The organism is Lewinella sp. (assembly GCF_050633125.1).
Taxonomy (GTDB): domain Bacteria; phylum Bacteroidota; class Bacteroidia; order Chitinophagales; family Saprospiraceae; genus Lewinella.
Genome location: NZ_JBOEFX010000050.1, coordinates 61,874 through 109,573 on the forward strand (window position 1 = coordinate 61,874; position 47,700 = coordinate 109,573).

Annotated in this window: 32 protein-coding genes; 24 read left to right on the forward strand and 8 right to left on the reverse strand. The window is 44.7% G+C overall.

Going from position 1 to position 47,700, the window contains the following annotated elements:
* Positions 1-42: 42 nt before the first annotated feature.
* From ACRBG0_RS11870 to ACRBG0_RS11880, 3 genes are all read right to left on the reverse strand, one after another.
* Positions 43-510 (reverse strand): energy transducer TonB, encoded by a 468-nt coding sequence (locus tag ACRBG0_RS11870; protein ID WP_431487102.1) that lies wholly within the window; start codon positions 508-510, stop codon positions 43-45.
* Between the two features lie 115 nt (positions 511-625).
* On the reverse strand, positions 626-2,575 hold the full coding sequence (locus tag ACRBG0_RS11875) for a CocE/NonD family hydrolase (protein ID WP_431487103.1): 1,950 nt from the start codon (positions 2,573-2,575) through the stop codon (positions 626-628).
* Between the two features lie 41 nt (positions 2,576-2,616).
* The gene (locus ACRBG0_RS11880; RefSeq protein ID WP_431487104.1) at positions 2,617-3,702 is read right to left on the reverse strand and encodes a substrate-binding domain-containing protein; all 1,086 of its coding nucleotides are present in this window, start codon (positions 3,700-3,702) and stop codon (positions 2,617-2,619) included.
* 258 nt (positions 3,703-3,960) lie between these two features.
* Between ACRBG0_RS11880 and ACRBG0_RS11885 the strand changes: the two genes are divergently transcribed.
* The 8 genes from ACRBG0_RS11885 to ACRBG0_RS11920 all read left to right on the forward strand — a co-directional run bounded on the left by ACRBG0_RS11885 (position 3,961) and on the right by ACRBG0_RS11920 (position 19,934).
* Positions 3,961-4,935, forward strand: a complete 975-nt coding sequence (locus ACRBG0_RS11885) for an ROK family protein (protein ID WP_431487105.1) — start codon at positions 3,961-3,963, stop codon at positions 4,933-4,935.
* The gene (gene nagB, locus ACRBG0_RS11890; RefSeq protein ID WP_431487106.1) at positions 4,932-6,854 is read left to right on the forward strand and encodes a glucosamine-6-phosphate deaminase; all 1,923 of its coding nucleotides are present in this window, start codon (positions 4,932-4,934) and stop codon (positions 6,852-6,854) included. The genes ACRBG0_RS11885 and nagB overlap by 4 nt, the downstream gene beginning before the upstream one ends.
* Positions 6,855-6,961: 107 nt before the next feature.
* Positions 6,962-9,949, forward strand: a complete 2,988-nt coding sequence (locus ACRBG0_RS11895) for a SusC/RagA family TonB-linked outer membrane protein (RefSeq protein ID WP_431487107.1) — start codon at positions 6,962-6,964, stop codon at positions 9,947-9,949.
* 212 nt (positions 9,950-10,161) lie between these two features.
* Positions 10,162-11,733, forward strand: coding sequence for a RagB/SusD family nutrient uptake outer membrane protein (locus tag ACRBG0_RS11900; protein ID WP_431487108.1), 1,572 nt, complete (start codon positions 10,162-10,164; stop codon positions 11,731-11,733).
* A gap of 79 nt (positions 11,734-11,812) precedes the next feature.
* A complete protein-coding gene (locus ACRBG0_RS11905) occupies positions 11,813-15,082 on the forward strand; it encodes a VCBS repeat-containing protein (protein WP_431487109.1) in 3,270 nt (1,089 codons plus the stop codon).
* A 10-nt stretch (positions 15,083-15,092) separates the two neighbouring features.
* Positions 15,093-15,821: a phytanoyl-CoA dioxygenase family protein gene (locus tag ACRBG0_RS11910; RefSeq protein WP_431487110.1), complete on the forward strand. Its 729-nt coding sequence runs from the start codon at positions 15,093-15,095 to the stop codon at positions 15,819-15,821.
* A gap of 32 nt (positions 15,822-15,853) precedes the next feature.
* Complete coding sequence (locus tag ACRBG0_RS11915; RefSeq protein ID WP_431487111.1) at positions 15,854-18,151, forward strand: glycoside hydrolase family 20 protein; 2,298 nt, start codon at positions 15,854-15,856, stop codon at positions 18,149-18,151.
* Positions 18,152-18,164: 13 nt separating this feature from the next.
* Positions 18,165-19,934 (forward strand): sodium:solute symporter family protein, encoded by a 1,770-nt coding sequence (locus tag ACRBG0_RS11920; RefSeq protein WP_431487112.1) that lies wholly within the window; start codon positions 18,165-18,167, stop codon positions 19,932-19,934.
* A 161-nt stretch (positions 19,935-20,095) separates the two neighbouring features.
* Here the strand turns inward: ACRBG0_RS11920 and ACRBG0_RS11925 are convergent, their stop codons facing one another.
* On the reverse strand, positions 20,096-20,725 hold the full coding sequence (locus tag ACRBG0_RS11925; RefSeq protein ID WP_431487113.1) for a copper homeostasis protein CutC: 630 nt from the start codon (positions 20,723-20,725) through the stop codon (positions 20,096-20,098).
* A gap of 58 nt (positions 20,726-20,783) precedes the next feature.
* The gene (locus ACRBG0_RS11930) at positions 20,784-21,239 is read right to left on the reverse strand and encodes an ankyrin repeat domain-containing protein (protein WP_431487114.1); all 456 of its coding nucleotides are present in this window, start codon (positions 21,237-21,239) and stop codon (positions 20,784-20,786) included.
* A gap of 113 nt (positions 21,240-21,352) precedes the next feature.
* On the opposite strand from ACRBG0_RS11930, the gene ACRBG0_RS11935 reads away from it, so the two are divergent.
* Entirely contained in the window at positions 21,353-22,303 is a 951-nt protein-coding gene (locus ACRBG0_RS11935) for a LysR substrate-binding domain-containing protein (RefSeq protein ID WP_431487115.1), read from the forward strand.
* Positions 22,304-22,584: 281 nt separating this feature from the next.
* On the opposite strand, the gene ACRBG0_RS11940 is transcribed toward ACRBG0_RS11935, so the two are convergent.
* The 3 genes from ACRBG0_RS11940 to ACRBG0_RS11950 all read right to left on the reverse strand — a co-directional run bounded on the left by ACRBG0_RS11940 (position 22,585) and on the right by ACRBG0_RS11950 (position 25,080).
* Entirely contained in the window at positions 22,585-23,379 is a 795-nt protein-coding gene (locus ACRBG0_RS11940) for an anti-sigma factor (RefSeq protein WP_431487116.1), read from the reverse strand.
* Between the two features lies 1 nt (position 23,380).
* Positions 23,381-23,998 carry an RNA polymerase sigma factor gene (locus ACRBG0_RS11945; protein WP_431487117.1) on the reverse strand — a complete coding sequence of 206 codons (618 nt, stop codon included), beginning with the start codon at positions 23,996-23,998 and terminating at the stop codon, positions 23,381-23,383.
* 134 nt (positions 23,999-24,132) lie between these two features.
* A complete protein-coding gene (locus ACRBG0_RS11950) occupies positions 24,133-25,080 on the reverse strand; it encodes a DUF4382 domain-containing protein (protein WP_431487118.1) in 948 nt (315 codons plus the stop codon).
* A 217-nt stretch (positions 25,081-25,297) separates the two neighbouring features.
* On the opposite strand from ACRBG0_RS11950, the gene ACRBG0_RS11955 reads away from it, so the two are divergent.
* The 15 genes from ACRBG0_RS11955 to bshB1 all read left to right on the forward strand — a co-directional run bounded on the left by ACRBG0_RS11955 (position 25,298) and on the right by bshB1 (position 47,677).
* Complete coding sequence (locus ACRBG0_RS11955) at positions 25,298-28,438, forward strand: M36 family metallopeptidase (protein WP_431487119.1); 3,141 nt, start codon at positions 25,298-25,300, stop codon at positions 28,436-28,438.
* 194 nt (positions 28,439-28,632) lie between these two features.
* Positions 28,633-31,791 carry a T9SS type A sorting domain-containing protein gene (locus tag ACRBG0_RS11960; RefSeq protein WP_431487120.1) on the forward strand — a complete coding sequence of 1,053 codons (3,159 nt, stop codon included), beginning with the start codon at positions 28,633-28,635 and terminating at the stop codon, positions 31,789-31,791.
* Between the two features lie 600 nt (positions 31,792-32,391).
* Complete coding sequence (locus ACRBG0_RS11965; protein WP_431487121.1) at positions 32,392-33,618, forward strand: hypothetical protein; 1,227 nt, start codon at positions 32,392-32,394, stop codon at positions 33,616-33,618.
* Between the two features lie 100 nt (positions 33,619-33,718).
* Positions 33,719-34,564, forward strand: coding sequence for a T9SS type A sorting domain-containing protein (locus tag ACRBG0_RS11970; RefSeq protein WP_431487122.1), 846 nt, complete (start codon positions 33,719-33,721; stop codon positions 34,562-34,564).
* 94 nt (positions 34,565-34,658) lie between these two features.
* A complete protein-coding gene (locus ACRBG0_RS11975; RefSeq protein ID WP_431487123.1) occupies positions 34,659-37,973 on the forward strand; it encodes a M36 family metallopeptidase in 3,315 nt (1,104 codons plus the stop codon).
* A gap of 56 nt (positions 37,974-38,029) precedes the next feature.
* Entirely contained in the window at positions 38,030-38,875 is an 846-nt protein-coding gene (locus ACRBG0_RS11980) for a mechanosensitive ion channel family protein (protein WP_431487124.1), read from the forward strand.
* Positions 38,875-39,963: a magnesium/cobalt transporter CorA gene (gene corA / locus ACRBG0_RS11985; protein ID WP_431487125.1), complete on the forward strand. Its 1,089-nt coding sequence runs from the start codon at positions 38,875-38,877 to the stop codon at positions 39,961-39,963. Before ACRBG0_RS11980 ends, corA begins: the two co-directional genes overlap by 1 nt.
* 326 nt (positions 39,964-40,289) lie before the next feature.
* Positions 40,290-41,768 (forward strand): hypothetical protein, encoded by a 1,479-nt coding sequence (locus ACRBG0_RS11990; protein ID WP_431487126.1) that lies wholly within the window; start codon positions 40,290-40,292, stop codon positions 41,766-41,768.
* A 20-nt stretch (positions 41,769-41,788) separates the two neighbouring features.
* Complete coding sequence (locus ACRBG0_RS11995) at positions 41,789-42,796, forward strand: sensor histidine kinase (protein ID WP_431487127.1); 1,008 nt, start codon at positions 41,789-41,791, stop codon at positions 42,794-42,796.
* Entirely contained in the window at positions 42,793-43,812 is a 1,020-nt protein-coding gene (locus ACRBG0_RS12000; protein WP_431487128.1) for a histidine kinase, read from the forward strand. Before ACRBG0_RS11995 ends, ACRBG0_RS12000 begins: the two co-directional genes overlap by 4 nt.
* 11 nt (positions 43,813-43,823) lie before the next feature.
* Positions 43,824-44,585: a LytR/AlgR family response regulator transcription factor gene (locus ACRBG0_RS12005; protein WP_431487129.1), complete on the forward strand. Its 762-nt coding sequence runs from the start codon at positions 43,824-43,826 to the stop codon at positions 44,583-44,585.
* 154 nt (positions 44,586-44,739) lie between these two features.
* A complete protein-coding gene (locus tag ACRBG0_RS12010; protein WP_431487130.1) occupies positions 44,740-45,438 on the forward strand; it encodes a phosphoadenylyl-sulfate reductase in 699 nt (232 codons plus the stop codon).
* Positions 45,439-45,488: 50 nt separating this feature from the next.
* Complete coding sequence (locus tag ACRBG0_RS12015; RefSeq protein WP_431487131.1) at positions 45,489-46,412, forward strand: NAD-dependent epimerase/dehydratase family protein; 924 nt, start codon at positions 45,489-45,491, stop codon at positions 46,410-46,412.
* Positions 46,413-46,454: 42 nt separating this feature from the next.
* On the forward strand, positions 46,455-46,922 hold the full coding sequence (locus ACRBG0_RS12020) for a hypothetical protein (protein ID WP_431487132.1): 468 nt from the start codon (positions 46,455-46,457) through the stop codon (positions 46,920-46,922).
* A gap of 8 nt (positions 46,923-46,930) precedes the next feature.
* The gene (gene bshB1, locus ACRBG0_RS12025; protein WP_431487133.1) at positions 46,931-47,677 is read left to right on the forward strand and encodes a bacillithiol biosynthesis deacetylase BshB1; all 747 of its coding nucleotides are present in this window, start codon (positions 46,931-46,933) and stop codon (positions 47,675-47,677) included.
* Positions 47,678-47,700 lie beyond the last annotated feature (23 nt).

Here is a 47,700-nt window from a genome sequence, read left to right on the forward strand (position 1 = left end):
GCCCGGCCCCGACCGGTAGGTACGGGGGGATGCCAAAAAAAACTACTCAAGCCGAATTCTGATGGGTAAATTGAAGCGGACAGGGACGGCCTTTCCACATTGGGTAGCGGGAACCCACTGCCAACCCAGGTCAGCCATGAGCTGTATGAGGCGCTTGCCCTCGTCGCCAAAACCACCACCGATATCACGGACACAGGTGATGGATGCGGGGTCAATAAGGCCCTCGGCCGTGATGGTGAACGAAACGACAATGGTACCACTGATGCAATTGCTACGGCTAATAGGAGGGTAGCGCAAATTGCTGTAAATGAAGTGGAGCATCTGCTGTTCTGCCTGTTTGCGGTAGTCGGCTCCCGAGTTTTTGGTTTTGATGAGCAGTAACGGCATGACTTCTGACGTGTTGAACATCATTTCGGGCGTATCCTGATCTTTGGGGAAAGCAGCCAGGTTGCAAACTTGAGCGGAAAGAAAACCACCGCTGAAGAGGAGTAAAAAGGGGAGCCATCTCATAAGGCATATTTTTCCTTAAAGATGAAATATAAAAGCGATTTGGTGCTTTTGCATGGTTTGAACAACCAAAGGCACCTAAGGNNATAAGGTAAATTCATGAATTTACCTTATTATCTTATTGCCTTGTAAGAACACTCACCTTGATGTTACTAGGGTATTCCCCCATGTGATAAAGGCTGTGCTCTTGAGCCTGAAAATCCGCTTCGGTGGCCTCAAAGATATTGGGCACGAAAGTCTGCGGATTCATATCGATATAAGGAAACCAGCTGCTGTGAACCTGGACCATGATGCGGTGTCCTTTTTTGAAGGTGTGCATCACGTCTTGCAGTTTCCAACTGACCTCGGTAATTTCATTGGGTGCAAATGGTACGCCTTTTTCGAAACCATTGCGGTAGCGACCTCGGAAGGCCTCGCCCCGAACCAATTGCTGGTAACCACCCATGGTGAGGTTGTCCTGGGTTTCTTCGTAATCGGGGTGATTGTCGGGATAAACGTCAATGACTTTTACGATCCAGTCGGCATCGGTGCCGGTGGTGCTTACAAAAAGCTGGGCGTTGATAGGCCCGGCCAGGGTGACGTCTTCCATAAGCGGCTCGGTGGTGAAGGTGAGCACATCAGGGCGGCGCGCTACGTGGCGCTGGTCGTCGGCCATGTATTTGCGCGGAATAAATAGCGGCTTGATATCCGTATTAAAAGGTACTGGGTGCGCTGGGTCGCTGGTGAAGCTGGAAGCAGCGGATTCTTGCTTTTGCTCCTCTTCAGAAAGACTACCGTTATCATTCAAGAAGATGGTTTGTTCTATGGTGTTTTCTGGTGGCCAGTTGGCAAAGTCGCGCCATACCTTAGTGCCACAATCGAACATGTGGGCTTCGGCGAGGCCGGTTTTGCCATCGGCGGGGCCTTTGAGCCAGTGGTGGAAGAAACGGGCTTCGACATCGGCCTGGTAATCTTCATTGATGTTTTCACCAAAAAATACATTACTAACGGATTGGCAGCCCTTGCGGCGCGACCAGTCGCCATGACTCCAAGGCCCCATGACGATGGTGTTGTAAGTGTCGTCGTTCCATTTTTCGATGTTGCCATAAGTCATGAGCGGCCCGTAGAGGTCTTCTGCATCAAACCAGCCGCCTACGGTCATTACTGCCGGGCGGATGTCTTTGAGGTGCTGGACGATGTTTCGGCTTTGCCAAAACTCATTGTAGTCGGGGTTGGCCATGATCTCCTTCCAAAAGAAATTATCCTGATTGGAGACGGCATCGAGTTTAGACAGTGGAGTGTGCCTGAGATAGAAATCATACGGATCAGGCCCCATGTTAGGAAATTGGTACCAGGCTTCGTTGGTAGGTGCTGTTTTTTGAATACCGAAAAGGTTGTTGACCGACCAGTAGGCCAGGGTATAAGCCCCGTTGTGGTGGAAGTCATCAAAGTAGAAATCGCCGATCGGGGCTTGCGGGCTTACCGCTTTCAGGGCAGGGTGTGCGTCGATGAGGGAGCAGGTAGAATAAAAGCCAGGGTAAGAAATGCCCCAGACGCCTACCTTGCCAGTATTATTTGGGATGTTTTTCACCAGCCAGTCGATACTATCGTAGGTGTCGCTGCTTTCGTCAATCTGGCTGGTAGAGCGTTTGTTTGGGATATAGGGGCGCATATTGTCGAAGGTGCCCTCGCTCATCCAACGGCCACGGACATCCTGGAAGACGAAAATATACTTCTCGTTGGCCAATTCTTCAAACCGATTAAACTGCTCGGGGTACTGATCTGCGCCATAAGGCTGGGCACTGTAGCAGGTGCGCTGAAGCATGATGGGGTAGGGGTTCTCCGGGCTCGCATCCTTGGGGGTGTAGACCGCAACATAGAGCTTGATACCATCGCGCATGGTGATGTAGTGCTCGGTTTTGTTGTAAAAAGCCTTGGGGTTTTCCGCAGGCGTTGTCATTACCTCTTCCGTGACGGCCTGTTGAGGTACGGTAGAGGTAGTGGTTACCGTCATGGTTTGGGTAACTTGTTGGGTAGGCGTACAGGCAAACAAAGCGAGTGCCAGCAGCAGGAGTAAGGTATTCCTCATTATTGAATGTTTTGAGGAATAAATATAGTAATAGTTAAGCGCTAAAGAACGAGTTCCACTTCAGTGAGCTTCTTTACATGATATGCTTCATTTTCTTTCACCACAATATCTAAGGGCAAGTATTGTTGTTTCTCTACTTCTTCGTTACGGATGAGTGATTTAAACAAACTATAAATTCCTCTGAATCCCTGGTCTGCAGGGTTCTGATTGATCAAGAAATTGATCTTATTGGTTCTCAGGTAATTTAAGTTGGGGTCAATTAAATCGAAGCCAACAATTTTAAGATTTTTGCTAACAATAAGATCTTCAATGCATTCTAAGATTTTATGCGCTCTGGAATTGGTAACAAAAATACCTCTTAATAAAGGGGTGTTATTGATCAAATTATTCAAGAAGACCCCCAGCTTTTTGGGGTCATCAAATTGATCAAAATCTTCTCTGATTATCTGGACTTGCTTGTTATTGATTTCCTCAAAATAATCGCGGAAGCCTTGTTCTTTACTGATCAAATGCTGTGCGGCTTTAGTACTGTAGTCCAGATTAAGGATGCAAACCACACCACCATCGTTAAGTCCAAAATTAAGAAGTCGAGCACCAAGTACACCACTTTGGTAAGAGTCTTGTCCGATGTAGCAGAGCGGTTCAGCCCCTTCCAGATTGGTATTGATGATGACGTAAGGGATCTCGTGCTCTTCACATTCTTTGATCAACCAGCGGGCTTCTTCTGCAAACATTGGAGGAAACAGCAGACCATCAGGAAGGGTCTTGATAACGGCCTTAGCTTTTTCAACAAAACTGGCAGGGCTGCCATAATTGAAGAAAGTCTGTTCCAATGCCAAGCCATAGTGTTGTACAGCTTTTACGGCTTTTAGCACCCCGTCGTTGGTTTGCGACCAGTACAGGTCATCTTCAGGAGAGGGGAGTAAACTGGCAATGCGGACCGTTCTGTTATATGCCAAAGCGCTGGCAAGTATATTGCGCTCATACCCAATTTCATCTATAACTTTCAGTACTCTTTCTTTAACCTCGGGTGATACCTTGCCTCTATTGTGAAGCACGCGATCAACAGTCCCTGTTGATACTTCAGCCTTATTGGCAATGTCCTTTATTCTTATTTTCTTCTTCATAAAATAATCCTGTCTCTAAAGGTAAAAAAAGGTAAGCACTTTTATTAACTACGCTACCTAGGTGTTTCTGGCGATATGCGAATTAAATAAGTGTGTGTGCGTGCACAGCTAGAATTAAATATGTGTGTGTACGCACACAAAAGTAAAAATATTTTGTGTGTGCGCACACACTGTATTGAAAAATTCCTACCTTTACCTTGTCAAAAGGAACAATTACATATAAAAAAAAGTGCTTCCGAGCATGTTTCACTCAAGGAGATGGCAACAGTATTAAGCATTGATATCGGTGGTACTTCGACCAAGCTGGCAGCAGTGGACGAGGCTTTCAATGTGCTTGATACGGTTAGCGTTAGCACCCAGGATTTCAAAAATGAGGACGCTTTTTTTGCAGGTTTATTCCAGGCGATTGAAGAGATCTCAGGGAGATTGACCAAAGAGCATAAATTTCAAGGTATTGGGATAGGAGCCCCCTGTGGCATTCCTGAAGAGGGAGTTATATACGGGGCTGTTAATCTTCCTTTTTCTGAAAGAGTAGAAATTGTTAAGCTGGTAGAAGAAAGGTTTTTATTGCCAACACTTCTTACCAAGGATAGCTATGCTGCAACGCTTGGCGTGCAAGTTCAGAGGGGTGCAGAAGCGATGGCTAATTATGTGGTACTCACTTTAGGTACAGGTCTGGGGTGTGGGATAGTGGTGAATCATCAATTGGTAACGGGCGCAAATGGCCAGGCCGGAGAATGGGGGCACACTGCAATTGCCCGGAGTAACCGCACTTGCCACTGCGGAAAGATTGGGTGCCTTGAAACTTATGTGTCTGCTACCGGGATCAAGCGAACCCTTTTTCAATTACTGGCAGACTCCAATGAGTCCAGTGTGTTTCGTGATTTGACTTTTAATCAAGTTACTGCTGAGGAAATTTATCAGGCTGCTTTGATGGCAGATCCACTGGCGCTGGAGGCATTTTCGATTACCGGAGAGGTTTTAGGGGCAAAGCTGGCAGAGCTAGTCGCCATTTTTGAACCAGAGGCCATTTTTCTAGCGGGTGGTTTAGCGAATGCCGGAGAAATTCTTATCGAAAAAGTAGCTGTAGCAATGGAGGAACAACTCCTCAGTATATATAAGGGGAAGGTGAAAGTTTTACGTTCCTCGTCGGCAACTAATGAAGCTGCAATTATTGGTGCCGCTTCTATTGTTTGGAACCATCTAAAATCATCGTCTAAATGTCTGTCATGATGAGCAATCATACCTTGAAGTATCAACTCCGATCGTTAGAGAAGCTCCCCATAAAAATTTGGGAAGACGCTACCGATGCATCAAAGCACGTAGCCCGTTCTATAGCTTTAGCCATTCGTCAAAAACAGCAGGAAGGAGAGCACATTGTACTGGGTTTGGCTACAGGGTCATCACCTATTGATGTGTATAAAGAACTTGTTCGCATTCATAAAGAGGAAGGGTTAAGCTTCAAGAATGTGATCACATTCAACCTGGACGAGTATTATCCTATTGTTCCTGCTTCAGAACAAAGTTATGTGTGGTTTATGCACGAGTACTTGTTCAAGCATATTGATATTGACCCCAATAATATCCACATTCCAGATGGCACCATTGAGATGGACCAGGTAGAAACCTATTGCCGGGAATATGAGAAAAAAATTGACCAGGCAGGAGGCATCGATATTCAACTGCTGGGCATTGGTCGAACAGGGCATATTGGGTTCAATGAACCGGGGTCCTGGCGCAGATCGGAGACCAGACTCGTACGCCTCGATGATATTACACGGCGGGATGCACTCAAGGATTTTTTACAACCGGAGTCTGTTCCCTACCGTGCAATTACGATGGGTATTGGAACCATAATGAAAGCTCGTAAAGTCTACCTCTTAGGTTGGGGGCACCATAAAGCCGATATTTTACAGCAAGCCGCAGAGGGGCCGGTTTCTCCTAATATTCCTGCTACTTTTCTACAGGAGCATCCTAATGTGAGTGTGCTCATTGATGTAGCTGCATCCACGGCCCTTACCAGAGTGAAAACACCTTGGAGGGTAGGGATTTGCCAATGGACGGACGACCTGGTCGTACAGGCTGTTATCTGGTTGTCACAAACGGTGAAAAAACCGATCCTACGTCTAACAGACAGTGATTACAATGAAAATCATTTGAGCGATTTGATTATCGAATACGCTTCCTCTTATGATTTGAATATTAAAGTACATAATCGCTTGCAAAATACCATCACCGGATGGCCTGGAGGAAAGGCAGGCACGGATGATAGTCGTCGCCCGGAACGTGCGCAGCCAGCTAAAAAACGGGTAATTATTTTTAGTCCTCATCCCGATGATGATGTAATTTCAATGGGAGGGACCTTCTTGCGCCTGGTAGAGCAGGGGCATGATGTACACGTTGCTTACCAGACCTCCGGGAATATTGCTGTTCATGACCATGATGCAGCTCGATTTGTAGAGTTTATCCAAGAGCTGGGCGAGCATACAGACCTACTGAAAGAAGATCAAAAGAGCAGCCTGGAAAAATCGCTGAAATTCCTGTCTAAGAAACAAATTTCTACCAAAGACACCAATGAAGTTCGATTAATAAAAGGGCTCATCAGGAGAGGCGAAGCACGAGCAGGCGCACGATTCTGTGGCCTGGGAGAGAAAAATATCCATTTTCTCGATCTCCCTTTTTACGAAACAGGATCGACGAGAAAAAGCCCTTTAGGGCAAAAGGACATAGCGATTATCAAGGATTTGATGACGGAAATCAAGCCCCATCAGGTATTTGCCGCCGGCGATCTTGCAGACCCTCATGGTACGCATCGGGTATGTCTCAATGCTATTTTTAGCGCTTTTCAAGAACTACAGAGCCAAAAATGGATGAAAGATTGTTGGCTCTGGCTCTATCGTGGCGCATGGCACGAGTGGCCCGCGCACGAAATTGAAATGGCCGTGCCGCTCAGTCCTGTAGAACTACACAAGAAACGCAAAGCCATTTTTATGCACCAGTCGCAAAAAGACAGTCCTCCGTTTCCCGGCGATGATGAACGAGAATTTTGGCAACGTGCCGAAGATCGAAACCGGGATACTGCCCGCATCTATCGGAGCCTGGGCCTTTCAGAATACGAAGCGATAGAAGCCTTCCGAAGGTGGAAGTTCTAATAAATAATAACCCCTCCAACAAATAACTAAGTACTCAGCTCACTATCCCCAAGGGCTAAAACCTTGATGAGGGAAGAAGCTACATTAATGTTCATTAAACTTTTTTTATGAAAAACTTTTTCACTTTACTCTTGCTAGTGGTGCTGACAGTTTCGGCTGCATCGGCACAAAAAAACATCAGGGGTACCGTGTCTTCTTCGGATGGTGAACCTCTTATTGGGGTAAGCATCTTGGAAAAAGGGACAAGCCAAGGTACCATTACTGATTACGACGGTAATTTTGAGCTATCGATTACCGAGGGAGCAATACTTGAATTCTCTTATACGGGGTATGCTTCTCAATCGATTACCGTTGGGAGTGATGACACCTACAATGTAACACTTCGCGAAGGGGTTAACTTGGACGAAGTAGTAGTGACTGCACTGGGTATCTCCAGAGAGAAAAAATCATTAACCTATGCTTCTCAAGAAGTAGGAGGAGAAGCCCTCACGGATGTGAAGGACGTCAATGCCATCAATGCCCTTACGGGCAAGGCTGCTGGTGTCGTTATCAACCGAAATGGGTCTGGTGTTGGTGGTTCTACCCGTATTGTGTTGCGTGGGAACAAGTCTTTGACCGACAACGAACCTTTATTTGTGATTGATGGTATCCCTATGGTTAATTCTCGTCAGGGGGACCAGGAAAACCTCTTTGGAGGAGGAATTGATTCGGGGGATGGTATTTCTAATATCAACCCGGATGATATCGCGAGTATGACTGTTTTGAAAGGCGCTTCTGCGGCAGCCCTTTACGGTAGCCAAGCAGCAAATGGTGTTATCCTGATTACGACCAAAAAGGGAAAAGCTGGAACAGCGAAGATCAACTTCTCGTCTAGCATGGTAACGGAGAATGCGGCTTATGGCCCAGAGTTGCAGTATACCTATGGTCAGACCAGTGATGGCGCTGAGTTTAGCTGGGGCCCACAAGTGAATGCCAGCAACCACGTCGATGATTTTTTCCAGACCGGCGTGAACTGGATCAACTCTTTGTCTATCAGTGGTGGTAGTGAGACCATGCAAACGTACTTTTCTTACTCTAATACCCAGGCTAAAGGCATTGTTCCTACCAATGAATTGGACCGTCATAATTTCACGCTTACTGAAACAGGTAACTTTTATGATGGCAAATTGGAAGTGAATGGCTCGGCGAGCTTTATTAGCCAGGAGGTGCAAAACCGTCCTGCTTCGGGGTTGTATTTTAATCCTTTGACCGGATTATACTTCTTTCCTAGAGGATTGGATTTTGATACCTATCGCGATAATTTTGAGATCTTTTCTAATGATCGCAATTTCAACGTACAAAATTGGGTTGCCGATCGGGATATTCAGCAGAATCCACACTGGATTTTAAACAGAAACCTCAATCAGCAAACCCGTAACCGTGTGATTGCTTCTTTGAGTGCAAAGGTTCGCCTTAATGATTGGTTAGATCTTAAGTTGCGTGGAAACACAGATAAGGCTTTTGATGAGGCCAAGCAAAGTATCTATGCCAGCACACAGGCTACATTGGCTGACCCAAATGGCCGCTATATTTTGAATCGTTTTAATAACAGCCAGACTTATGCGGATGCGATCCTGAGTGCTAATAAGCAAGTTGATAACCTGTCTGTCAATGCTAATCTTGGTATGAGCCATCGGCAAACAGAGTTTGCACAGGATGATTTTGATTCCCAGGGCGCTGATCTGCGTTTTGCCAATATCTTCAGTTTGCAAAACATTAACCAGCCGAATGCCAACTTCAAACAGTCGCTTACACGTTCTAAGCTGAATGCTGCTTTTGGAAGCGTTTCTTTAGGCCTCAATAGCACCTATTACCTGGATGCAACAGTGAGAAACGACTGGTCATCTGCCTTGCCTGATCAATCCTTCCTCTATTATTCGGTAGGGGGTAGTGTTGTACTTAGTGAACTTATGGGCAGCAATGGTATTGATTTCCTTAAATTACGTGCATCGTATGCTACTGTAGGTAATGACGTTTCAGCTTATGTTGTTAACGCGCGTACCAGCAACCACGAAATTTCTTCCGTTACAGGTTTGAATGTAAATCGTGTAGGTCCTATTCCTGGTAGCACGCTAGAGCCAGAACTTTCCAAGTCGCTGGAGATTGGTTTAGACTTCCGAACGTTTAACAATAAGCTGAGCCTTGACCTGGCTTATTACAAGACCAATACAACCAATCAGTTCTTGCGCATTAGTGCTCCTGCTGGTAGCGGGTTTTCACAGTACCTGGTGAATGCTGGTGATGTTGAAAACTCCGGTGTTGAAGTTTTTCTTGGCCTGGATTTGGTGCAAACGGATAACTTCAGCTGGAATATGGGGCTAAATGCGGCGGCTAACAGAAATGAAATCATTGAGTTGCACCCTGCACTTGATAACGGTGAATTCTTTATCAATGATGCCGGTGTAAACAGTTACGCAATGGTGATCAGAACGGGAGGTTCTTTCGGTGATATCTATGGCCGTAAGTTTGCTCGCGATGCCAATGGTAATATCCTGTTGGATGGTGGCGCACCACAGCCAACGGAGGGCGCACTAGAGTATTTGGGTAACCCTAATCCAGACTTTATGGCTGGCTTATCTAATACCCTTACCTTCAAAGGTGTAACCCTTAAGTTTCTTATTGATGGCCGTTTTGGCGGCGAAGTGATGTCTATTACCGAGGCATTATTGGATGAATTTGGGGTCTCCCAGCGTTCTGCCGATGCGCGTGATGCAGGAGGAGTCGAGGTAAACGGTACCAAAGTGGATGCCGAAGCTTACTACACCGCAGTAGGAGGCCGTTCAGGTATTACCGAAAACTACGTTTACGATGCTACCAATATCCGCCTTCGAGAGTTGTCTTTAGGCTTCAATTTGCCAAAGTCATTTACAGAGAACTTAGGTTTCCTGAATACCGCTAGGATTTCACTGATTGGTAGAAACTTGTTTTTCATCACTAACAATGCACCCTTTGATCCCGATGTGACCTTCTCTACCGGCGTAGGTTTCCAAGGGGTAGATGTATTCAGTTTGCCATCTACTCGCAGCTTTGGTTTCAATCTTTCACTCGGATTCTAAGCGGCGACGAAATCTTAGGGTTTGTAATTTGATTTGGCATTAACAGTGCCTTTGTATTGCGCAGAAAATAAAGTGCGATTTAGCTTCGCTGCTTCTGCGAGGTTTTCTAAGTTTTCCAAATAGTTAAAGCGCTTAAAATGAAGCGCTTATTCAACTGTTATGAAAAAAAACGCTTTTATTTTCGTGCTGTTCCTTTCTAAAAAAGAAAAACAATGATGAAATATATTAATTACCTGGGTTCAGCTTTTTTACTGACCCTCTTATGCTTCAACTTTTCAAGTTGTGATAAAGATTTTGAAGAGTATAATCAAGATCCTTACGCGATTACCAACGCCGATTTGGAGCGCGACTTCAAACTGGTGGGAGAACCTTTTATCAATATTATCCAGAACATTTATGTTCACACACCAGCCTGGGTAACCCAGCTTCAGCAGAACCTGATGGGGGATGTTTACTCTGGCTATATGATGCCACCGACCCCGTTTGCAGGTAATTCTAATAATATGAATTACAATTTGGTAGACGGTTGGAACACTTGGGCATGGAACCCTGCCTACCAGGATGTTATGGCGCCAGGTCTTGATGTAGTAAGCAATGCCGGCGATAAATTCCCTGAATTTGTTGCCTGGTTGAAGATCGTTCAAGTGACAGCGATGCACAGGGTGGCAGATATTTTCGGCCCCATCATCTATACTAAATTTGGGCAAGTAGAAGCCGATGGTACGATTGAATACGATTGTGTGGAGGATGCTTATGATGCTTTCTTCAATGATCTCAATGATGGTATCAATGAGTTGACCAATTACGTGGATGCCAACCCTGGAAAGCAACCTTTCTCCAGTTTCGACGAAGTATATGCTGGCGATATTACCAAGTGGATACAGTATGCCAACTCTTTGCGCCTCCGCCTGGCAATCCGTATTTCTAAAGTAGATCCAGTAAGGGCTAAGCAGGAAGCAGAAGCAGCTTACACCCATCCAATGGGCTTGATGACAGAAAATGAGGGTAGTTTTACGATTAAGAACAGTATTCCTCATCCGATGAATACCATCAATAATGCTTGGAATGATATTCGTATGGGCGCGCCTATGGAATCTATTTTAGTAGGTTATAACGATCCTCGTTTAGATGCTTATTTCCGTCCTTCGGAAATCGTGGCTGATGCCTACAAAGGTATCCGCATAGGTATTCCTATTGCTGATAAGGGTGATTATGTAGATTTCTCGGCTTTACAGAGCTTGGGCGATGTGCAGATCATGGTTTGTTCAGAAGTTTACTTCCTGCGTGCAGAAGGAGCACTTCGTGGTTGGAATATGGGCGGGACTGCTCAGGAACTGTACGAAGAAGGTGTTCGTAAATCATTTGAACAATTTGGCCTTGGCGGCGTAGATGCTTACCTCGCTGACAATACCAATACTGCTATTGATTATGTTGATGCATTCAATAATGACAACAGTATCAGCGCCATGAGCAACGTAACAATTGCTTGGGACAATAGCGATGATTTTGAAACGACGCTGGAGAGAATCATCACCCAAAAGTGGATTGCGATGTTCCCTGACGGGCAGGAGGCTTGGTCGGAATACCGCCGTACGAGCTATCCTCCGCTATTTCCTGTTGTGTTGAACAATAGCAATGGCGAAATTGATACCGACGAGCAGATCAAGCGTGTCAAGTATCCATCAAGTGAATATGCCCAAAACCCTAACGGGGTACAAGGTGGCATCGATTGCCTGGGAGGCTCAGACAATGGCGGCGTAAGCCTTTGGTGGGATATTGATTAAGATTTAATACACTACTTTGGTTAGGCATTTTGATCACAATATTTGTGGTCAAAATGCCTTCTTTATAAATCCTTCGCCTATGCTTCGTATCTGTAGTGTTTTCGTTCTTTTAGGAACCTTATTGCTTGCTTGCCAATCTTCTGATAAGCAGGAATTGTTTACGGAAGTAAGCCGCAATAAGACAGGAATTGATTTTAGGAATCTGCTCCGCGAAGATGAAAACTTCAACATCTTCAAGTACCAATATTTTAACAACGGCGGAGGCCTGGCAATAGGAGATTTTAATAACGATGGACTTGAAGACATCGTATTCTCCGGTAATATGGTCAAGAACAGGCTGTATATTAACCAAGGTGATTTTCATTTTGAAGATGTGACAACCTCTTCAGGAATAGCAGAGAAAGAAGGATGGTGTACTGGTGTAACGACCGTGGATATCAACCAGGATGGTTGGCTGGATATCTACATTTGCCGAGCCGGTTATCCCTTTGATGATTTGCGGTCCAACTTACTATTTATCAATAATGGCGACCTGACTTTCACTGAGAAAGCAGCGGAGTATGGGATTGACGATCTTGCTTATTCCACCCACAGTGCTTTCTTTGATTATGACCTTGATGGTGATTTGGATTTGTTTTTACTAAATCATTCTACCGTCGAATATTCTCGGGGTTCGCAGGAAGTTTTTCAGTTGCGCAACAAGAAAGATCCGGATTTTACCAATAAGCTTTTTCGCAACGATGGTGCTCAATTCACCAATGTAACGACGGAGGCCGGCATCTACGGAAATGTGTTGACTTTCAGTCTGGGGATCAGCATTTCGGACATCAACCAAGATGGTTGGCCGGATATCTATATTGGGAATGATTTTAATGAACCGGATTACCTTTTCCTCAATCAGCAAGACGGGACTTTTAAAGATATGGCTTCCGGAGCTTTTGACCATACAGCCATGTTTTCTATGGGGTCAGATATGGCCGATATTAATAACGATGGACTCGTAGACCTCGTTAGTTTAGATATGTTGCCTCACAGTAATTATCAGCAGAAAATGCACGCTGGAGTCGACAATTACGATAAAATAAATATGCTTGCAGAGGATGGTTTTCATCACCAATCGAGTAGGAATATGCTCCAGCTCAATAATGGAGACGGCACTTTTACCGAGATCGGACAGTTTGCCGGTGTCTCTAATACCAACTGGAGTTGGGCACCCCTGTTTTTTGATTTTGACAATGATGGGTACAAAGACTTATTTGTAGCAAATGGTTATCCCAAAGACCATACAGATATGGACTTTTTGAACTTTACAGCCAATGAGGTGATAAAAATAAATCGGGGAGAAACGCCCGTTGATTTTGAGGGGTACATGGCCGAAATGCCGCCTATCATCGTTCCCAATTATTTTTTTAAAAATATAGACGGCTTACGGTTCGAGAACCATACTTCTACGTGGGGCTTGGATAAGGAAATGGTCTCTCAAAGTGCAGCTTATGCCGACCTGGACAATGATGGCGACCTTGATTTGGTCCTGAATAACACGGGCGACTATGCGACGGTATACCAAAACAACGCACGCGCTATTAACGACAATCATTACCTGAAAATAAACCTTTCTGGTAATAAAGAAAACCCACAGGGGATTGGTACAAAGGTCTATGCCCATGCTCAGGGGAAAGTCTTCTTTCAGGAGCAGCAACCTGTGCGTGGCTTTCAGTCGACGGTAGGTGGGGTTTTGCATTTTGGTTTAGGAAATATCAGCCAAGTGGATTCGGTGGTACTTGTTCTTCCCAATCATTCACAGGTTGTTCTCAATAATGTGGCTGTTGACCAAACCTTGGAGGTAGACCTAGAGACTGCGCAGCAAAACACGACAGAAAAGAAGGCCGCCAGTTCGTTGTTTAGCGCAACTTCTTTATTGGATTTTAAACATGAAGAACGAAGTTTCAATGATTTCAAAATACAGTCATTGCTGCCCTGGTTCTTTTCTTGTATGGGGCCAGCACTTGCGGTAGGGGATGCCAATGGAGATGGATTAGACGATGTTTTCATGGGCAATGGTGCGGGTGCCGCAGGGCAGTTGTGGTACCAAAAGCAGGAAGGTGGATTTATGTCAGTAAACTCCTTGCTCTCTTCTCCTGAATCCATGATTTACGAAGACAGTGATGCTGTTTTCTTTGATGCCAACGGCGATGATTACCTCGATTTGTATGTTGCCAGTGGCAGTTACGAGTTTCCGGCAGAGGCCCCACAGCTTAGAGATCGCCTTTACTTTGGCACACCCAATGGTGCTTTTAGAACAGATGGAAATACTTTGCCAACCAAGCATATTAGTACCAATTGTGTAGCCGCCGCAGATGTTGATCAGGATGGCGATACAGACCTCTTTATAGGAGGAGGCTATAAATATGGAGGATACCCGGAAAGTTACCCAAGCCAATTATTGCTAAATGATGGTTCCGGGAATTTCACGAGCCAGGACGTTCCGGCGGATAATGTCACAGCCGCATCCTGGGGCGATTTCAACGGAGATCAAAAAATGGAATTATTGGTCTTGGGAGAATGGACAACACCTCGGATTTATGAATTCGCCAATGGTCAATTGGTAGAGCAAACTCAAAAGTATTTCTCTCAGCCCTACTTTGGTTTGTGGAACAGCCTCCATCTGGTGGATATTGACCAGGATGGAGACCTGGATGTGGTGGCAGGGAATTTAGGAATCAATACCCAACTAAAGGCGAGTGAAGAAGAGCCCCTGGAGTTGTACGCCGGTGATTTTGACAATAACGGAGGTGTTGACCCCCTGCTTTTTTACCATGTCGATGGTCAATCTTGGCCTTTTGCATCACGCGATGATTTGATAAGTCAGTTGCCGGAGTTGAAACGGAAATTCCTTTATTTTAAAGATTATGCCACGGCTCAGCTGCCAGATATTCTCCTTCCAGAAGCCATTGCGGAAGCAAGGAAGTATCAGGCTTCTTATTTAGAGACCATGATTTTCGAGAATATTGATGGCAAGTTACAGTCTAGACCACTACCTGCAAGTGCTCAAATGAGCCCTGTTCATGCAATTACCGCTACTGATGTAGATCAAGATGGAAAAACAGATCTCATCCTGGCAGGAAACACCTTACAAGCAAAAGTGAAACTTGGAAGAATGGATGGTAACCACGGGCTGGTATTGCTTCAGCAGGAAGGAGGGGGATTTGTAGCAGCAACGCCAGAAGAGAGCGGATTGCTGGTACGCGGGCGCACTAACCAAGTGGCTATAATAACGTCGAAGACGACTCAATACCTACTTTTTGCACGTAACAAAGAGGCTGTGGTGGCCTATCAATTGAATAACTGAATCTAAGTTTATGGTTACATCAGAACAAATAGCTTTTTTCAGAAAAGAAGGTTACCTCGTTTACGAAAACCTACTGACTACCGAAGAAGTGAATTACTTCCGGGAAGTGTATGAAGACTTCTTGAATGGTAAGATTGATGCCCAAGGGCAGCGATCAGATTTAAGTGGAGCATCCAGTCCTGATCAGCCGGAAAAGATTGTGCAGATTATGAGACCATCATTGCTCTATCCTGCGCTTCAAAATTCGATGCTGCATCAGCGAGCGCTTGCCATTTCAAAAATTTTGTTAGGTGATGATATGGCTCTTGATTTTGATATGCTGATTGATAAATTACCCCATACCAATACGCCCACTCCTTGGCACCAGGATGAAGCATACTGGATAGACATGCCCGACAAGCGGGCGGTATCTTGTTGGGTCGCATTAGATAATGTGCAAAAGGAAAATGGTTGCATGTGGTTTGTTCCAGCTTCTCACGAAGTAAATTTACGGCCTCATCATCAAACGGGTAAGGGAGGCGCACTACAATGCGAAGCCAAGGAGGAGGAAGCCATCGCGGCGGAAATCTCTGCCGGAAGTTGCACTTTTCATTCAGGCCGAACGATTCACTACGCTCGGGGGAATAGCACGGATCGGCGACGACGGGCATTTATCACCAACTTCAGACCAGGAGACATGATTACTTACGAACGCTCAAAAGGTTTTGATCACCTGGGGAACCGTGAGGTAAGACAATGAAACTAAAATTGCAATATCCTTAAAACTGTACTATGTTCAGATATATATTCCTATCCTTTTGTATGGCCGTTTTCGTGCAGTCGTGCTCTCCTGTAGCAACGGACTTGGAGAACAGCTATGCGGTTATCCCTCTACCTCAAAGCGTGGTGCCACAGCAAGGCCAATTTATTATCAACGAAGCTACCACCGTCTTTGTGGAAGGGCAGAATGAGGGCGTAGACGCAGTTGTGCAGCAATTTGTAGAGCAAATGAATGCGTCGAATGACCTAACCTTAACGCAAGGAGAATCGGAAGGTGACAACCAGATTGTCTTTCAGCTAGCGACTACCATCGAAGCGCCTGAGGGCTATCATCTTTCCATAACGCCACAGCAGGTAAGTGTGCAAGCTGCCACTGCAAAAGGGATATTCTATGCCGTTCAATCTTTGCGGCAATTGTTATCTTTTGATGCCCAATCAGAAGGTGTTTGGTTTTTTCCTTGTGCCGAAATTGAGGATGAGCCCCGCTTTTCCTACCGTGGAATGCACCTTGATGTTGCGCGCCATTTTTATCCGGTGGAAAGTGTAAAGAAAATCATTGATCAGCTGGCTTATCATAAAATGAATACTTTTCATTGGCACCTTACCGATGATCAGGGATGGAGAATTGAGATCAAAAAATACCCAAAACTAACGGAGGTTGGCGCTTTTAGAAACGGAACGCTGGTCGGGCATTATAATGATGAACCTCATCAGTTTGATGGTCAGCGCTACGGTGGGTTTTATACACAGGAAGAGATCAAGGAGGTTATTCGTTATGCCGAGGAACGCTTTGTACAGGTTATTCCTGAAATCGAGTTGCCAGGGCATGCCCAGGCGGCACTCGCTGCCTATCCGGAATTGGCCTGCACTGAAGGGCCTTTTGAAGTATGGCAAAAGTGGGGCGTATCAGAAAATATTTTTTGCCCAACCGAAGCGACCTTTACGTTTTTGGAAAATGTGCTAGCGGAAGTCGCTGGCCTTTTTCCTGGGAAATATATCCATATCGGCGGCGACGAGTGCCCAAAGTCGGCATGGGAGAACAGTGCTTTCTGTCAGCAGTTGATGAAAGAGCAAGGACTAAAAGATGAGCATGAATTACAGAGCTATTTCATCCGCCGAATAGAAGCTTTTTTAAATGAAAAAGGAAAGCAAATCATTGGTTGGGATGAAATTCTGGAGGGCGGCCTCGCTCCCAATGCAACCATCATGTCGTGGAGAGGTATCGAGGGAGGTATCGAAGCGGCCAATGCCGACCATGATGTCATCATGACACCGACCTCTCATTGTTATCTCGATTACTACCAGAGTGATCACCCTGACGAACCACTGGCCATTGGTGGCTTGACGCCCCTGGAAAAAGTCTATGGCTATAATCCAATTCCAGAAGAATTACCGGCCTCGCAGCACCATTTTATTCTGGGAGCGCAAGCGAACGTTTGGACCGAGTACATTATCACCCAGGAGAAGCTGGAGTATATGATCTTTCCACGCCTCTGTGCATTGGCAGAAGTGGTTTGGAGTGGAGAGAATCGGGAATTTGAAGATTTCGTAGTGCGCTTAACCACCCACCTCCAACGATTGGAAAAAATGGGAATAAAGCCAGCTAATCACCTTTATGAAATCACAGCAGATATTGATACCAAAGAGGGGCAAGTTGTAACGAGCCTGAGCACCCTTGCTAAAAATGCACAGCTTCATTACACGCTTGATGGTAGTGAGCCAGGGCCAGAAAACCCGATTTATACCAATACTTTGGTGGTTGATACGACCACGACCATCAGAGCTCAAAATTACTTGGAGGGTAAAGCCGTGGGAAGAGGCTGGCAGCAGGAAATTCGCTTTCATTTGGCTACGGGCCATACTGTTACCTTGGCCAATGCTCCTCACCCTAAATTCAATAGCGGCGGGCCAGAAGCACTCCTCAATGGCGTCAATGGCAGTGATGAACGGTACGGAGATGAGGAATGGCTTGGCTTTTCAGGAGAGGATTGTTTAGCCACCATTGATCTTGGCGCCGAAAAGGAAATTAGCGAAGTCGTTTTTCGCTTCTTCAAAGGAGAAGGGCAGTGGATTTACCTGCCAGCCCAAGTGGTAGTAGCTGCTTCTGAAGATGGAACAACATTCACTGAAGTCGGTAGTTTAGAGCAGGTGACAGGAGCTACTAAGGTCGTAAGTCCCAGGATTACCTTTCCGGCGATCGCTACCCGATACATAAGAATAGAGATTAAGAATTTCGGCATCATACCGCAAGGGCAACAAGGAGCGGGTAACGCATCGTGGCTCTTTGTGGATGAAATAAGCGTAAAATAAATAAACAGTTGTCATGACACTAAGTATACTCGATTGGTCCTTTATTACGGCCTTCTTTATTGTTTCGCTGGTGATTGGGATCATGGTTTCCAGGCAGAGTGGAAAAAGTTCTTCGGATTTTTTCCTTTCCGGAAGAAACATGCCTTGGTGGCTGCTAGGCGTATCTATGGTAGCAACGACCTTCTCGGCAGATACTCCTAACCTGGTTACGGATATTATCAGGAAAAACGGCGTCTCCGGCAACTGGGAATGGTGGGCTTTCCTGATTACAGGAATGATGACCGTTTTTATTTATGCTAAACTATGGCGGCGGTCAGGCATTCTTACAGACCTGGAGTTTTACGAATTGCGGTACAGCGGCAAGGAAGCCGCTTTTTTGCGAGGCTTCCGGGCGCTTTACCTAGGGGTTGTTTTCAATATTTTGATCATGGCTACGGTTTGTCTGGCTGCTATCAAAATTGGAAGCACGATGCTGAACTTATCGCCCATCCAAACACTGCTTATTGCCTCGGTCGTAACAGTCATTTATTCGGCAATCGGTGGCTTGAAAGGTATCATTCTGACAGATTTCTTCCAGTTTATCATTGCAATGATAGGCACGATATGGGCAGCTATTGTTATTGTAAACCTCCCCGAGGTGGGTGGATTGACAGAACTGCTGCAACACGAAAATGTCATTGATAAACTAGATATACTCCCTTCGTTTTCGGATAAGGATGCACTGATCAGTCTTTTGATTATTCCGCTGGCGGTGCAGTGGTGGGCCGCTTATTATCCGGGCTCCGAACCCGGTGGTGGCGGGTATATCGTGCAACGTATGTTGGCTGCCAAAGATGAGAAAAACGCTATTGCTGCCACACTTTTCTTCAATATTGCACACTATGCACTACGGCCATGGCCATGGATACTTATCGCTCTCGCTTCGCTCGTTGTTTTCCCTGACCTCAATTCCATCAGTGCGGCATTTCCTAATGTTGACCAAAGTGTTGTCAATGACGATTTGGCCTATTCGGCCATGCTTACTTATTTACCCAATGGCCTGTTGGGCATCGTGATCGCTTCTTTGATAGCGGCCTTCATGTCTACCATTTCTACTCACCTCAATTGGGGCTCTTCTTACATCGTCAATGACTTTTACAAGCGCTTTATTGACCCATCAGTGAGCGAGCGAAAGATGGTCTGGATTGGGCGTTTATCTACCATGCTGTTGATGGTTGTTGCAGCTGTTTTGGCCCTCTTTTTACAAAATGCGAAAACAGCTTTTGATATCATTGTCCTTATGGGTGCAGGAACGGGATTACTCTTTATCCTGCGCTGGTTTTGGTGGCGAATCAATGCCTACAGTGAATTGTCAGCAATGGTGATTTCGTTTGTTATTGCTATTGTATTCAAATTCATCATCCCAGGCTATTTTCCTAACCACATCGAGCTATTGCTGAGTGTTGCCATTACCACCATTGGCTGGGTAAGTGTCACCTTTCTCACACCTTCCGTTGATCGAGGAACCCTGGTGCATTTTTACCAACTCATTAAGCCTCACAGAATGGGGTGGAAGCCGGTTGTAGCGCAAGCCTTAGCGGATCAGGTTATTACAAAAGAAGAGGTTACGATCGGAAAATTACCGCGAGAATTATCAGGTATGTTTGCGGGGATTTTCCTCGTCTACGGCATCTTGTTTACCACCGGGTTTTGGCTCTATGGCAATATGCCCTATGCCATTGTTGGAACGGTGATTAGCATCATTTCAGCTTATGTCCTAAGAAAGGCATGGCAGAAGATATAAGGCTTTGGGGCCATGTTTTCTCGGATGAGGTCGCGTGTAATAAATATCGCCCTCTATTTTGATTCTTGTATCTGGTGATCCAATATGAATTGAGGTTCGACCTCATCCGAGACTAAAACCAAACACATAAATGTGCTTCAGCGTAGGGCCCAATACCCTACCTACAACTCCCCCAAAATCCGCCGGCCATGATAGGCAGGTACTTGAATCTTGCTTTGTACCTGTATCAGGTTGTCTTGAGTAATTTTTCCGGCAGCAATGATGTGTTTGGACGGATGTAATAAGTCTTGCATGGCCATGATTTGATCAGCACCTTCCAGCGCGGTGGGGTCACCACCAGAGGTGAGAATACTGGTCAGGTTAGGTATCTGATTAAGGGCCGGAATGCTGGCGAGCGGATCAGTTACGTAGTCAACCACCTTATGCAAGGTGAATTCCTCCTCCGGAAATGCCGCGCAAAGCGCACTAATGGCAGGGATATCCAGCTCGTTTTCTGGCGTAGCCATCCCTATAACAAAATGTCGGATACCTATTTTCTGGAATTCCATTATGCTATCCCACATAAGACGCAACTCTTTCAAGGTAAATGCGAAATTTCCTCCCCTGGGGCGAATCATCACTTTTATCGGAATATCGACGGCTGCTAAAGTACGCTTGGTAAGGGCGAGTGCTGGCGTCAGACCATCTTGCGCCAAGTCGCTACATAACTCTAGCTGACTTGCTCCTCGTTGAGCAGCGTTGATTGCTTCGTTGATTGTTTCTACACAAGCTTCGATAATAGGTTTCTGCATTAGAGAGGGCATATTTAAGTGAAGGCTTTTTTGATGGTTTTGCAGCCTCAGGTTTTGTTTACGAAGTCTTTAGCAGGTCGGCCACTTCTTGGTGTTTAGCGTGATCCAGTGCTGTTTTACCATCTGTATCTTTTAGACCTCTGTAAGCTCCCGCTTCTAGGAGCATTTGCACTATAGCGGTGTGGCCATACGTGGCAGCGTAGATAAGCGCTGTAGCTCCGCTTGTGTTTTGGATATTCACCCCGGCGCCGTGATCCAACAGTAGATTGGCCATCTCTTCAGACCCTTTAAAACAAACGCCCATTAATGCGGTATTACCAGATCCAGCCTGTTCGTCGATATCGGCACCTGCAGCCAAAAGAACCTTTACAACGGGCATTTGGCCACTATAGGTTGCCATTACGAGCGGTGTGAACCCCCGTGCATCTTTTTCTTCTGCTAGGGCAGGATTGTCAGCAAGTTGGGCTTTTACTTCCTCTATGTTTCCAGCGCGGATAGCATCAAAAAAAATCATCCTTTAAATAATTTTGGTTATAGCCTTGTCGATTAATTTCCAAATTTACAATAAGTAATTATAATGCCAATGATAGTGTTATTAGATTTGCTTATTAAAAAGTAGGAGGTACCATGACACTTCAGCAGCTTGAGTATGCCTTTCATCTAAGAAAAACCGGCTCTTTCAGCAAGGCCGCAAAAAAGGCTGGCCTCAGTCAGCCGGCTATCAGTCAGCAGATTACAAAGCTGGAAAATGAGCTGGGTTTTGCTGTTTTTGACCGGCAAACTAAGCCCATAAAAGCAACACCCACAGGAAGGCGTTTTCTGGAACGGGCTCAAATGGTATTGCTGGAAGCCCAACAACTCAAGGAGTTTGCTCTCCAATTAGAAGAGGATGTGGAAGGTTCTTTAACCGTTGGAATCATTCCTACGCTTGCTCCTTACCTGGTGCCGTTTTTTATTCAGGATTTACAGGAGAAACATCCCCGAATCAAGCTTAATGTTCAGGAGATGATGACCAAAGATATCGTACGTGGTATTCTGGATGGCGAGCTCAACGGGGGGATAATATCCACACCTATAGCCAGTCAGTTGGCTTTTCAGTATGTCCCATTGTTTTTTGAAAAATTCTTCCTCTATGTTTCTTACAAACATCCCTTTTTCGAGCAACCTGAAGTCAGCCTGGAAGACATCAGGACAGAGGATTTATGGCTCCTCAATGAAGGGAATTGCTTCAGTGATCAGGTCAACAATATGTGCCAACTCACCCGTTTGAATAAGCAGAAGCCTCAATTGGAATATGGTAGCAACTCTATCGAAGCATTGCGCCGTATTGTTGAACATAAAGGCGGCCTTACCTTTCTTCCAGAACTGGCAACGCTCAATGTGTCCCCCAGCCATGAGGACATGATCAAAAAAATAGCAGGCCCAGTAAGAGCAAGGGAAATAAGTATGATCTTCTTAAATAATGACCCTAAAAAGCATCTACTACTTAAGCTAAATGATGTGATCCAGGATAACGTGCCAAAATCTGTTTTGCAAAAAGGCGAGAAGTTATTGGTAAAAACGAATGTGGAAGTGTAGAGTGCTTGCTCGCGCTTGCGTTAGTACTCGCTGCGCTCGCGGATTTCAGAATCACGTATAGGAGGGAGACTATTGCCGACTGGAACTCCTTCAGAAATAGTGGATTCGGTAAAAATAAGGATAGTATACTTTATTGAGGCCCAAAAAACCGCGAGCGCAGCGAGCACCTCCCGCGATTCCGATTCGTCGGAAGAGCACCACCATGAGTCCCGAGGTATCGGGACGAATACCCCCGTGAGCGCAGCGAACACTTCCGCGAATCCCGAGCATCGGGATGAGCACTACCCAGCCGTACCGACCACCACCATCTCCTCTAGCGTAGGCACTATGCTACCCCCTCTGGGTTCCAGTGTAACCGCAAAGGCCTGGACATTCTCAATAAAGGGTACTTCTTGAAGCGTGCTGTTGGTGTCAACGGTAACGTCAAAGACCCCCATGTCTACCGGGGTGCCGTCTACGATAGCCCATAGCTGGTATTGCTTATCGGCATCAGGGGTAGCGAGGTTAACGATGTCAAGGTAAGATTTCTTCGTCTCGGTGTTGTAAATGATTGAGGCGAAAGCCGTTGTGTCTTTATCTGTTCCTCGCATTTGTATCAGGCTGTTGCCCGATTGGCGAATGGTCTGCAATTGGTTGAGCAAACCACGGTTGGTTTCGGTGGTTTCATCACAATCCAGTTGCAGATTCTGGTATTCAGTAGCCAGCTCCTGATAGTTGCGGTCTTTTTGTTGGTTGTCGAAGAATAACCAAGCGGCAGCAGCTAGGGCAATGATTGCGAGCCCAGTGAGCCATCCGTTTATACCACCACTAGCAGGTGGAGTTGTTGGAGGTGTAGGCAATGGGTCAGGGACTATATTCTCCAGGCTGTCATTGAGCCGTTGTTGAAAGTCAGGACTTGGGCTGTCTTGATAAAGGGAAAGATATTTCTCTATGGCGTACTCTATCTGACGCAATTCTTCTACCAGCTCAGGGTATTTCTGGATATTAGCTTCTACCTCGCTTCTCTCGGTAGGAGAGAGCAGGTCGAAAGCGTATTGCTCCAAAATGCCAGATGCTATGTATGCTTTGATGTCCACGTCAGTGCCAATCGTTTAAAAGGTTCGTTAATGTAACGATGATCGTCAAAAGTTGCTTGAGATGATCATCCTTGAGTTGTTCGCGCAACAGATCAATTGCTTTCCGAAGGCGGGTTTTTATTGTCCCAAGAGGAATACCGAGTTCTTTTTCGATTTCTCTTTGGGAATATCCCTGGAAATAAGCTAGGTCAATCAGTTGACGGTACTTGGGGTCGATGGAGTCGAGGACTTTCTGGAGGCCAGCGTCTGCTATATTCGACTCTTCACTTCCCAATACATCAATACTTACGAGATTTTCGGTGCTAGTGGTTTCTCGGCTTTTACGAAAACCTGCAGAACGCACTTTATCTATAGCCGTATTACGGGCAATGTTGGCAAACCAGGTAAATAACCTTCCTTTTCCTGGTTGGTACTTTAGTGCGTTTTTCCAGATCTTTATGAAAGTATCGTGGAGAACCTCTTCAGCAATCTCGTGTGAACCTACAATACGTTTGATAACCCCCAGTAACGTTTCCGCGTAATTTTGATAAATAAGATCAATCGCAGCACGGTCTGACCGGCTGAGGAGGAGCGCAATTTGCTGCTCTAATTGATCCCTTTTTTCGAAATTGTTAGTCATTAAAGTATTGTTCAGCGGTAAGGTAGAAAAAATGATGAATGAATTCGGAAAATTCGTAGGTTAATAAAATAAGGGTACCCGTCGCTGATGATGGATACCCCTTTAACTCAGGTTTAGTTAATAATGTTCATTTTTTATAGCGGAATAATGCCCGTGACGATCACATTGGCTGTAATTGTAGCTTGTGCATCCACTTTAATAGCTCCCAAATCAATACTTGTAATAGCATCTAATAAGAGGGTGCCCTGCAATTCAGTGGTACCGTCATTGTCTTCATCTTCAAAAGCAGCAAAGTGAATTTCATAATCACCTGCTTCTAAGAAGTGAAGCTCATAATCACCATTGTTAGCGACAACAGCACTTGTTACCGCGCCTTGGAATGTAAGGTCATTTTCGCCATTTACTTCATTGGCGCGGTTGTAGGTCCCCTTGCGGTAAGCAAATACCACTAGGGTCTCACTATTGGAAACGAAATCCTGACAGTTACCAGCAATGACGCCGGTTTCGTTACGGTTGACCAACCTCAGGGAGCTGTTGAAACGGCTACTACTCACAAATTCATATTCATCTTGTGGAGTAGGGGTGTCCTCTCTGGTCAGGCACTTACGCAAATCGAAGTCAATTAAAAGCTTGGTGGTTTGATTGGCAATGATGTCGAAATTATTGCTAATACGCACTTCGTCGCTGGTGCTGCGAACCGGTTGCTTGTTGCCGTTTTCATCGAGAACGTAACAGCCGGGACTGTTGCCACTAGCGTCAGTTTCATAATCGAGTACCAAAGTGATGTTGCTGTAAGTCTTTGCGTCCAAATCCAAAGCACCTAATAATTCGGTATTCCCGTTTTGGTAAGCCAGAATATCCAGTGAAGTTTTTGAATATCCATTGAGTGATTGGCCATCAATCCGTACATCGGCAATGGTTACAAAGACCGCTTGAACGCCCGCGTCATCTACCGGAGCATCTGTGATTTCGACCTCTACTTCTCCTTGAAGCTGGTCGCTGTTGTTCTCTTTTTCGCAAGATAAAAAGCTGAATATCAGTATAATAATCAATGTGCTGAAACTTCCATTTTGATAAGTCATAAGATGTGTTTTTGGAAAATTTTCATGGAAAAAATGTATCAACCTAAGAACTGATAGGGTTGAGAATTTATTTTCTGATTTTTTTTCCCATGCTTTTTCAAATATCAGACGAGCGGTCTTTCGGCCCTGTTTTGCTGCACATTTGTAACAAGAGGAAGAACAGTGCCCTTCTGAAATCAACCTCTTCTCATTGTTACAAACTTATAAATCAGATATAATGAATTCGTACACACTACCACACAATAGGATTTTTAAGCCCTGCGGTTTACTCCTGGCCGCCATTCTCTTTTGCACAGGATTAATGGCACAGAAAACCTATACCACAGACGACGTAAGAACAATCTTACTACAAGAGAAGAGCGACCGTATTCAGGATGCAGATTTTAATGAACTGGAAATTACGGCTCAGTATACGGATGAAAAATCGGGCCTCACCCACGTATATGTACAACAGCAGTACCAAGGTATTCCTATTGTAGATGCGCAAGGTGGACTGCATTTCGATGGCACCGGAAAATTGGCCTATCATGCCGATCACTTTACAGCTAATCTGGCACAGAAAACCCGTAACCAACAAGCTAGTCTCAGTGCTGCAGAAGCAGTAGAGGCGGCTTTGGGCAACCTAGGCGTTGCAGCAGATAAACTCACTCAAAAAACCACTAAAAATGCTAACAGCTACATTTTTGAGCAAACAGCTTATACAGCAATGGACATCCCCGCCAGGTTGGTATATATCATTAACCGGAACGGTGATCTCACCCTCGCCTGGGAGGTAGGAATCTACACCCTCGATGAAAATAACTACTGGCAAATGTACCTCGATGCCCGCAGCGGCCGCGAGTTGAACCGCCAGGATCTGGTCATCCACTGTCAGTTTAGTAAAACCGGAAGCCACGACCATACCCACGGGGAAGCGTGCGAACTAACCCAGCCCAATAAGCTGGAACAAATGCTAAAGTCTACCCAGCAAAACACGGCTACAGCAGCCTTCTCCGGCGCTAATTTCTACCGTGTATACGATGCGCCGATTGAAGCGCCAACCTTCGGTGAGCGCACGCTAGTGGGCGCTAGTGGTGATCCAACAGCTTCTCCGCTTGGCTGGCACAATGATGGTTTGTTGCAGCACAATATCACCAAAGGAAACAATGTATATGCCTACCAAGATCCTGGTCCTGCAAGTACTGGTATTCCTGCTGTAGGCGGTTTGCCTGGTCAGCAGCCACTGGTTTTTGATTTTGATGCCGACCTCAGTCTGCCACCAGTTGCTTTTCGCGACGCAGCAATCACCAACCTGTTTTACTGGAACAACTTGATCCACGATATTTTCTACCCTTACGGCTTTACCGAAGCAGCAGGTAACTTTCAGTCTACCAACTTCGGGCGTGGCGGTGCAGGAAACGATGCTGTTTTAGCAGAAGCACAAGATGGTTCAGGGGTTGATAACGCCAATTTCCTGACTTTAGCAGATGGCCTGCCTGGCAGGATGCAGATGTTTCTTTGGACAGGTGTACCACTGATTGACGGTGATTTTGATAATGGTGTTATTCTGCACGAATATGGCCACGGTATTTCTACCCGCCTGACGGGCGGTCCGGCAGCTACTTGCCTTGGTGGCGACGAGCAAAGCGGTGAAGGATGGAGTGATTTCTTCGGTTATATGATTACCATGAACCCCAACTCGGTACCTGCCGTATTTGCAGAAGGCCGTGGTATTGGTTCTTACGTTTTCGGGGAAGCTCCTGACGGAGACGGCATTCGCCCTGCACGTTACAGCACTGATTTTTCTATCAACGATTACACTTATGGAGATCTAAACAATAGCGAAATTTCAGCCCCACACGGTGTTGGCTTTATCTGGGCCACCATGCTGTGGGAAATGACAGCAAAATTGGTAGATGCCTATGGTTATGATACGGATATCGTGAATGGTAATGGCGGTAATAATATAGCGATCCAATTGGTCATGACTGGCCTGAAGTTACAGCCTTGTTCTCCCACTTTCGTGGAACAACGTGATGCTATCTTGGCAGCTGATCAGCTTCTGTATGGTGGTGCCAACAAGTGCCTGATTTGGGAAGCGTTTGCTAAGCGCGGCTTGGGCTTCAGTGCACAGTCTGGTACCAACGGCCGCGGTGATGAGACGGAAGCTTTTGATATGCCAGCGACCTATTGCCTGCCTTCGGTAGAAATGACGACAGAAGTAGTGAGTTTAGCCAGCAATGGCGGTACCATGGACGTACAAATTAATATTATCAATAACGCTGAAACTGCAATCGGAGGAATCGAAGTAACAGAGGAAATGCCTGCTGGAACCACTGTGGTTAATGCATCCGATAGCTTTGTTTCTGCTGGGAATGAGCTTGTTTTCTCTGGGATCAGTGTACCTGCCAACAGTACCTATACCATCACCGTTACCTTGAGTGTAAATACGCCTAGCCAAGCAGAAATGCTACTGCGCGATGACCTGGAAGACAATCCTTTTGGTTGGACAGTATCCCCTGGCTTAAACCAGTTCGTTTGGACGACAGAAGATGCTTTCAGCGGCAACTATTCTTTCAAGACAACCAATCCTGACAATTTCAGTAATCTTACCCTCACCTGGAATGAACCATTGAGTGTAACCAGTGGTACTCACCTACGCTTTGCCCACCGTTTCAACACAGAAGAAAACTTTGATGGCGGGATGGTAGAGGTCTCAAATGATGATGGAATAACCTGGACAGATCTCGGACCATTGTTTGTAGAAAATGGTTACAACAACTTTGTAGCTGTAGCGGATAACCCACTGATTAATGGATTCTGCTTCGGCGGTAACTCTGGCGCATTTATCCATTCAATGGCAGACTTGAGCCCATTTGCAGGACAAACCTTGCGCCTACGTTACCGTTTTGCTTCGGATGTACTGACTGCCGCAGAAGGATGGTTTATTGATGATGTAGAATTGGTCAATGATCCTTATACCGTAACCAATACTGCTAGCTTCTCAATGGCTAATGGTGCTGTCACCGGACAAGCTACCGACGAGATACTTATTCTCGATGTAAATAATACAGAACTAAAAGGGCAAAGCACTACACCACAAGCTGTTCCTTCGGCCCGCAACAACACTTTGGCTACAGTGAGCAGTGATTTTGAACTGGCTCCTAATCCAAGTTCTACCCAAGTTCAAATCTTCCGTAACAACTGGACAGAAGCAGCAGCTCTCCGAGTGATGGATGCGCGTGGCCAAGTGATGTATACAAGCGAGATGAACAATAAGCAACAATCTTTAGATGTAAGCAACTGGCCTGCTGGTATCTATCTCGTGCAGATTCAAGAAGGAGACAACCTGGTAAGCAAGAAGTTGATTGTCGAGTAAGTAAACCGGTTTTAACCTTTACAAATAAACATTTCTGAATTAATAGTTCCGGAACCCAGTCGGAATTTCGATTGGGTTCCTTTTTTTTCCCATGCTTTTTCAAATATCAGATTAGAGAATGAATCCCTCATTCTGGGCGTAGTTTTGATGTATCAAGAAAGAACGAAAGAAAACGTACACAAAGCATTTTAGTCATGAGAAACTACACTACACTCAATAGCTTCAAAAAACTACTCTCAACGCTCCTTGCCTTTTTTTTAGTGATAGGAGCCACATACACCCAAGTTTCCTTTTCGACACTTCTCCAGGAACAGGCTGTCGGGCCAGATGGCCTGCGGCGCTGTTCCTCGGTAGAGGTGAATGCTATTCGCCAGATCAATAATCCCAATCTTCCTTCTATCCAGACCTTTGAAGAATGGCTGGCACCGAAGGTTGCAGAGTACAAAACTCGCAGAAAAACTGGACCCAATAGGGCAGTGGTCATTCAAATCCCGGTAGTGGTACACATTCTTCATAATGGAGAAGCAATTGGTACCGCTCCAAATATTACAGACGCTCAAGCACTTTCGCAAATACAGGTAATGAACGAGGATTTTCGTAAAATTTTAGGTTCCCGTGGTTATAATGAAGACCCTGTTGGTGCAGATTTGCAGATAGAGTTCGTAATGGCTCAAACAGCCCCCGATGGCTCTGCCACCAATGGCATTAATCGCCGCAATATCAACCAGGATGGTGTAACGGTTGATGATTTGGAAAATACCATTAAAGCAGCTACCGTTTGGGAGACCACGGAATACATGAATATGTGGTCGGTGAAATTTGTTGCGCCAGATGATACCACACTTGGATATGCTCAGTTTCCGGAAGGCTCAGGATTGGCCGGCCTTCCTAGCTCTGGCGAAGAAGCGACGACAGACGGAGTAGTTATTCGCTACCAAAGTTTTGGTACAGCGGACCTTGATGATGGTTCTTTTCTGCTGGATGCTCCTTATCACTTGGGCCGAACAGCAACGCACGAAGTAGGACACTGGATTGGTTTACGCCATATCTGGGGAGATGGCTTGGGCTGTAACCTTGGTGCGCCGGTTCCAGGTTGTAGTTGTTCCGAAGATGATTTTTGTGAAGATACCCCCAATTCAGATATGGCCAACTACGGTTGTCCGGAAGATAAAACGTCTCCTTGTAACCTTATAGACGACCCAATGGCTGATCCAACGGAAGACATGGTTGAAAACTATATGGATTATAGCGATGATGCTTGTATGAATATCTTTACCGAAGATCAAAAAACACGTGCCCGTACCGTAATGTTGAATTCTCCTCGCCGGATGGAGTTGCCTTTTTCTCCGGCATTATTTCCGCCACAGGCTTATGTTGCTTTTAGTACTTCTATGAGTTCGGTGACAGAAGGAAGTAGCTGCAATATTGGACAAGTAGCCGTTGGGTTAGAAATTACGGAGGTTCCTTCAGGTACCGTAACGGTGACCGTCGCAGTATCCAGCGGCACTGCTGATCAAGAAGACTATGAATTATTAAACAATACAATTATTTTTTCCTCCGGAACATCCACTTCGGTTGACCTTCTCGTAGATATCAATGAAGACACAAAAATTGAATCTTTGGAAAGCATTAACCTCGAAATTATCGATGTATCAGGAGCGGGTGTTGCCGCTAGTTACCGCCAGGTGCATACCCTTTTACTTGCTGATGATGACTACTCTCCAGAATTAGCTGGCTTTCAGCCTAATGTGACGTTGTTTCAGGAAGGGTTTTCTGCTGGCTTAGGTAATTGGACCCAGCAAAGTGTTGCCGGGGCTAATGTTGAATGGGTCGCAGGTAGCCCGGCAACAGGTATTGCTCAAAGTGTCTACATCAGCCGTACTGATTTGCCCGCCAATCTTCATAGCTACGATGGTTTGACGGGAGCCAATGTGATGTTGATTTCTCCTGTAATTGATGCTTCCTTGTTTACCGATCTCGAACTTTCCTTTGATTATGTATGCTTTGGCGAACAAGATGCTACTACTGGCGACCTTTTCGATTACGGCACCGTACTTTTTTCCAATGATGATGGCCAGAATTGGACGGTCATCAGTGAGCCTTTGGTGAATGAATTGATGGCTACTGAAATGACGCTGGATTTGCCGGCATCCGCTAATGGGTGTGCCAATATGCGTTTGGCCTTTCGGTGGGAAAATGATGAATTGGTTGCATTCGATCCACCTTTGAATATTGATAATATTAGCATCAAAGGAAGCAGCCGCGCACCCGTTTCCGTACAGGAAGAAGTGAATACAGCGAATGCCCCTGCTTACGATTTTGGGCCACAATCGACCATGAATGTTTACGATCCAGTGAGTGGCCGCTTACTGATGACCCTTGAAAATGATAGTGATTTTGACTTTGGTTGTACATCCATTACAATAGACCGTAGCCGGATCAGTGCCGGTGTCAATGCGGTTAACTTCTGGAATGAAGAAAGTAGTAATGCATTGGCATCCAAGACCATGCGAATAGTTAGCGAAAATATCCCCAATACTCCCCAATCGGTTACGGCTCGGATGTATTTTACCCAGGCTGAAATTATTGCTTGGGAAATTGCAACCGGCCGTTCCCGAACTCAAATGCAAATAGTAACAGTTGCCGATAATCCCATTGACTTAGTGAATAGCTCAAACTTCGGTGACTTTACTATTGCGCTTGAACCAACCTTAGTGGGGACTTTTAATACCAGCAATATTACCCTTGAGGTGGAATTGAATACCCTGTTAAACCTTGGATTAGGGGTAGGTGTTGTGGGATCTCCTTTACCTGTGAACTTGATTTCTTTTGAAGCTCGCCTTCAAGAAAATGCAGTAACCGCATTACAATGGGTGACCGCAGGTGAAGTAAATAACGATTACTTTGCCATCGAACACTCGACCAACGGCCGCGACTTTACCGTCATCGGCGAAGAAAATGGTGCAGGTAATTTTACGCAGGAAAAAAGCTACCACTTTTACCATGAAAAACCACAGGCTGGCCCGAACTATTACCGGCTTGTACAGTATGATTATTCGGGAGAATATTCCTATTCACCCATCAAAATAGTAGAACGGAAAGTGCTAGATGGTCAGTTAAAAGCTTACCCTAATCCGGTGAGATCAAACCTGACAATTACACCTTCTGCTACCATATTGTCGGATTTCGAGATCAGAATTCTGGATACCCGGGGGGGAATCGTACGAAACTTGATCTTGTCATCCGGTACTTCACAAACCATAGATGTCAGTGGTCTTCAGCCAGGAACTTATTTCCTGAACTGGCGGTCAAATGAATCTACCGGAACAGAGACCATCGTCATTGTTCCTTAATTAAGGAAAGCCGGTTGTTCTATCAGATCTTCGGGGGAAGATTTGTGAAAATTAATCGGCTTGAATACCAAAGGAACAGACGAAAATAGACACTTTTAGTGTACGTTTCTTGAAGTGAACGTCAGCGGTTTTTCGCTGGCGTTTTTTTTTATTTACAAGAAAACATTACTTTTCGAGCAGAAGCGAACTACACTGCCTGAAAAAATAAAGCTCAAGAGGTGTTTTGTTGTGATAATTTCCCCTGAAATAACCTCCGCAGAACAACTCTTCAAAACACCCAAAGACCATGCACCATTAAACAAGCGTGGTATGCTAGTAATTGAAAAAACGGTTAAATTACTTGATGATTTTCATCTCCAAAAATTCCGGCAATACTTAAAAGAGGTAAGCGTTAGGTCTTATTACCCCTTGGCTTTGGTCGATATTATAGATCGAGATTTCCGGGTAGAGCAAGATTCTCCGGAGTTGTATCGCTTAGTCTACGGTGAAAAACCAGCGGATGAAAAAGATATGAAAAAGCTGTTCCAGTTAGCTTATCATACTTTTCGACAGACTTCCTTTTTAGCGAAAAATTACCCTAATTATCTGGCACCCAATATTGTGAAACTCCAAGAGTTAATCAATACCGGCCAGTTGGAAGAAGCTATCGAGTTGGGAAACATCCTAAGAGATGTTTGTGAAAAAGTCGAAGATTTTTCAACCTTGATCAAGGTCCTCCAAATTCAAGCACAAACGGCTACTTATGAAGGATCGTTACAGGAAACGGTCAAACTTTATGGAAAGGTTAGTGAATTTATAACCATTGAACAACAGCTAAATGAGATTAAGTTGTTGATTGCTGGTAGGTTATCTGTTGATGGAAAAGCTATTCCTCCTGCTGAACATGAAACGCAATTAAATCGACTCAAAGATTTGGCGAAAACAGACAATTATTCTGTACAAATATTAGCCCGATTAAATATTTCCTACCTCCTTTATCTCCAGAGAGCGCCAAGTTTTTTTACAGAAGAAAATTTTAATACCCTCATAGAAATTGAGGAAAGTGTGCAAAAAAACGAGCATGTTATCAAGCCCTATCTGTATAACCTTATGCCGAAAGTGCACTTCTTAAAGCTGCACTACCTTTTTCGGCAGCCCAATATTGCCAATATTCTACTGGAAGCACAGAAAATTACAGAAGATGGTAAAACGGAACTGTTCTGGAATAGCTTTGTCAATTTACCAGAACTAAATTCCATATTTATTCAAAGCAGCCATTTGGTAAGTAGTTATTATGGTAGTTACAAACCTAATTATGAGCAAGAACTACCAGAAGAAATAAAAAAACAAATAGACTATTTGCGAGTAAGGTGTGCGGCTATATTGGCTAAACCTACCCTGGAAGAAAAATTTGTACAACGATACGTAGGACTTAGTTCGGTGTATGCTGGATTACTTTTGTTGGGGAACAAGGATATGATTCGCCAAAGTGTTCAAAACATAGAATCACTTTTGCTTTTTTACCAGCAAGTTTCTTTCAAAATGAAGTTGGATGCTATTTATACAACCCTGATAATGGGGAATTTTGCGTTACAGGATTTTGCACAAGTTGAAAAAACTTTTCGCAGGTATAAAAAAACAGCAAAAAATAAAGTACTCAACGAAGAAAATGATTTAACAATTATGGGTTTTTATTATGCAGCCAAATATATCGAGAATGGTAGAGACCAATACGCTAAAAAATTTCGTAAAATATTAGAAGAAACGGAAGAAAAAGACGGTTTAAAAAGTGTAACAAGACAATTGAAAGAAATTGCTGATTTTTTTGCGATTCCTAGCGGGAAATAGTTGCTTTTTAGTATTGTATACTGTATATTGTGTTTATATTTAAAATGCAGATTTACAGCATTTTAAATGCTATTGATTACAAGAAATGTACTACACGGATATGAAATATTTTTTGCTGCCGGCAATGCTGGTGTTTTCCCTCGTTTTGAACGCTCAATCAGCTTCTTGTTTTATCAACGAAATTAGCTATACAGCGAGTAATCCTTCCGAGAAAGGATTTGAAATTGTAGGCACAGCTGGAAGTCAATTGACAGGTTGGTCAGCAGTACAATATCATGCTGATGGATGGCAGTCTAAAGTAGATGATTTATCCAATCAAATAATACCCAGTCAGCAAAATGGCTATGGCACCATTTGGTACGACATTGAACAAGGAGGTGATTCTGGTGGCCTCGCTTTAGTTGACCCAACAGGATCAGTTGTGCAGTTTGTAGCCTACGGACTATTAAACGAAAGTAGTATCCTAAATGGCGCGCTTGATGGCCTCGCTGCGGGCAGTATTCCTGAATATATTGGTGCCGTCAGTGATGCGAATAGTGCTATGCAACTCGTAGGGACAGGCAACCTTTATGCTACCTTCTTTTGGGCGAGTACACAGACCGCTTCTTTAGGTCAAGTGAATGATAATCAGTTTTTTATACCTCTTATTATCGGTTTGCAGTCAGGTTCTGATAATACGGAGTCACTGACCGAAAGGACCTATGAAGCAACGGCTTGGCCGAATCCAACAACTGACTTTCTTCAGGTTAAATTACCTGAACTAAAGGGAGACAACCCACGGGTTTTGTGTTTGTATGATCAAAATGGCCGCCAACTTATTCGCCAACAGGTGAGTAAAGAAGCTCAGCAAATACAATTGGAACTGGGAGATTTTTCTGCCGGGATATATTATGTAACTGTTTTTTCTAAAGATAATCAGTGGCAGTATGAAGTGGTTGTTAAATAAGAATTTTCGAACCTCTGGTTTAAAAAACATAGTAGCGATAAGTTCGCTACTATGTTTTTGTTTTTTAGGGAATAGCCAATCGGTTTCTTCGGAAATGTGGACTGCAAAAGTTGAATCTGTTGTTTATGGAAAATTAAATATTAAACCATTGGAGGGGCAGGTGTTTATTGTTCAAGACGAGCACCGAAGCGCTGCTTCAGGAGTATCTCACCTGTATTTACAGACGTATTTTCAGGACTTACCCGTCTTTGAAAGTTGGGCTGATTTACACTTCGATCAATCCGGAGAATTAGTGTTCTTTAATGATGAATTGAAACGGATTTCTTCAGAAGATGTAGCCGGTTTTTCTTATTTGTTTGTTGATAACCATGTATTTATGCCCATAGAGGAGCTTTTGGGTAAGGCCCGCGTTTCCCACCTTGATGCCGTTGTGAACCCTCCTTTTATTCATCAGTCGCCCCGTTTAGGATGGTGGTTTGACGAAGAGTTACGTTTAGCGGCAGAAACAATTTTTGAATATGAGGATAACCTGTGGCAGATCATCTATGAAGTAGAAAGTAAAAAGATTTTAAAACAAAGAAACCTGACCGTTAGTTGTCATTTTGAAAGCCATGAAGACGGTTGTGGAAATGCCCATTTTAGGGATGAAAGGATAGAATTAAAAGAAGAGAATACTTCCACTATTGTTGGTGGTTTTCCAGGGCAGTACAATCATTTTTCTCCAGGTGTACCCTCTCCAGTATATGGTAGTAGAACATTGACCACCGGAAGCCTCTTGATTGATCCCGTCGCGGCCCCGCACGGTTGGCATGACGGTGATGGAGATGGTGCCACTACGGAATACTATTATACCCAGGGCAATCACGTCTATGCTTATTATGCGCCTGTGGGAACCATTGCCAACCCTCCACCGATAGCGATTACCCGTGACCCCGCACTCGGAACTTACCTGGCTGGTAATGTGCCATTTCCTGTTGGCAATACCCTCGATTTTAGCTATACCTCAGATTTATCATCTAATACCCCACAATCTTATTTAGAAGACGCCATCACAAATCTTTTCGTATGGAACAACCTTTGCCATGATATCCTTTATCAGCATGGTTTTGATGAAGGGGCCGGCAATTTTCAGGCACTCAATTTTTCAAGTGGGGGAGGAGGTGACCCTGTTTTGGCGCGTGCCCAGGATGGTTCAGGGATTAACAACGCAACTTTTAGTACTCCTGCTGACGGTAGTAGCCCCACCATGCGGATGTTCTTGTGGGACACCCAACTGAATGGTGATTTCAGGGATGCAAGTTTTGATAATGTAATCATCGCCCACGAGTACGCTCATGGCTTGTCTTTTCGATTAGTAGGCGGTGCAGGGAATGTAACTTGCCTTGGGAATTTTGAACAAGGAGGAGAAGGCTGGAGTGATTTTGTAGCCCTTCTGCTAACGATTGATAGTGATGACGATGGCGTCATCGAAGAATCAGCCCTTGGAGAAGGCGTACGCTCGATAGGGAATTATGTCCTCAAGCAAGGGGCTGGAGGGAAAGGGATTCGCTCGCGATTTTATTCTACGGATATGGACTGTCCGGCAACAACTTGTAATGATCTTACCTACGATCAATTGGATCAGCTTCAGGCGCCTCACGGCGTGGGTACGCTTTGGTGTACCATGCTATGGGATATGGCCTGGGCACTGATAAACAAGTATGGTTTTGAACCCAATTGGCGACTTACAAATAGCACTGCTGGCAACATCAGAGCCTTGAAAATAGTAATTGAAGGCCTGAAAATGACCGCTTGTAGCCCCAGCTTTCCCGATATGAGGGATGCTGTAATGGCTGCAAATACGGCCCTTTACGGCTCGGCAGATGAAGAATTGCTCTGGAATATTTTTGCCCGCCGTGGCCTTGGCGTTGATGCTCAGGCTGGTGGTATAGCTTCTTTTGATAGTCCTACCCTTAAAATCGAGAAAACGGTTGATAAAGAAGAGGCAGAAATAGGAGAAACCGTAACCTATACACTTACCATCACGAATAATACCGATCAGAGCCTCAGTCAAGTAGAAATTACCGATGATTTTTCGAGTAACCTTACCGTTACCAATGGCCAAATCTCCAATGGTGGAATTCGGATTGGTAATAGCATCTCCTGGCCACCGGTGAGCCTTGCTTCTGGAGGCACTATTACCCGTACGTTCAGTGGCACTATTACCGCAATGGAAGGAACTACCGCTATTTTTGCTGACCCTGTAGAAGGGCTCTCTTCGGCCTTCGTTCCTGCCGGGCAGTGGATCACAGATAGCGGGCAGACAAACCCTGGCAGTGGTTCGTCGCTGGCATGGTTTCATCCCTCATTGCCTCTGCTTACAGAAAGCTCTTTGCTGTTAAATATTACGCCTACGGCCACCGCTAATCAACTGATGTTTTGGCAATGGTTTGATCTCGAAAGCGGCATTGATGGCGGCGTTATTGAAATATTGGATGGTAGCAGTTGGAATGATTTGGGTAGCAACATTCGAGAATTTCCTTACACGGGATACATGTACGATGCACTCCCTACTCCCATCGGCGTCCCCATCCCGTTTTCTACGCTCAGTGGCCGATCTGGTTATACTGATTACAGCGGAGGATGGCGACGGACAGTAATCGACCTTTCTGCATATACGGGCGCACAAACGATACGTTTTCGCTATGCAGCCGATGAATCCACCGACACCGGAGAATGCAATGGCCCTGCTGGAGCTTGTGAAGGCTGGTACCTGGATGATTTCTTTCTTTTAGATATGCATTCATTGCTCAATGAAGCTTGTGTAACCTCTGCCCAAGGGTACGGTAGCTGTGATGACGTTGGAGAAGTAGGCACTATTTACTATACCCCGGGAGCTCTGCCTGTAGAGTGGTTGTCTGTTTTTGCTACTGCTAAAAAAGATCATATCAATGTTGACTGGCATACCGTAGAAAATGGAACCAATAGAGGGTTTTGGCTGGAACGATGGTCTTCTTCTTCACCCGTTTGGGAGCGCTTGAGCTGGATTCCCGCTGACCCCACTGGCGAGTATCAATTTCCGGATTATGAAGTAAGATATGGAGAGGAATACTTCTACCGCCTTTACCAAGAGGATTACGATGGCCGTTTTTCTTATTCTGAGATAGTTGCTGCAAAGTTGGGGGGAACCGCTGGTTCTTTGATTAATATTTTCCCGAACCCTGGTACAGAACAGCTTTTTGTAGTAGTAGATGAACCTCCCATGTCCACACTTCGCTTGCAAGTCGTAGATGTCTATGGACACGTATGGCAGGAGGAAATAATGGGGGCTTACCTTGAAATTGAGACCAGCAATTGGCCAAGAGGTTGCTATCATCTTCATTTTATCAACGGAGACAATGTCGTTACGAAAAAGTGGGTGAAGAGTTGAAAACTGACTGTAATCGTTCTTGATTTTCGTAGCTTTGACAAAATTGAATTACTGAAATGGAAGAACAAGTGTTGGAGCACGCTAGCTATTATGGCTTAGCTGTAGGAATCCTGATTGGAACAGTTATCCTGGCAGCCTTGGTAGGTCGATTTTTTAGAAGCCTCATCAAGCGCTCGACGGATGAGATGAAAAATGACCCTACAAATTATCTATTTCTTCGGCACTTGATCATTGGGGTCATTTACCTTGTTGGTATTGGTGTTGCTGTGTACACGGTGCCTGAACTGCGAGGGTTGGCAAGTTCTATGTTGGCTGGTGCTGGTATATTGGCGGTAGCTGTAGGTTTTGCTTCTCAGCATGCGCTGAGTAATGTGATAAGCGGTATGTTTATTGTAATTTTTAAACCCTTTCGGGTAAATGATCGGATAACAGTGAGAGATATGAGTGGTGTTATTGAAGATATAACGCTCAGACATACGGTGATTAGAAATTTTGAAAATCGCCGCATTATCATTCCGAATGCACTAATCAGTGATGAAATTGTAGTTAATGCAGATTTTGGAGACGGGAAGATTTGTAAGTGGATTGAAATAGGCATCAGTTATGAAAGTGATATCGATTTAGCTAAGCAAATCATGAGAGAAGAAACTATGGCTCATCCTCTTTTGATTGATAACCGGAATGCAGAACAAATTGCCGCCGGTGAGCCTGTTGTGATGGTAAGGTTGCTAGCTTTACAGGATTCTGGGGTATTGCTGCGTGCCTGGGCTTGGGCAGAAGGTCAGGCTGACTCTTTTGTTTTAGGCTGTGATCTTTACGAAAGTATTAAGAAGCGTTTTGATCGGGAAGGTATTGAAATCCCTTATCCACACCGGACGATTGTTCAGAAAACAAAATCGTAGTGAAACCTAGCAAGCACAACAAACAGGCCCGCCGGGATAACAAGCGCAAAAAACTGGGACAACAACCCGGTGCCGTTGTTTTTACAGGCGAACGCAAGGTGGAAGAAGTAAAGATTCATTACCTCGAATTTAATGAATCAACCTTTAATGAACAAGAAGTTGATAATCGTTCGATTACTAGTTTTCATGCCCCGATACCCGAATACACCCAGTGGTATGATGTAAGGGGAATGCACGATACGGAGTTGATTGAAGAGTTCGGTAAGGTGTTTAATATCCACCCGCTAGCCCTCGAAGATATTGCCGATACTACCCAGCGGCCCAAGCTGGACGAATATCCTAATGGAATAATGATTTCTCTGCGAGCACTGCATTTTGATCAGGAGACTCGCAAAATGAGCTATGAGCAGGTTGCTATCTACTTGGGGGATGCATTTTTAGTTAGCTTCCAAGAGTCGGAGACAGATTTATTCGCCGACATTCGCCAACGTGTTCGCGAAGAGAAAGGAAGAGTACGAAAGAAAGGTGCTGATTACTTGGCTTACGCCTTAATGGATGTTGTGACCGACCGCTACTATCTGGTTATCGATGAAGTAGAGATCGCTATAGAACAAATTGAAGCCGCTATTCTTAAAGATGCGGATCGTGAGCTGAAAGGCCAAATTCATGACCTCAAGCAGGAAATGTTATTGGCACGTCGTTCCATTGCTCCTTTACGTGAAGTCGTAGGAGGCTTCGACCGATTGTCAAATAATATGGTAACGGACGATACATTGGTCTATTTACGAGATTTGCGTGACCATGTTGTTCAGGTCACCGATTTGGTAGAGACTTATCGCGATATGCTCAATAGCTTGCATGACCTCTACCTATCAGAGCTGAGTTTCAGGATGAACAATGTCATGCAAGTGCTCACTATTATTTCTACCATATTTATTCCCCTGGGCTTTTTTACAGGGCTGTACGGGATGAATTTCGAGTATATCCCAGAGTTGAGTTGGCCCAATGGCTATTTTTACCTGCTCAGTATCATGGGCGTGATGGTACTGGGAATGCTGTGGTACTTTCAGCGTAAGAAGTGGTTTTGATAGCAGATTTTTGCTGGTAATTCAATAAATGTCCCTGTTGGACAAAGGGAAAACCATTCATTACACTATTTCTACCATTCATTACATCGGTTTTTCTTGTCTTGTGGTTACACTGCACCTTTGTGGGCGTTGAGTTTATATCACCATTTATACCCGGCATGAAATGGGTTGAAGATTTAGGCCGCAGCTATTTTTGTTTAGGATGAGGCGGAAAACGCAGTCGACGTCTTAGTATCGGCAAGGCTTTCCAATGAAGTTCTAAGTAAAAACAGCAAGGGATAAACGCACAAATCATTTCGTAACGGGTATAGAAAAAAACAAGACCGATGAAATCACCCGACATCATTATCCACCGTTCTTTCTTTTTGTTTTTACTGTGTGTGCTTTTGGCTTTTCCGCTTTTGAGTAGTGCACAAACCGTTAGTACATCGTCCAATTCCATTACCATAAACGAGGACAATAAGCAACGCCAAAAGTTTACGATTTGCCAAAACGGTACAAACTTTAGCATTGAATATGAAGGTTATATTACGCTTTCAGACGATGACCGTGACGTTGTCGCTATTTCAGCCGGAGGCTACCTGAAGGTTAGTAAGTCTGCTTTTGGCTCAAAGCGCCGTGTGCAGATTGAGGCAGATCGCTCCGGTAACATGATTCGCAAATATTATGTAGGTTGGTCGCAGAAGGATTATGAACCGGAAGGCCGCACCTGGTTGGCAGAAGTTCTGCCAGTAGTCGTGCGTTCCAGTACACTGGCCGCCGAAGACCGGGTTGATCGTATCTATACCTCCGGTGGCATCACAGCCTTTGCACAAGAGGTGCGCAAGTTGGAAGGCGATTACGTAAAAGCTGCTTATCTGAAACTGATCCTATGCAAATCACTTCAGGAAAATGAAGTGGATCAGGTCGTTCAGTTAATGGGGACCGAAATTGAATCGGATCATTATTTATCTGAATTATTGAGGGATAATATTTCTGTACTTCTGAAAAACCCGGCACGCTTATCAGCGTTCAAAGTTGCGATGACAAAAATTGATTCCGATCACTATTCCAATGAGGTTTTTCAAAAGATAAACCGTTCTTCTGAAGTAAGCGATGCTTTGCTCGTTGATCTCCTTAGTGGTGCGGATAATATCCAATCCGATCATTATCTTTCTTCTGTACTCATTGATGTGTTACGCTACCGAGATTTAAGTAACTCAGGATTGGATCAATTGCTCAAAGTTAGTCGTAGTATTCAATCAGACCACTATCTCAGTGAAGTTCTAAAGGATGCGATTCGGGAAACCAACCTCAATAGTCAGTCGTTTAGAGCATTAACAGAAGCATTGAGAACCGTCGAATCTGATCACTACAGTTGTGAAGTGGTAAAAGCGATGTCTGATCGCGAGTTGTCAAAAGAAGATTTAAGCCTTTTGCTCACCGTGATGGGTGAAGAGGTTGAGTCCGATCATTACCTGAAGGAAGCGCTTGTTCATGTACTTCGTAAGCAAAATGCCAGCCGCATACCTCTTACTTCTTTCTTGAAAGCCGTAGGCACAGTTGGTTCTGGAACTTACAGTATGGAAGTAATGAAAGAAATCGAACGCTCCACCAACTTGTCTTCTCTTTCGGACGCGCAAGTCATTGAAATTCTCCAGGCATGTGGCAAAATTGATTCTGATCATTATCTTACAGAAGCCCTAAGTACTTTTGCTGCTGAGGCCAAGCGCCGTGGAGGCAGTGTGAAAGAAGCCTACTTGCAAGTAGCCGGGAATATATCTTCCGAAACATACTACGGACGGGCTGCGAAAGCTGTCAACTAAGAAGCTCTAAACGTAAAGTATTGAAACGCCAATTATTGATCCTCTTCCTGGGTAGCCTCACCGGCCTGTTTTTACGTTTCCTCTTGAGCGGAGACCTGGAGCAGGCCGGTGCTCACCAACCCCTCTGGTGGCCGTGGATTGTTTGGGGAATATTGTTGGCTTATGGTGTTTTTTACTTGTCCCGGCAGCTCGACCGCTGGCTCGACTGGCACCAACAACCGGGCTTGCGTTGGCTGATAGGCTGGATTAGTAATACCATTGTGGCGTTTTCTTTTGGCTGGCTGGGATTGCGATCTTATGCCTTGTTCACTGGTTTGCCAGTGCTCACTTGGGCGACGTTCTCTCCCTTGTTGATCAAGGCCGCGCTAATTCTATTGTTGTTGGTTCTGCTATATACCGTCGTTTATTTTGCACTCTATTCCTATCGTTATCATGGTAAAATTAAACTAGCAACGCTTCGCCACGAAAGAGCACAAATGGACTTACAGTGGAAGGCCCTGAGTAATCAATTACAGCCCCACTTTTTATTCAATAGCCTTAATACCATTTCTGCGTTGCTACATGAAGACGAGCAGCGTGCAGAACAGTTTATTCGTCGTCTGGCACATGCTTATCAATACACTTTAGAGACTTACGGGAAAAATTTGGTTCCGTTGAAAGACGAATTGCAGTTTGTACAGTCTTATTATTACCTGCTAAAAACCCGATTCGCAGATCACCTGAACATTGAATTAGATGTGGCAGCAAGCACCGACCATCTCAAGGTGCCACCACTAGGAGTGCAACTCTTGGTAGAGAACGCGATTAAACACAATCGCCCAGGGGCAGAGGAAATACTCCGCATCAAAATCCTGACAAACCAAGATTGGTTATGGGTGATCAATAATACAAACGAAACCTCCGAGGAAAAGGAATCCTTTGAAGTAGGATTGGCTAACCTCAGGGCTCGCTATGAGTTATTATCTGAACGGAAAATTGTGATCAAGAAGGAAGATCAATTCATCGTTAAAATCCCCCTTTTACGATGAAGAAATTTTTTCTCCGAAAACCCTTTTTTCGCTTACTCACCCCACTAATTGTAGGTAGTGTAGCCTACATGCTGATCCTATTGTTCAACAATAATGTGAGCCAGTTAGAGGAGGCTTTCCTAGGGGGCGAACTCTATTTTAGTATAGGACTGGCATTACTAATACAGGAGGCTATATTGCAATGTTTGCGTCCCTTGCTGAAGATTCGTTGGCAGGAGGGGCTTGCCTGGACGGTGGCGGGGTATACGATGTTGGCTTTCTTTACCAGTATTTTGCTGGTCGGTTTAGCAGTGGATTTTTACTACGTCAAAGCACTTGGTTATCAGCCGGCCGCTTCAGAGCTCATTCTTTTTTGCGGTATTTTCGGGGTGCTTGCTGGGGGGCAAATTAGCTTGTACGTCAGCCACCAGTTATTATTTATAAATAATGAAGAACAGCTACAGGAGGAACAGCAGCTGAGGGCAGGAATCATCGCTGATTTTCACCAATTCAAACGAGGGATTAACCCTGATTTGTTATTGGAAAGTCTGGAAACACTCATCGTTTACCTGTATGATAATAAGGATTTGGCAGATGATATGCTTGACCACCTTGCCGCAGTGTATCGTTATGTTTTGACCGGTCGACGTAAGGAGTTGGTGCCTATTCACGAAGAACTGATAGTGCTACAGGAATTGATCGCGTTATTAGGTCATTTGCCTTACCGGAAAATTGCTTGGCAGCATCCTACAGGTTTGAAAGGCCATGTTGTCCCAGGAACATTGTTACTGATCGTAGAGGCGATTATTCGAAGCAGTATTGTTATTTCAGACCAAGAATTACCCATTGTTTTGTTGCAAAATGAAAATTCGTATCAGGTAAGCTATCCGTGTTTGGAACGCATTCGGGAGTCACTCAGTTTAGCACAACTGACACCTGTTGTTGAGAGTTACGCTGTCTATAGCCAGGAGGCCGTTTGCTTGATTGAGGAAGGTGGCAAGAAAACGATCAGACTACCTATTATCGAACTCCCTTAACCCTGTTGTTCATGAAAGTTGTTATCATTGAAGATGAACCACTAGCTGCGAAAAAACTAGCTCGCTATCTGACAAAATATGACTCTGAAACGGAGGTGCTTGCCCAGCTGAATAATGTAAGTACAGCAGTTAGTTGGCTCCGTCAGTACCTGGATAAGGTGGATCTTCTATTCGTAGATATACAATTACACGAAGAACTGAGTTTTTCCATTTTTCAGCAAATGGAAATTAATAAGCCTATTGTTTTTACGACCGCCTATGATGAGTATGCGATTGATGCTTTTCAAGTCAATAGTATTGATTATCTACTCAAGCCTATCACGTTCACCCAGCTCTCGCAAGCCTTGGATAAGTTTAAACGCTTGCGTAATCAATGGACAAACACGGATGTCTCGGCTGGCTTAATTGGCGCAGAAAAAGCTCGTTACAAGGATCGTTTCCTCGTTCGTCGGGGTAATAAAATCCAATCGGTGCGTACAAGTGAAATTAGCTACTTTTCGGCAGAGGGGAGGCTGGTAAGCCTACACCATCTGGAAAGCCGTAAGTACGTGTTGGATTACACCCTCAGTGAACTAGAGGGAATGCTTGATCCCAAGTCTTTTTTTCGCACTAATCGATCTTATATCCTACAGATTAATGCCATCCAAGATGTTGTAGTTTATTCTAGTAGCCGCCTCAAGGTGAGTGTTGTTGGACTGGCTAGCGATCACGAGATTATCGTAAGTCGTGACCGCGTAGGAGATTTTAAAAATTGGTTGGCGGGGCAGGGATAACGTTTATTATTTAATCATTTTCTTTAAAGTCTATAAAGTAACTAGGATTTAAAGTCTTGAATACCTATCTTTGCTTTGCATATACATTAAATTGATAGCTTAGTATGGTAAGATAACTTTCTGTACTGGGCTTTTTTTCTGAAAATGATTATTGATGTCAGCAATAGCAGCTATCCCCGAAGAACTCGTTGTCCAGCGTGAGCTTTTTGCCGAAAGGCTAGGTGCCTACAGGGAGGCCGGATTAAAAGTATTTGCTTCCTCTTCATTCCAGACCCATAGTATTCCGATGCTACATCTGATCAGTGAATTGGATGCGAATATTCCGATAGCATTTCTTCAAACGGGTTTTCATTTCCCAGAGACGCTGGAGTATAGAGATCAGATAGCAGAACAACTCGGTTTGAAGGTGATTAATGTAGAATCAGCGGTGCCTAAACTAGCTCAACGTGACGCTGTGGGGCGCTTTCATTTCGCTAGTGATCCGGCGTATTGTTGTTATTTGAATAAGACGAAACCCATGGAGCCGTTGCTTGGAGAGTATGATGTTTGGATTACAGGTGTGCGCCGTGACCAAAGTGCGAATCGAAAAAACTTTCAATTAGAAGCTTCTGGACCTTTCGGGACGACTCGCTTTCATCCCATGCTGGATTGGAACAATAAGATGATTCACCAATATAGGAAGCTACATAATTTGCCTCCTCATCCGCTGGAAACAAAAGGCTATTTGAGTATTGGCTGCGCTCCCTGCACTCAAAAGTTCAACCTCGGTGACCCGAACGACCGTGGTGGGCGCTGGGCAGGACTCAAGAAAACAGAGTGTGGCCTACATACAGATCTTGCAGGTGGATCGTAAATGATGTATAGCATCCTTATTAAATGATGTTAGAGAAGGAATAAATCAATATGAAAGTACTTATTACCGGTGGTGCCGGTTACATAGGCTACGCTTTGGTACGCCAATTGATGTTTGCCCCAGAGATTAGCGAGATCATTATTTATGATAACCTGTCTCGCAGGAACTATGCATTCTTTGATCACCAAAAGTTTAATGAAAAGCCGATTCGGTTTGTGCATGGCGATATTTTAGATGGTCGCAAGTTGAATCAAACCTTGAAAGGGGTATCTGTTGTGTTTCATTTGGCTGCAAAAGTAACCACTCCCTTTGCGGATATGGATGCTCACAGCTTCGATCAGATCAACCATTGGGGAACAGCCCAGGTTGTTTATGCAGCGGAGCAAGAGGGAGTACAACATCTCATTTATTTGAGTAGCGCTTCTGTTTACGGTAATTCAGAAAAGGCAGTTGATGAACAAAGCGCGCCGAGCCCAAAGTCGTACTATGGCATTGCTAAACTAGCAGGCGAGGAGCAAGTACTTCGCTTACGCAACAAGATGAAAATTCATGTTGTCCGTTCGGGGAATGTATACGGTTATAACCCTGCTTATCGGATAGATGCTGTCATTAATCGCTTCATTTTTGAGGCACATTTTGAGGGACGTGTCAGTATTCAGGGATCAGGAGAACAACAGCGTTCTTTCATTCATGTCGATAAATTGGCCACTGCTTTACGGCAATTGTTAAATAGCCCGGTTGAATCCGGTGTTTACAATTTGGCAGAGCATAATTTTTCGATTAATGATATTTTACTTTCTGTAAAGGTCTTATATCCAGAGTTGGAAACGATTAATATTAACCCTAATATGCCCCGGCGGAATATCAGTTTGGTATTGCCAACTACACTTTGGGAACAGTTGAGAATGCCCGAAATTAGTTTACTGGATGAAGTTCAGGCTTTTCAAGCGGTATTTTCTTTTCGTACCAAGTAGTTAGCTGGTTAATATTTTTACCTTTGTGGACCGATACTACTTATGGAATCCACAATATCCACTTATCTTCCAGAATGGCTACAGGCCTATGACCCACTTCTCGTTTTTGGAGTGGGCATTGGTAGCTTGATTATTCTAATCATTTTATTGGTGCTTATTGTCCGAGCAGTTTCTCGTTCGAAGATAAAGCATTCGGGATTGGTTGTTCAATCGTTTCAGATTGCTCCCTTGGGGCGTGACGCTTTTCTTAAGATCACCAACCCTGGTGCTGGAGTAACCCTAAGTGCTCTCGTTGTTACCGGCCGCGCAGATGTTGTCGTCAAAAATCAGGTAGCTGGCCAAGCCATTCCCCAAGGAGGAACTTATAGTATTTTACTAGAGGCTACGGCAGATCAGCGACTCCGTAAAGATTTTCAACTCCATTTCACTTTTTTTGATCAGGAAAGAAGAACTTATCAGCAACAATTCTCTCTGAATCCGGTTGCTAGTGTACGTATCAAAAGAAACTAAATCTAGCTATGGGAGCTTGCGTACAAAAAGTAGATATTTTAGCCATTGGTGTTCATCCAGATGATATTGAATTAGCCTGTAGTGGCACTTTGCTCCGACACATGGAGGAGGGCAAAACGGTGGGGTTACTTGATCTCACTCGTGGTGAATTAGGAAGTAGAGGCAGCGCAGAAATTCGAAGAAGGGAAGCAAATAAAGCTGCCGAAATGATGGGCGTCAGCTTTCGCTGGAATGCTGACATGGCGGATGGTTTTTTCCAAATCACGCCGGAAAACACCACCAAAGTTATTCAGTTTATTCGGGCCTGTCAGCCTACTATTGTATTGGCAAATGCTCTACACGATCGGCATCCAGATCATGGTCGCGCAGCAAAATTAGTGGCAGAAGCCTGTTTTTACAGCGGCCTCCTGAGGATAGAAACCAAAGACAAGGAGGGAAATCCGCAAGAAAAATGGCGGCCAGATAATGTTTTCCATTACATTCAAGATCGTAACCTCACACCTGATTTTGTAGTAGATATTACACCGTATATCGACCGGAAAATGGAAATTATCATGGCGTATACCTCACAGTTTCATAGCCCTGAGGCAGAGGAATATGCACAAGAGGTAAGTACACCGATTAGTGGCGCTCAATTCAAAAACTTCTTACGCGCGAAAGCCGCCAGCTATGGTCGTGAAACAGGTTATGACTTCGCAGAGGGCTTCAATGTCACACGTGTACCTGGTGTGAAGGATCTCTTCAGTTTAGGTTAGATGCATTTTATCACATAGTCAGA

Coding starts and splice junctions, on each gene's coding strand:
- ACRBG0_RS11870 (WP_431487102.1), bottom strand. CDS start 510: ATGAGATGGCTCCCCTTTTTACTCCTCTTCAGCGGTGGTTTTCTTTCC.
- ACRBG0_RS11955 (WP_431487119.1), top strand. CDS start 25,298: ATGAATTCGTACACACTACCACACAATAGGATTTTTAAGCCCTGCGGT.
- nagB (WP_431487106.1), top strand. CDS start 4,932: ATGATGAGCAATCATACCTTGAAGTATCAACTCCGATCGTTAGAGAAG.
- ACRBG0_RS11930 (WP_431487114.1), bottom strand. CDS start 21,239: ATGATTTTTTTTGATGCTATCCGCGCTGGAAACATAGAGGAAGTAAAA.
- ACRBG0_RS11920 (WP_431487112.1), top strand. CDS start 18,165: ATGACACTAAGTATACTCGATTGGTCCTTTATTACGGCCTTCTTTATT.
- ACRBG0_RS11980 (WP_431487124.1), top strand. CDS start 38,030: ATGGAAGAACAAGTGTTGGAGCACGCTAGCTATTATGGCTTAGCTGTA.
- ACRBG0_RS11910 (WP_431487110.1), top strand. CDS start 15,093: ATGGTTACATCAGAACAAATAGCTTTTTTCAGAAAAGAAGGTTACCTC.
- ACRBG0_RS11975 (WP_431487123.1), top strand. CDS start 34,659: ATGTGGACTGCAAAAGTTGAATCTGTTGTTTATGGAAAATTAAATATT.
- ACRBG0_RS11905 (WP_431487109.1), top strand. CDS start 11,813: ATGCTTCGTATCTGTAGTGTTTTCGTTCTTTTAGGAACCTTATTGCTT.
- ACRBG0_RS12015 (WP_431487131.1), top strand. CDS start 45,489: ATGAAAGTACTTATTACCGGTGGTGCCGGTTACATAGGCTACGCTTTG.
- ACRBG0_RS11875 (WP_431487103.1), bottom strand. CDS start 2,575: ATGAGGAATACCTTACTCCTGCTGCTGGCACTCGCTTTGTTTGCCTGT.
- bshB1 (WP_431487133.1), top strand. CDS start 46,931: ATGGGAGCTTGCGTACAAAAAGTAGATATTTTAGCCATTGGTGTTCAT.
- ACRBG0_RS11935 (WP_431487115.1), top strand. CDS start 21,353: ATGACACTTCAGCAGCTTGAGTATGCCTTTCATCTAAGAAAAACCGGC.
- ACRBG0_RS11970 (WP_431487122.1), top strand. CDS start 33,719: ATGAAATATTTTTTGCTGCCGGCAATGCTGGTGTTTTCCCTCGTTTTG.
- ACRBG0_RS11990 (WP_431487126.1), top strand. CDS start 40,290: ATGAAATCACCCGACATCATTATCCACCGTTCTTTCTTTTTGTTTTTA.
- ACRBG0_RS11950 (WP_431487118.1), bottom strand. CDS start 25,080: ATGACTTATCAAAATGGAAGTTTCAGCACATTGATTATTATACTGATA.
- ACRBG0_RS12000 (WP_431487128.1), top strand. CDS start 42,793: ATGAAGAAATTTTTTCTCCGAAAACCCTTTTTTCGCTTACTCACCCCA.
- ACRBG0_RS11885 (WP_431487105.1), top strand. CDS start 3,961: ATGGCAACAGTATTAAGCATTGATATCGGTGGTACTTCGACCAAGCTG.
- ACRBG0_RS12010 (WP_431487130.1), top strand. CDS start 44,740: ATGTCAGCAATAGCAGCTATCCCCGAAGAACTCGTTGTCCAGCGTGAG.
- ACRBG0_RS11945 (WP_431487117.1), bottom strand. CDS start 23,998: ATGACTAACAATTTCGAAAAAAGGGATCAATTAGAGCAGCAAATTGCG.
- ACRBG0_RS11960 (WP_431487120.1), top strand. CDS start 28,633: ATGAGAAACTACACTACACTCAATAGCTTCAAAAAACTACTCTCAACG.
- ACRBG0_RS12005 (WP_431487129.1), top strand. CDS start 43,824: ATGAAAGTTGTTATCATTGAAGATGAACCACTAGCTGCGAAAAAACTA.
- ACRBG0_RS11915 (WP_431487111.1), top strand. CDS start 15,854: ATGTTCAGATATATATTCCTATCCTTTTGTATGGCCGTTTTCGTGCAG.
- ACRBG0_RS11925 (WP_431487113.1), bottom strand. CDS start 20,725: ATGCAGAAACCTATTATCGAAGCTTGTGTAGAAACAATCAACGAAGCA.
- ACRBG0_RS11895 (WP_431487107.1), top strand. CDS start 6,962: ATGAAAAACTTTTTCACTTTACTCTTGCTAGTGGTGCTGACAGTTTCG.
- ACRBG0_RS11900 (WP_431487108.1), top strand. CDS start 10,162: ATGATGAAATATATTAATTACCTGGGTTCAGCTTTTTTACTGACCCTC.
- ACRBG0_RS12020 (WP_431487132.1), top strand. CDS start 46,455: ATGGAATCCACAATATCCACTTATCTTCCAGAATGGCTACAGGCCTAT.
- ACRBG0_RS11880 (WP_431487104.1), bottom strand. CDS start 3,702: ATGAAGAAGAAAATAAGAATAAAGGACATTGCCAATAAGGCTGAAGTA.